General features: G+C 60.1%; 61 protein-coding genes (2 of these 61 only partly in view). 58 read left to right on the forward strand and 3 right to left on the reverse strand.

All coding sequences use genetic code 11. The annotated features are described in order from the left end of the window. The 32 genes from pseF to flhB form a co-directional block, all read left to right on the forward strand. Nucleotides 1-105: the 3' end of a pseudaminic acid cytidylyltransferase gene (pseF, locus tag GVL50_RS09510; RefSeq protein ID WP_159812622.1), read on the forward strand. Its footprint begins 591 nt before the window's first position; only the last 105 of its 696 coding nucleotides appear in the window; its start codon lies off the left edge, out of view; its stop codon occupies nt 103-105. Next, nucleotides 102-1,607: a UDP-2,4-diacetamido-2,4,6-trideoxy-beta-L-altropyranose hydrolase gene (pseG, locus tag GVL50_RS09515; protein ID WP_159812624.1), complete on the forward strand. Its 1,506-nt coding sequence runs from the start codon at nt 102-104 to the stop codon at nt 1,605-1,607. The genes pseF and pseG overlap by 4 nt, the downstream gene beginning before the upstream one ends. Beyond that, nucleotides 1,600-2,652: a pseudaminic acid synthase gene (gene pseI, locus GVL50_RS09520; protein ID WP_159812626.1), complete on the forward strand. Its 1,053-nt coding sequence runs from the start codon at nt 1,600-1,602 to the stop codon at nt 2,650-2,652. Before pseG ends, pseI begins: the two co-directional genes overlap by 8 nt. A 226-nt stretch (nt 2,653-2,878) precedes the next feature. Then, complete coding sequence (locus tag GVL50_RS09525) at nt 2,879-3,805, forward strand: ketoacyl-ACP synthase III (protein ID WP_053118335.1); 927 nt, start codon at nt 2,879-2,881, stop codon at nt 3,803-3,805. Between the two features lie 84 nt (nt 3,806-3,889). Continuing rightward, a complete protein-coding gene (locus tag GVL50_RS09530) occupies nt 3,890-5,179 on the forward strand; it encodes a motility associated factor glycosyltransferase family protein (RefSeq protein ID WP_159812628.1) in 1,290 nt (429 codons plus the stop codon). Further along, on the forward strand, nt 5,176-5,442 hold the full coding sequence (locus GVL50_RS09535) for a hypothetical protein (protein ID WP_159812630.1): 267 nt from the start codon (nt 5,176-5,178) through the stop codon (nt 5,440-5,442). Before GVL50_RS09530 ends, GVL50_RS09535 begins: the two co-directional genes overlap by 4 nt. Nucleotides 5,443-5,685: 243 nt before the next feature. Then, the gene (locus GVL50_RS09540; protein ID WP_159812632.1) at nt 5,686-6,546 is read left to right on the forward strand and encodes a flagellin domain-containing protein; all 861 of its coding nucleotides are present in this window, start codon (nt 5,686-5,688) and stop codon (nt 6,544-6,546) included. A 73-nt stretch (nt 6,547-6,619) separates the two neighbouring features. Next, complete coding sequence (locus GVL50_RS09545) at nt 6,620-6,976, forward strand: flagellar protein FlaG (RefSeq protein ID WP_159812634.1); 357 nt, start codon at nt 6,620-6,622, stop codon at nt 6,974-6,976. 82 nt (nt 6,977-7,058) lie between these two features. After that, on the forward strand, nt 7,059-8,489 hold the full coding sequence (gene fliD / locus GVL50_RS09550) for a flagellar filament capping protein FliD (protein ID WP_159812636.1): 1,431 nt from the start codon (nt 7,059-7,061) through the stop codon (nt 8,487-8,489). Nucleotides 8,490-8,618: 129 nt separating this feature from the next. Then, nucleotides 8,619-9,017, forward strand: coding sequence for a flagellar export chaperone FliS (gene fliS / locus GVL50_RS09555; RefSeq protein ID WP_159812638.1), 399 nt, complete (start codon nt 8,619-8,621; stop codon nt 9,015-9,017). 11 nt (nt 9,018-9,028) lie between these two features. Beyond that, complete coding sequence (locus GVL50_RS09560) at nt 9,029-9,325, forward strand: flagellar protein FliT (protein ID WP_159812640.1); 297 nt, start codon at nt 9,029-9,031, stop codon at nt 9,323-9,325. Between the two features lie 172 nt (nt 9,326-9,497). After that, entirely contained in the window at nt 9,498-10,973 is a 1,476-nt protein-coding gene (locus GVL50_RS09565) for a sigma-54 dependent transcriptional regulator (protein WP_053118349.1), read from the forward strand. Nucleotides 10,974-11,083: 110 nt separating this feature from the next. Continuing rightward, nucleotides 11,084-12,295, forward strand: a complete 1,212-nt coding sequence (locus GVL50_RS09570) for a PAS domain-containing sensor histidine kinase (RefSeq protein WP_159812642.1) — start codon at nt 11,084-11,086, stop codon at nt 12,293-12,295. A gap of 5 nt (nt 12,296-12,300) precedes the next feature. Next, entirely contained in the window at nt 12,301-13,692 is a 1,392-nt protein-coding gene (locus GVL50_RS09575) for a sigma-54 dependent transcriptional regulator (protein WP_159812685.1), read from the forward strand. Between the two features lie 126 nt (nt 13,693-13,818). Beyond that, nucleotides 13,819-14,148 (forward strand): flagellar hook-basal body complex protein FliE, encoded by a 330-nt coding sequence (fliE, locus tag GVL50_RS09580; RefSeq protein ID WP_053118352.1) that lies wholly within the window; start codon nt 13,819-13,821, stop codon nt 14,146-14,148. 15 nt (nt 14,149-14,163) lie between these two features. Beyond that, nucleotides 14,164-15,948: a flagellar basal-body MS-ring/collar protein FliF gene (fliF, locus tag GVL50_RS09585; RefSeq protein WP_053118354.1), complete on the forward strand. Its 1,785-nt coding sequence runs from the start codon at nt 14,164-14,166 to the stop codon at nt 15,946-15,948. After that, complete coding sequence (gene fliG / locus GVL50_RS09590) at nt 15,941-16,960, forward strand: flagellar motor switch protein FliG (protein ID WP_053118356.1); 1,020 nt, start codon at nt 15,941-15,943, stop codon at nt 16,958-16,960. Before fliF ends, fliG begins: the two co-directional genes overlap by 8 nt. Before the next feature lie 4 nt (nt 16,961-16,964). Then, a complete protein-coding gene (fliH, locus tag GVL50_RS09595; RefSeq protein ID WP_159812644.1) occupies nt 16,965-17,771 on the forward strand; it encodes a flagellar assembly protein FliH in 807 nt (268 codons plus the stop codon). Beyond that, entirely contained in the window at nt 17,761-19,119 is a 1,359-nt protein-coding gene (fliI, locus tag GVL50_RS09600; RefSeq protein WP_053118360.1) for a flagellar protein export ATPase FliI, read from the forward strand. The genes fliH and fliI overlap by 11 nt, the downstream gene beginning before the upstream one ends. 6 nt (nt 19,120-19,125) lie before the next feature. Continuing rightward, nucleotides 19,126-19,578 (forward strand): flagellar export protein FliJ, encoded by a 453-nt coding sequence (fliJ, locus tag GVL50_RS09605; protein ID WP_053118362.1) that lies wholly within the window; start codon nt 19,126-19,128, stop codon nt 19,576-19,578. 154 nt (nt 19,579-19,732) lie between these two features. After that, on the forward strand, nt 19,733-20,038 hold the full coding sequence (locus GVL50_RS09610) for an STAS domain-containing protein (RefSeq protein ID WP_159812646.1): 306 nt from the start codon (nt 19,733-19,735) through the stop codon (nt 20,036-20,038). 5 nt (nt 20,039-20,043) lie between these two features. Continuing rightward, complete coding sequence (locus tag GVL50_RS09615; protein ID WP_159812648.1) at nt 20,044-21,747, forward strand: fused response regulator/phosphatase; 1,704 nt, start codon at nt 20,044-20,046, stop codon at nt 21,745-21,747. Nucleotides 21,748-21,778: 31 nt separating this feature from the next. Then, nucleotides 21,779-22,126 carry an Hpt domain-containing protein gene (locus tag GVL50_RS09620; RefSeq protein ID WP_159812650.1) on the forward strand — a complete coding sequence of 116 codons (348 nt, stop codon included), beginning with the start codon at nt 21,779-21,781 and terminating at the stop codon, nt 22,124-22,126. A 105-nt stretch (nt 22,127-22,231) separates the two neighbouring features. After that, on the forward strand, nt 22,232-23,593 hold the full coding sequence (locus GVL50_RS09625; RefSeq protein ID WP_159812652.1) for a flagellar hook-length control protein FliK: 1,362 nt from the start codon (nt 22,232-22,234) through the stop codon (nt 23,591-23,593). A gap of 308 nt (nt 23,594-23,901) precedes the next feature. Further along, nucleotides 23,902-24,405, forward strand: a complete 504-nt coding sequence (fliL, locus tag GVL50_RS09630) for a flagellar basal body-associated protein FliL (RefSeq protein ID WP_053118371.1) — start codon at nt 23,902-23,904, stop codon at nt 24,403-24,405. 9 nt (nt 24,406-24,414) lie between these two features. Beyond that, nucleotides 24,415-25,383 carry a flagellar motor switch protein FliM gene (fliM, locus tag GVL50_RS09635; protein ID WP_053118375.1) on the forward strand — a complete coding sequence of 323 codons (969 nt, stop codon included), beginning with the start codon at nt 24,415-24,417 and terminating at the stop codon, nt 25,381-25,383. Nucleotides 25,384-25,440: 57 nt separating this feature from the next. Then, complete coding sequence (fliN, locus tag GVL50_RS09640) at nt 25,441-25,899, forward strand: flagellar motor switch protein FliN (RefSeq protein WP_053118377.1); 459 nt, start codon at nt 25,441-25,443, stop codon at nt 25,897-25,899. After that, nucleotides 25,900-26,346 carry a flagellar biosynthetic protein FliO gene (gene fliO, locus GVL50_RS09645; RefSeq protein WP_053118379.1) on the forward strand — a complete coding sequence of 149 codons (447 nt, stop codon included), beginning with the start codon at nt 25,900-25,902 and terminating at the stop codon, nt 26,344-26,346. Continuing rightward, nucleotides 26,346-27,104: a flagellar type III secretion system pore protein FliP gene (gene fliP / locus GVL50_RS09650; RefSeq protein WP_053118381.1), complete on the forward strand. Its 759-nt coding sequence runs from the start codon at nt 26,346-26,348 to the stop codon at nt 27,102-27,104. Before fliO ends, fliP begins: the two co-directional genes overlap by 1 nt. Next, the gene (gene fliQ / locus GVL50_RS09655) at nt 27,101-27,370 is read left to right on the forward strand and encodes a flagellar biosynthesis protein FliQ (protein ID WP_053118383.1); all 270 of its coding nucleotides are present in this window, start codon (nt 27,101-27,103) and stop codon (nt 27,368-27,370) included. Before fliP ends, fliQ begins: the two co-directional genes overlap by 4 nt. 3 nt (nt 27,371-27,373) lie before the next feature. Next, nucleotides 27,374-28,159: a flagellar biosynthetic protein FliR gene (fliR, locus tag GVL50_RS09660; RefSeq protein WP_053118386.1), complete on the forward strand. Its 786-nt coding sequence runs from the start codon at nt 27,374-27,376 to the stop codon at nt 28,157-28,159. Between the two features lie 3 nt (nt 28,160-28,162). Continuing rightward, nucleotides 28,163-29,302 carry a flagellar biosynthesis protein FlhB gene (gene flhB, locus GVL50_RS09665; protein WP_159812654.1) on the forward strand — a complete coding sequence of 380 codons (1,140 nt, stop codon included), beginning with the start codon at nt 28,163-28,165 and terminating at the stop codon, nt 29,300-29,302. Nucleotides 29,303-29,630: 328 nt separating this feature from the next. On the opposite strand, the gene GVL50_RS09670 is transcribed toward flhB, so the two are convergent. After that, entirely contained in the window at nt 29,631-29,987 is a 357-nt protein-coding gene (locus GVL50_RS09670; protein ID WP_159812655.1) for a DUF6124 family protein, read from the reverse strand. 748 nt (nt 29,988-30,735) lie between these two features. On the opposite strand from GVL50_RS09670, the gene GVL50_RS09675 reads away from it, so the two are divergent. From GVL50_RS09675 to GVL50_RS09745, 15 genes are all read left to right on the forward strand, one after another. Further along, a complete protein-coding gene (locus GVL50_RS09675) occupies nt 30,736-31,401 on the forward strand; it encodes a hypothetical protein (RefSeq protein WP_256671843.1) in 666 nt (221 codons plus the stop codon). 237 nt (nt 31,402-31,638) lie between these two features. Then, entirely contained in the window at nt 31,639-33,768 is a 2,130-nt protein-coding gene (gene flhA, locus GVL50_RS09680) for a flagellar biosynthesis protein FlhA (RefSeq protein WP_053118395.1), read from the forward strand. A gap of 11 nt (nt 33,769-33,779) precedes the next feature. Further along, nucleotides 33,780-35,120: a flagellar biosynthesis protein FlhF gene (gene flhF / locus GVL50_RS09685; protein ID WP_053118396.1), complete on the forward strand. Its 1,341-nt coding sequence runs from the start codon at nt 33,780-33,782 to the stop codon at nt 35,118-35,120. A 116-nt stretch (nt 35,121-35,236) separates the two neighbouring features. Continuing rightward, nucleotides 35,237-36,067 (forward strand): flagellar synthesis regulator FleN, encoded by an 831-nt coding sequence (fleN, locus tag GVL50_RS09690; RefSeq protein WP_003222917.1) that lies wholly within the window; start codon nt 35,237-35,239, stop codon nt 36,065-36,067. After that, nucleotides 36,064-36,804, forward strand: a complete 741-nt coding sequence (gene fliA / locus GVL50_RS09695; RefSeq protein ID WP_007920004.1) for an RNA polymerase sigma factor FliA — start codon at nt 36,064-36,066, stop codon at nt 36,802-36,804. Before fleN ends, fliA begins: the two co-directional genes overlap by 4 nt. Before the next feature lie 166 nt (nt 36,805-36,970). Beyond that, nucleotides 36,971-37,342 carry a chemotaxis response regulator CheY gene (locus tag GVL50_RS09700; RefSeq protein ID WP_024012118.1) on the forward strand — a complete coding sequence of 124 codons (372 nt, stop codon included), beginning with the start codon at nt 36,971-36,973 and terminating at the stop codon, nt 37,340-37,342. An 18-nt stretch (nt 37,343-37,360) separates the two neighbouring features. Beyond that, a complete protein-coding gene (locus GVL50_RS09705; protein WP_053118398.1) occupies nt 37,361-38,149 on the forward strand; it encodes a protein phosphatase CheZ in 789 nt (262 codons plus the stop codon). Nucleotides 38,150-38,185: 36 nt separating this feature from the next. Then, entirely contained in the window at nt 38,186-40,420 is a 2,235-nt protein-coding gene (locus GVL50_RS09710) for a chemotaxis protein CheA (protein WP_159812656.1), read from the forward strand. Between the two features lie 49 nt (nt 40,421-40,469). Next, entirely contained in the window at nt 40,470-41,630 is a 1,161-nt protein-coding gene (locus GVL50_RS09715; protein ID WP_159812658.1) for a chemotaxis response regulator protein-glutamate methylesterase, read from the forward strand. Next, nucleotides 41,630-42,370 carry a flagellar motor protein gene (locus GVL50_RS09720; protein WP_159812660.1) on the forward strand — a complete coding sequence of 247 codons (741 nt, stop codon included), beginning with the start codon at nt 41,630-41,632 and terminating at the stop codon, nt 42,368-42,370. The genes GVL50_RS09715 and GVL50_RS09720 overlap by 1 nt, the downstream gene beginning before the upstream one ends. Before the next feature lie 12 nt (nt 42,371-42,382). Continuing rightward, on the forward strand, nt 42,383-43,273 hold the full coding sequence (gene motD, locus GVL50_RS09725; RefSeq protein ID WP_053118407.1) for a flagellar motor protein MotD: 891 nt from the start codon (nt 42,383-42,385) through the stop codon (nt 43,271-43,273). Between the two features lie 43 nt (nt 43,274-43,316). Continuing rightward, nucleotides 43,317-44,105, forward strand: a complete 789-nt coding sequence (locus tag GVL50_RS09730; RefSeq protein WP_053118409.1) for a ParA family protein — start codon at nt 43,317-43,319, stop codon at nt 44,103-44,105. Between the two features lie 29 nt (nt 44,106-44,134). Further along, nucleotides 44,135-45,049 (forward strand): CheW domain-containing protein, encoded by a 915-nt coding sequence (locus GVL50_RS09735; protein ID WP_159812662.1) that lies wholly within the window; start codon nt 44,135-44,137, stop codon nt 45,047-45,049. A gap of 73 nt (nt 45,050-45,122) precedes the next feature. Then, nucleotides 45,123-45,608, forward strand: coding sequence for a chemotaxis protein CheW (locus tag GVL50_RS09740; protein WP_053118413.1), 486 nt, complete (start codon nt 45,123-45,125; stop codon nt 45,606-45,608). Beyond that, complete coding sequence (locus GVL50_RS09745; RefSeq protein ID WP_159812664.1) at nt 45,609-46,001, forward strand: DUF2802 domain-containing protein; 393 nt, start codon at nt 45,609-45,611, stop codon at nt 45,999-46,001. A gap of 123 nt (nt 46,002-46,124) precedes the next feature. On the opposite strand, the gene GVL50_RS09750 is transcribed toward GVL50_RS09745, so the two are convergent. Continuing rightward, on the reverse strand, nt 46,125-46,454 hold the full coding sequence (locus GVL50_RS09750) for an EscU/YscU/HrcU family type III secretion system export apparatus switch protein (protein ID WP_159812666.1): 330 nt from the start codon (nt 46,452-46,454) through the stop codon (nt 46,125-46,127). Further along, nucleotides 46,451-48,025, reverse strand: coding sequence for a flagellar hook-length control protein FliK (locus GVL50_RS09755; protein WP_159812667.1), 1,575 nt, complete (start codon nt 48,023-48,025; stop codon nt 46,451-46,453). The genes GVL50_RS09750 and GVL50_RS09755 overlap by 4 nt, the downstream gene beginning before the upstream one ends. Nucleotides 48,026-48,222: 197 nt before the next feature. Here GVL50_RS09755 and ccmA point away from each other — a divergent pair, with 197 nt between their 5' ends. The 11 genes from ccmA to GVL50_RS09810 form a co-directional block, all read left to right on the forward strand. After that, a complete protein-coding gene (gene ccmA / locus GVL50_RS09760) occupies nt 48,223-48,858 on the forward strand; it encodes a cytochrome c biogenesis heme-transporting ATPase CcmA (RefSeq protein ID WP_159812668.1) in 636 nt (211 codons plus the stop codon). Then, nucleotides 48,855-49,523, forward strand: a complete 669-nt coding sequence (gene ccmB, locus GVL50_RS09765; RefSeq protein WP_007919970.1) for a heme exporter protein CcmB — start codon at nt 48,855-48,857, stop codon at nt 49,521-49,523. The genes ccmA and ccmB overlap by 4 nt, the downstream gene beginning before the upstream one ends. A gap of 79 nt (nt 49,524-49,602) precedes the next feature. Further along, the gene (locus tag GVL50_RS09770; protein WP_053118423.1) at nt 49,603-50,358 is read left to right on the forward strand and encodes a heme ABC transporter permease; all 756 of its coding nucleotides are present in this window, start codon (nt 49,603-49,605) and stop codon (nt 50,356-50,358) included. Continuing rightward, nucleotides 50,355-50,531, forward strand: a complete 177-nt coding sequence (gene ccmD / locus GVL50_RS09775) for a heme exporter protein CcmD (RefSeq protein ID WP_008055370.1) — start codon at nt 50,355-50,357, stop codon at nt 50,529-50,531. Before GVL50_RS09770 ends, ccmD begins: the two co-directional genes overlap by 4 nt. Further along, nucleotides 50,528-50,983: a cytochrome c maturation protein CcmE gene (gene ccmE, locus GVL50_RS09780; protein ID WP_053118425.1), complete on the forward strand. Its 456-nt coding sequence runs from the start codon at nt 50,528-50,530 to the stop codon at nt 50,981-50,983. Before ccmD ends, ccmE begins: the two co-directional genes overlap by 4 nt. A 3-nt stretch (nt 50,984-50,986) precedes the next feature. Further along, complete coding sequence (locus GVL50_RS09785) at nt 50,987-52,975, forward strand: heme lyase CcmF/NrfE family subunit (RefSeq protein ID WP_159812670.1); 1,989 nt, start codon at nt 50,987-50,989, stop codon at nt 52,973-52,975. After that, nucleotides 52,972-53,508, forward strand: a complete 537-nt coding sequence (locus GVL50_RS09790; protein WP_053118429.1) for a DsbE family thiol:disulfide interchange protein — start codon at nt 52,972-52,974, stop codon at nt 53,506-53,508. The genes GVL50_RS09785 and GVL50_RS09790 overlap by 4 nt, the downstream gene beginning before the upstream one ends. Continuing rightward, complete coding sequence (locus GVL50_RS09795; protein ID WP_159812672.1) at nt 53,505-53,975, forward strand: cytochrome c-type biogenesis protein; 471 nt, start codon at nt 53,505-53,507, stop codon at nt 53,973-53,975. Before GVL50_RS09790 ends, GVL50_RS09795 begins: the two co-directional genes overlap by 4 nt. Continuing rightward, complete coding sequence (gene ccmI, locus GVL50_RS09800) at nt 53,972-55,174, forward strand: c-type cytochrome biogenesis protein CcmI (protein ID WP_053118433.1); 1,203 nt, start codon at nt 53,972-53,974, stop codon at nt 55,172-55,174. The genes GVL50_RS09795 and ccmI overlap by 4 nt, the downstream gene beginning before the upstream one ends. 25 nt (nt 55,175-55,199) lie before the next feature. Beyond that, a complete protein-coding gene (locus GVL50_RS09805) occupies nt 55,200-55,604 on the forward strand; it encodes a hypothetical protein (protein ID WP_053118435.1) in 405 nt (134 codons plus the stop codon). 318 nt (nt 55,605-55,922) lie between these two features. Beyond that, nucleotides 55,923-56,134, forward strand: partial view of a type II toxin-antitoxin system HicB family antitoxin gene (locus GVL50_RS09810; protein WP_053118443.1) — the 5' portion only. It continues 193 nt past the right edge of the window; 212 of the gene's 405 nt are visible here — the first part of the coding sequence; it begins with the start codon at nt 55,923-55,925; its stop codon lies off the right edge, out of view.

Raw genomic sequence — 56,134 nt, forward strand, 5'->3', positions numbered from 1 at the left:
GTGATTTTGCCCCGACATCTGGTGCAGGACATCGACACGCTGGACGACTGGAAACGCGCCGAATACCTGTATGCCGCGCTGAAGGCTGGCGGAGAATTATCGTGAGAGTGCTGATCCGTGCCGACGCCTCGCCGACCATCGGCAGCGGCCACATCGCCCGTTGCCTGACGCTGGCGCGGGTGCTGCGCGGGCAAGGCAGCCACGTCGCGTTTGCCTGTCGGCGCTTGCCGGGGCATCGGCTCGATGCGCTGAGCGCCGAGGGTTTCGAGACCTTCGCGCTGCCTGAACGCTATCCCGATGAAGACCCGCAGCAAGCCATCGAAGCGATGTTGCCGTGGCAGGCGGACATCGACGCGCTGGCGCAGCTGCTGGTTGGCCACGCCGCGTTCGACTGGATCATCGCCGACCATTACGGTCTTGATCATCACTGGCAAACCGCTGCCCGGCGCTGGGCGCCACGCATTGCCGCGGTCGATGATCTGGCCACGCGGCGCTACAGCGTCGACCTGTTGCTCAATCAGAATTTGTCCGGCCTCAGCGAAAATTATCAGCCGCTGCTGCCTGCCAATTGCCGCACGTTGCTCGGCCCGCGCTATGCGATGTTGCGCGAGGAATTCAATGCCCCGGCCATCGAGATCAAGCCGCAGGCGCAGCGACTGCTGGTGAATTTTGGCGGTTTCGATGCCGCTCGCCAGACTCATCACGCGATGTTGGCGCTGGCCGATTTTGCCGAGCTTGAAGTGGATTTTGTCGCCGGCGCCGACAACCCGGCGTGGGCGCAAATGCAGGCGCTGGCCGAGACGCGGCCGCACTGGCGCCTGCACAGTTTTGTCAGCGATTTTCATCAGCGCATGCTTGCAGCCGATTTGTTTATTGGCGCTGGTGGCGGCACCAGTTGGGAGCGCGCGGCGCTCGGCTTGCCGACGATTTGCATTGCGGTGTCGAACAATCAGCAGGTCAACGGCGAAGTCATGGCGGCGGCGGGTGCGCATGTGTTCATGGGCGCCCGTGAGCAGGTCAGTGTCGAGCAGTTGCGCGACGCGATCGGTTTTGTCGTCGGCAACCACTATTTGCGGCAAAGTCTGGCCGAGCGCTCGCGGCAACTGGTCGACGGTCGTGGTGCGTTGCGCGTAGCGGCAGCGTTGGCTGGCGCGGTGCTGAAACTGCGCCCGGCGACGCTGGACGATGCGCAGTTGTTGTTCGACGGGCGCAATGCCGAGGCGGTGCGACGCTGGTCGCAGAAAACCGATGTGATCGACCGCGAGCAGCATCAACACTGGTTGAGCGCGAGCCTGCGCAATCCGCAGCGACTGCTGTTGATTGCCGAAGGCGATGACGGCCCGGTCGGCGTGTTGCGTTATGACTTGCGTGGTTTTGACGCCGAAGTTTCGCTGTATCTGTTTGAACAGCGTCTGGGCCTCGGTTGGGGCAGGGCGCTGCTCGCTCGCGGTGAGGCATTCGTCACGGCGCACTGGCCGCAACTGACTGCCATCACCGCGCAGGTTTCGCCTGCCAATCGCCCGTCATTGAATGTCTTTCGTGACGCCGGGTATCTGCAAAGTGCCTGTGCGTTCACCCGTGTCTTGAAGGAACACCCGCATGCCTGATTTCAAGATTGGCGATCGCCTGATCGGTGCCGACGCGCCGCCGTTCATCATCGCCGAGATGAGCGGCAACCATAACCAGTCGCTGGACGTGGCCCTGCAAATCGTCGAAGCGGCGGCGAAGGCTGGCGCGCATGCCTTGAAGCTGCAAACCTACACCGCCGAAACCATGACGCTGGATATCGCCGAGGGTGAGTTTTTCATCAAGGATCCGGGCAGCCTCTGGGCCGGCACGTCTTTGTATGACCTGTATGAGAAGGCGCATACGCCATGGGAATGGCACGCGCCGATTTTCGCTCGGGCGAAAGAGCTGGGCATGCTCGCGTTCTCGACACCGTTCGACGACAGCGCTGTGGATTTTCTCGAAAGCCTCGACGTACCGGCCTACAAGATCGCCAGTTTCGAGAACACCGATTTGCCGCTGATCCGTCGCGTCGCGGCCACCGGCAAACCGCTGATCATCTCCACCGGCATGGCGAGCATCGCCGAACTCGACGAAACCGTGCGCGCCGCCCGTGAGGCGGGGTGCAAGGATCTGGTGCTGCTCAAATGCACCAGCACCTATCCGGCGACACCGGCAAACAGCCACGTGCGCACGATTCCACATCTGCGGGAATTGTTCGGCTGCGAAGTGGGGCTGTCTGATCATTCGATGGGCGTTGGCGTATCGGTGGCGGCGGTGGCGCTGGGCGCGACGGTGGTGGAAAAACATTTCACCCTCGACCGCGCGGCCGGTGGCGTCGACGCCAGTTTCTCGCTGGAACCGGCGGAGATGGCCAGTCTGGTGGTGGAAACCGAACGCGCCTGGCAGGCGCTCGGTCAGGTGCATTACGGCGTGACCGAGGCCGAGCGCAAGTCGGTGGTCTATCGCCGTTCGCTGTACGTCACCGCTGATATGGCCGCTGGTGAGCCTTTCACCACCGCCAATCTGCGCGCCATTCGTCCGGGTCTCGGTCTGCCGCCCAAGCACACCGACGCCGTTCTCGGCCGCTGCGCGCGCACGCCGATCAAGCGCGGTACGCCGCTGGACTGGTCGCTGATCGAATAGACCGATCTGCAATCGATTCGGCATTTATCGTGACTTGCGAGTCATAACGCGCATCTTCACTGTATTGTATTAATCGGTGAGATGGCGCCTGGCCCGTTATCGGTGGCAGTGATAGCCCTTTGCGCTCCCCGTGGCTGCCCGTTGTGGCGGCCGTTTTCTGTTTGTCAGCGCCCCTCGAAATCCTTGCGAGCGGTGGTCTTGGGCTGTTTTTTATTGGGAAGCCGTAATGATTGGCATAAAAAGCATTGCGAGCTACGTTCCTGTAGCCGGCGTGGACAATTACGCACAAGGTGCAAAATTCGAAAAGGATGAAGAATTCATCCTTGGCAAAATCGGTTCGGCGTTTCTGCCGCGCAAAGACGCTGATCAAGAAACCTCGGATCTGTGTGTGGAAGCAGCCAATGCGCTGTTTGCCAGCAACCCTGAACTGAAGCGTGAATCGATCGACGCGCTGATTGTCGTCACCCAGAACGGTGACGAAGAAGGCCTGCCGCACACTGCCGCGATCGTCCAGGACAAACTCGGCCTGCCGACCAATGTCGCTGCGTTCGATATTTCCCTGGGTTGCTCCGGTTACGTCTACGGCATCTACGCGATCAAGGGCTTTATGGAAGCCGCCGGCCTGAAGAACGGTCTGCTGATCACCGCTGATCCGTACTCGAAAATCGTCGACCCGGAAGACCGCAACACCACCATGCTGTTTGGCGATGCCGCCACCGCCACGTGGATGGGCGAAGATCCGACCTGGGCGCTGGGCAAGGCCAAGTTCGGCACCGACGGTTCCGGCGCGCCGCACCTGAAAGTCACCGATGGCGTGTTCTTCATGAACGGTCGTCAGGTATTCAACTTTGCGTTGCTGAAAGTCCCGGCGCACTTGCACGAGCTGCTCGACGATTCTGGCCTCAAGGCTGATGACATCGACGCGTTCTGCATTCACCAGGGCAGTGCGGCGATCGTTGATGCCGTGGCGCGACGCTTCGAAGGCGAGCCGGAGAAGTTCATCAAGGACATGGTCGAGACCGGCAACACCGTGTCGTCGAGCATTCCGCTGCTGCTGGAAAAACACGTGATCGATTCCGACTGGCAGCGCATCGCGCTCAGCGGTTTCGGTGTGGGTCTGTCGTGGGGCTCGGCGATTATTTATCGTCCTTGAGCCACACAACGGCCGATACAAAAATAGCGCTCAAGGGTTAACCTTGAGCGCTATTTTTTTGCCTGAAACGGAGTGCGAGGCGTCATGAGCGAGTTTTTCCAGGCCAATGCCGAAGTCCTGCAACGACGCTGGCCGGCGCTGTGCGAGCGCTTGATGGCTGAGGACAGTTCGGCCATTGAGGCTGAGCTGACGCAAGGGCTGGGTTCGACACTGAGCGTCAACGGCATCCAGCTCACCAGTCGTCATGACCGCACGCATGAGGCGCGGATTCAGGCCGCCAGTCTTCCGGACAAAGCCCAACTGCACGTCTACGGCACCGGCCTCGGCGATCTGCCGGGCGTGTTACTGGAGCGCAAAAACCTTGATCGCTTGTACGTGCACATCCTTAATGGCGCGTTGTTTGCGCTGGTGCTGCAACTGCTTGATCAACGCCAGTGGCTGGAAGATCCGCGCGTGGAGCTGTTTTATGCAGGCGATCTTTCCGATATCTGCACGCCGTTTTTTGCCTTGCCAGCCGAGATGCTGCTGGCCGATGACTTCAACGCGAAGATCCGTGATCGGCTGGTCAGCGAGGTGCACCTGAGCTTTAACAATCGCGAATTCGATCCTCAGTCGCCTGTCATTCAGCAGCGCTTGCAAGATTGCTTGCCGGTGCTGCTCGGCGATGATGATGTGGCGCAATTGTTCAATACCTGCGCCGGTCGAGAGGTGTTCGTGATCGGCACCGGGCCGACGCTGGAGAGCCATTTCGAACGGTTGGCGGTGATCCGTCAGCAGGCCGTTCGTCCGCTGTTCATTGCCGTCGACACTGCCTATCGACCTCTGCGTGAACACGGAATCGCCCCGGACATGGTGGTGAGCATCGATCAGCGCATTGGCTTTCGACATTTGCCGTTTGAAGAGTCCGACGGCATTCCCCTTGTTTATCTACCAATGAGCGATCCCGAGTTGCTGAAGGCCTGGAAGGGCAAGCGCTATGGTGGTTATTCCGCCAGTCCGGTGTATGCCGGTCTGCGTGAAAAACATCCAAGGGCGCTGCTGCACGTTGGCGGCAGTGTGATCCATCCGGCGGTGGATCTGGCGGTGAAGATGGGCGCGCAGCGCATCACGCTGTTCGGTGCCGATTTCGCCTTCCCGATGAACAAAACCCATGCGGGCTGGAACGACGGCGATCTCGGTCCGGGCGTGAGTCAGGCACGACACTGGGTGCTGGACGGGAATGGCCAGCGCGTCGCCACGCAGCTCAACTTTCGCGGTTATCTGTGTGTGCTGGAACGCTACATCGCCGCGCATCCGCACGTGCAGTTCTATAACAGCAGCCGCGCGGGCGCCTTGATTGCCGGCACGCAGTTCGATCCGGAGTTCGTGCAATGACAGCGATCGAGAAATGCATGGACGAATGCCGCCAGTGCGCCGGACTGTTTCGTCTGGGCCGTGATGTCGAGGCCGCGCTGGTCATGGTTGACGTGTTCGGAGGCGCGCAGCAGGCGCTCATGTCGGCATCGACCGATGTCCAGCAAGCCTGGGCGACCTTGCTGACGCAAATCCTCGAATGCCAGGAGCGTCAGGACTGGTTGGGCCTCGCTGATTTCATGGAGTATGAACTGATCGAACTGCTACAAAGCACGCAGCGCTGAAGGCGACCAACGGCACTGGCCCGCTGCTTTGCGCGGCAGTCGATTTTATGACGTCATTTTTTCGTGGGCGGGGCGCGGCTAAGCCCTTGTTTTCTCGGGGGTGGCAGGGTGATGGCAAATTTTTTTCAAAAAGCCCTCAAGCAACCTGCAAACCCGACGATAACTATTACGAAGGTTCTCTAGGCCATACCCGGCGGTTGCCAGGGCCGGAAGCCGCAGTACCCAACCAACGAGGAATTCGTCATGGCTTTAACAGTAAACACCAACACCACATCGTTGAACGTTCAGAAAAACCTGAACCGCGCTTCCGACGCTCTGTCGACTTCGATGCAACGTCTGTCTTCCGGCCTGAAAATCAACAGCGCTAAAGATGACGCCGCTGGCCTGCAGATCTCCAACCGTATGTCCTCGCAGATCCGTGGTAACACTCAGGCGATCCAGAACGCCAACGACGGTATCTCCGTAGCTCAGACCGCTGAAGGCGCTCTGCAAGCAACTACCGACATCCTGCAGCGTATGCGTGAACTGGCTGTTAAAGCACGTAACGGTACCAACGGCACTGCTGACCAGACCGCTACCAACTCCGAATTCGCTCAGATGTCCGACGAGATCACCCGTATCTCGGCTTCGACCAACCTGAACGGCAAAAACCTGCTGGACGGTACGGCTGGTACTGTGACCCTGCAAGTGGGCGCGAACACCGGTTCGGCTAACCACATCGACCTGGTACTGACTGGCAAGTTCGACGCAACCAGCCTGTCCGTAAACAGCGGTGCTCTGGCTCTGACCGGTACTTCGGGTACTGCCGCTGGTTCCGCTTCGGTGAACATCGACAACGCGATCACCGCAATCGACGCTGCTATCGCTTCGATCGGTGCAACCCGTGCAAACCTGGGTGCTTCGCAAAACCGTCTGACCAGCACCATCTCCAACCTGCAGAACATCACTGAAAACACCACCGCTGCTCAGGGTCGTGTACAGGACACCGACTTCGCCGCAGAAACTGCTAACCTGACCAAGCAGCAAACTCTGCAGCAAGCTTCGACTTCCGTACTGGCTCAAGCCAACCAACTGCCTTCCGCTGTACTGAAGCTGCTTCAGTAATTCCGGATCGAGTTTAAGCGGGGGAGTGCGCTTGTCGTGCTCTCTCGCTTTTTTACGTTAAGAGGTGATGGGCATGGACATGAGCGTAAAGCTTAGCGTGTCTTATCCGGCTCCGAAGCCCGTGGCCCCGGTGCCTGACAAGCCGTCAGAGACGCCAAAGGTTGCCAAGGCTGACGCTCCGGTCGCTGACAAAAGCCAGGATACGGACGATGCCAAGTTGAAGCTGGCGGTGCAGGAGATCGAAAAGTTCGTCCAGTCGATCAAGCGCAATCTGGAGTTCTCGATCGATGAGCATTCTGGAAAGGTTATCGTCAAAGTGATCGCAAGCGAGACGGGTGAAGTCGTTCGACAGATTCCCTCCGCCGAAGCTCTAAAGCTCGCAGACAGCCTGGCCAACGCCAGTCACGTGTTGTTCGACGCCAAGGTCTGATAGCTGGCATGAATCGTGTTTGTTCGTTCTCAAGATGCCGGTAGCGGTCAAAAGAATGGCAACAATCTGAAGGGAGATGCACATGGCAAGTCCAATTTTACCGGGTTCCGGACTGGGTTCCGGCCTGGACATCGGCGCGATCGTTACCGCGCTGGTTAACGCCGACAAGTCTGCCAAGCAGACGCAGATCGACACTCAGACGAAAACCAACTCGCTGAAGATTTCCGGTGTCGGTTCGCTGAAAAGCGCGCTGGCGGCGTTTCAGAAATCGATGACCGACCTCAACAAAGCGTCGAGCCCTGCGTTTGCCGGTTTTACTGCGACCTCCGGTACCCCGACCGTTTTAGGCGTTACGTCCGACAGCACCGCTGTGCCGGGAACCTACAACGTTGTCGTGAAGAGTCTGGCCACCGGTTCGAAAGTAGCCAGTGCCTCTTTCGCTGGCGGTACGACCAGTGCCATTCCGAGTGGTACTCTGAAAATCAGTCAGAATGGCACTGATTATCCTGTGACGATTCCGGCCAATGCCACGCTGCAAAGCACTCGCGACGCGATCAACACCGCGCAGGCGAGCAACGGTATTTCTGCCAACATCGTGACCGACAGCTCCGGCGCTTCGCGTCTGGTGATCAGCTCCAACAAGACCGGCGCAGGTTCCGACCTCAGCGTCAGCGGTATCGCCGGCCTTGAGATTGACGGCACTAAAGTCATGGGTGGAACACCGGCGGCGGGCGATGCCGGATCCGTCAACGGTGTCGCCAAAGACGCCGCCATCACCATCGATGGATTGGCCGTGACCAGCAAAAGCAACACGGTGACGGGTGCAATCAGTGGTCTGACGCTGAACCTTGCGTCCATGAGCACTGGTGACACACCGACCGTTGTGACGGTTGCCACCAACACCACCGGAATCCAGACTTCGCTTCAGACGTTCGTCGATTCCTACAACACCTTGAAAAAGGCCATCGACACGCTGTCCAAGGCAACACCGGATGCGGACGGTAATCTGACCGTTTCCGCAGCGTTCACCGGTGACTCGCTGCCGCGCTCGCTGATGGCTGACATTCGTGAGCAGTTGACCGAATCTGGCCCGAGTGCGCAACTGACGGTGTTGTCGCAGTTGGGCGTAATGACCGACAGCAAAACCGGTCTGCTGGCACTCGACACCGCTGTGTTCAACAAACGAATGGACACACCGGGCATGGCTGGTCAGGTTCAGCAGATGTTCTCCGGCACCAATGCCACTAACGGTCTGTTGGCGCGCATGAGCAGTGCGGTCGACCCGTACGTCAAGACCGGCGGCCTGCTCGATCAGCGCAGCTCCAACCTGACCAACCTCTCGTCTAGCCTGCAAAAGCAGCAGACGGCGCTGGATTTGCATGTCACCAGCCTGACGGCAACGCTGACCGCAAAATACAACGCGATGGATCTGTTGGTCGGGCAGATGAAAGCAACGGCGAGCAACATCACGTCGTTCTTCAGCTCGCTCAATGCTCAGCAATCCGCGAAGTAACAGGTAAGAACGACAAAAACCCGGCTACGCTTTATCGGCGTGCGCCGGGTTTTTGTCTTTTCATCTAAAGTTTTCAGACTCGTTGGCGATACATTGGTTATACGAGTCATTGTGGCAATGAGGTAGAACATGAATCCGATGTTAGCCCTTCGGCAGTACCAAAAAGTCGGCGCGCACGCCCAAACGTCTGAAGCGAGCCCGCACCGTCTGGTGCAAATGTTGATGGAAGGCGGACTGGCCCGTATCGCGCAGGCGAAAGGTGCCATCGAACGCAAGGACATTCCGGGCAAATGCACTTCGATCGGCAAAGCCATCGGCATCGTCAGTGGCTTGCGCGAAGGTCTGGATCTGGAAAACAGCGCTGATACGCTGGCGGATCTGGACGGCCTGTATATCTACATGATGAAGCGCCTCGCCGAGGCGAACATCAGCAGTGATCCGCGCATTCTCGATGAGGTTGCAGGCCTGCTGAGCACGGTAAAAGAAGGCTGGGATGCCATCGCACCTACGCCTGCTCCGCAGTTCTGAAGGAGATCGTCATGAGTCTTGTATTGCAGCGAATCGCCGACACTCGTCAAGCACTGGTCAGTGCGCTGGCTGATCGTAACTGGGAAGCCATTGGCGAGCTGGATCTGGCATGTCGCGCCTGCATGGAAGACGTCATGGCGGAAGCTTCGCTGGACGAAGATGCATTGCGCGATAATCTGGAAGAGTTGCTGCACGTTTACCGGCAGCTGCTTGAAGTGGCCATGGGCGAACGCCAGGCGATAGTCGATGAGATGTCGCAGATCACCCAAGCGCGGAACGCGGCAAAGGTTTACCATCTGTTTGGTTAATTAACCTTCAGTTAATCCAGAGATGTGCGCCATAAATTTGACTGTGCACGGTTTTTTGACTTAACTAGTGGCTGTTTTCAGATTTCGGGCGTCTACAGGCACAGAGTGTCCTGCAAGCGTCTCGCTTGCCCCCATTTTCGGGCATTGAGTTGACCAGGGAAGTTGCTATTGCATGTGGCGTGAAACCAAAATTCTGCTGATCGATGACGATAGCGTCCGCCGCCGCGACCTGGCGGTGATTTTAAATTTTCTCGGCGAAGAAAATTTACCCTGCGGCAGCCATGACTGGCAGCAGGCAGTCGGCTCTTTGTCGTCTAGTCGTGAAGTCATTTGCGTACTGATCGGGACGGTTAATGCTCCTGGCGCGCTTTTGGGCTTGTTAAAGACACTCTCAAGCTGGGATGAGTTCCTTCCCGTCTTGCTGATGGGCGATAATTCTTCCGTCGACTTGCCCGAAGACCAGCGCCGCCGGGTGTTGTCGACCCTGGAAATGCCGCCGAGCTACAGCAAATTGCTCGACTCCCTGCACCGTGCCCAGGTCTATCGCGAGATGTACGACCAGGCCCGTGAGCGCGGTCGCCATCGCGAACCCAACCTGTTCCGCAGCCTCGTCGGCACCAGCCGTGCGATTCAGCACGTGCGCCAGATGATGCAGCAAGTCGCCGATACCGACGCCAGCGTGCTGATCCTTGGCGAGTCCGGCACTGGCAAGGAAGTGGTCGCGCGTAACCTGCATTACCATTCCAAGCGTCGCGACGCACCGTTTGTGCCGGTCAACTGCGGGGCGATCCCGGCAGAGCTGCTCGAAAGCGAATTGTTCGGCCACGAGAAGGGCGCCTTCACCGGCGCGATCACCAGCCGTGCCGGCCGTTTCGAACTGGCCAACGGCGGTACGCTGTTCCTCGACGAAATCGGCGACATGCCGCTGCCGATGCAGGTCAAACTGCTGCGCGTCCTGCAGGAACGCACCTTCGAACGCGTGGGCAGCAACAAGACCCAGAGCGTCGACGTGCGCATCATCGCCGCGACCCACAAGAATCTCGAAAGCATGATCGAGATCGGCACCTTCCGCGAAGATCTCTACTATCGCCTCAACGTGTTCCCGATCGAGATGGCGCCGCTGCGTGAGCGCGTTGAAGACATCCCGCTGCTGATGAACGAACTGATCTCGCGCATGGAACACGAAAAGCGCGGCTCGATCCGTTTCAACTCGGCGGCGATCATGTCGCTGTGCCGTCACGGCTGGCCGGGCAACGTCCGCGAGTTGGCTAACCTGGTTGAGCGCATGGCGATCATGCACCCGTACGGGGTGATCGGCGTGGTCGAGTTGCCGAAGAAATTCCGCTACGTCGACGACGAAGACGAGCAACTGGTCGACAGCCTGCGCAGTGATCTCGAAGAGCGCGTGGCCATCAACGGTCATACCCCGGACTTCACCGCCAACGCCTTGCTGCCGCCGGAAGGCCTGGATCTGAAGGACTACCTCGGTGGTCTCGAACAAGGCCTTATTCAGCAAGCGCTGGACGACGCCAATGGCATCGTGGCGCGTGCGGCCGAGCGTCTGCGTATTCGCCGCACCACGCTGGTGGAGAAGATGCGCAAGTACGGCATGAGCCGCCGCGACGGAGACGAACAGGCGGAGGATTGACGCCTGTTTTTCAACTGCTTCATTTATAAGCAGTTTTTTTTAGGCACGGGTATTGCTACATCCCTCGCAACGTTCCGTTTAACTGACGGTCAGCCACGCGAGAGACCACAATGCCCCACGCCGCCCCGATCTCTTCTGCCTCCCGATCCGAGGCATCATCCTCGTCCGTAGAGCAGGCCAGCCGGCAGGGTCTTGAGCAGTCGTTCGCGCTGTTCAATCAGATGTCGAGCCAACTGACCGACTCTTACAGCATGCTTGAAGCGCGGGTCACCGAGCTCAAGGGTGAACTGGCCGTGGTCAGCGCCCAGCGCATGCAGGAACTGGCGGAAAAAGAACGCCTGGCCAACCGTCTGCAAAACCTCCTCGATCTGTTGCCCGGTGGCGTCATCGTCATTGATGGTCATGGCATTGTCGTCGAAGCCAATCCGGCCGCGATCGAGTTGCTCGGCCTGCCGCTGGAAGGCGAATTGTGGCGCCACGTCATCGCCCGCTGCTTCGCGCCGCGTGAAGACGATGGCCATGAAATCTCTCTGAAAAACGGTCGACGCTTGTCGATTGCCACCCGCTCGCTGGATGCCGAGCCGGGGCAATTGGTGCTGCTCAACGATTTGACGGAAACCCGTCATCTGCAAGATCAACTGGCGCGCCACGAGCGTCTGTCCTCGTTGGGACGCATGGTCGCTTCGCTGGCCCATCAGATCCGTACGCCGTTGTCTGCGGCTTTGCTGTACGCCAGTCATTTGACTGAGCAGGAATTGCCGGTCGCCACTCAACAACGTTTCGCCGGGCGCCTGAAAGAACGCCTGCACGAGCTGGAGCACCAAGTGCGCGACATGCTGGTGTTCGCCCGTGGCGAGCTGCCGCTGACCGATCGCCTGACGCCGAATGCCCTGATGCAAGCGCTGCAAGCCGCCGCGCTGACCCATGTGCAGGATCTGCCGATCCGCTGGCAGTGCGACAGTCATGCCGGCGAGTTGCTGTGCAACCGCGACACGCTGGTCGGCGCGCTGCTGAATTTGATCGAAAACGCCATTCAGGCCAGTCCCGGTGACGTGCGCCTGAAAGTGCATTGCTACGCCCGCGACAACACGTTGCGCATCAGCGTCAGTGACAGCGGCAGCGGCATCGAACCCGCTGTTCTGGCGCGTCTCGGCGAACCTTTTTTCACCACTAAAGTGACCGGCACTGGCCTCGGCCTGACCGTGGTCAAAGCGGTCGCCCGTGCGCATCAGGGAGAATTGCTGCTGCGTTCGCGAGTCGGGCGCGGCACGTGCGCGCAGGTGATCCTGCCGCTGTTTTCCGCTGTACAAGGAGCTGAGTGATCGCCATGGGCATCAAGGTTTTGCTGGTCGAGGACGACCGCTCGTTGCGCGAGGCGCTGGCCGACACGCTGTTGCTGGCCGGGCATGATTTTCATGCGGTTGGCAGCGCGGAAGAAGCGTTGACGGCGGTGGCGCGTGAAGCGTTCAATCTGGTGGTCAGCGACGTCAATATGCCCGGCATGGATGGTCATCAGTTGCTCGCGCTGCTGCGCTCGCGCCAGCCGCAATTGCCGGTGTTGCTGATGACTGCGCACGGCGCAGTTGAGCGCGCAGTCGATGCGATGCGTCAGGGCGCGGCGGATTATCTGGTCAAACCGTTTGAACCCAAGGCCTTGCTCGATCTGGTGGCGCGGCATGCGCTGGGCAACCTCGGCGCGTGCGAAAGCGAAGGGCCGATTGCGGTCGAGCCGGCCAGCGCCCAGCTTCTTGAATTGGCGGCACGCGTCGCCCGCAGCGATTCCACGGTGCTGATCTCCGGCGAGTCCGGCACCGGCAAGGAAGTGCTGGCGCGCTACATTCACCAGCAATCCCATCGCGCCAATCAACCGTTTATTGCGATCAACTGCGCGGCGATTCCGGACAACATGCTCGAAGCGACATTATTCGGGCACGAGAAAGGCTCGTTCACCGGCGCCATTGCTGCTCAGGCCGGCAAGTTTGAACAGGCGGACGGCGGCACCATTCTGCTCGACGAAATTTCCGAAATGCCGCTGGGCCTGCAAGCCAAACTGCTGCGCGTCCTGCAAGAGCGCGAAGTCGAGCGGGTTGGCGCGCGCAAGCCGATCACTCTGGATATTCGTGTGGTCGCGACCACTAACCGTGATCTGGCCGGTGAAGTGGCGGCGGGGCGTTTCCGTGAAGACTTGTTCTATCGGCTGTCGGTTTTTCCGTTGGCCTGGCGGCCGTTGCGCGAGCGCACCGCCGACATCCTGCCGCTGGCCGAGCGTCTGCTGGCCAAACACGTCAATAAAATGAAGCACGCGGCGGCAAAACTCTCGCCCGAGGCACAGGCGTGCCTGACCGGGTACCCGTGGCCGGGCAATGTCCGTGAGCTGGATAACGCCATTCAGCGCGCCTTGATTCTGCAGCAGGGCGGTTTGATTCAGCCGCAGGATTTCTGCCTGTCCGGGCCGGTGATGTTTGCCACATTGCCGACGCCAGCGCCCGCTGCGCCGGTGATTCGTGAAGTCGAGATCGAGGCGGATTCCGCCGGTGCCTTGGGCGATGACCTGCGCCGCCGGGAGTTTCAGATGATCATCGACACCCTGCGCAGCGAGCGTGGCCGGCGCAAAGAGGCGGCGGAAAAGCTCGGCATCAGCCCACGCACCCTGCGCTACAAACTGGCGCAAATGCGTGATGCCGGGATGGATGTCGAAGGTTATCTGTTCGCCACTTGATCCCGCGCAATGCTGTGAAATAGCTTTTCTGAAAAGGGTGTCCATGAGCTGGCACCCTTGTTGCTAATACCTGTGTACCCGCCGAGTGAGTGTCAAAAAATTGCGGGCCGCCCAAGAGAGTAGACCATGAGCCAAGGTATTGAATTTAATCGGTTGATGATGGACATGAAGGCCATGAAAATGGACGCCATGTCTTCGCCGAAGACCACTTCCGCCGTGCCGGAAATGGCGGGCAGCAGCTTTTCCGACATGCTCGGTCAGGCCATCAACAAAGTCAGCGATACCCAGCAGGCGTCCACTCAGTTGGCCAATGCTTTCGAAGTCGGCAAGACCGGCGTCGACCTGACTGACGTGATGATCGCTTCGCAAAAAGCCAGCGTGTCGTTCCAGGCTCTGACCCAGGTGCGCAACAAACTGGTTCAGGCGTATCAAGACATCATGCAGATGCCGGTTTAAGGACGAGATTGAGTCATGGCAGAAGCAGTCGCCGATAACGTTCCGGCCAAGGCCACCCCGATAGACGGCAAACCGCCGTTGTTCGGCTTGTCCTTCCTGGAAAACCTCTCCGAGATGACCATGCTGCGTCAGGTGGGCCTGTTGGTCGGCCTGGCAGCGAGCGTGGCGATTGGCTTTGCCGTGGTGCTGTGGTCGCAGCAGCCGGATTATCGTCCGTTGTACGGCAGCCTTGCCGGCATGGACGCCAAGCAGGTCATGGACACCCTGGCCGCCGCTGACATTCCTTACAACGTCGAACCGAACTCCGGCGCCTTGCTGGTCAAAGCCGAAGACTTGTCCCGTGCGCGGATGAAACTCGCTGCCGCTGGTGTCACTCCCAGCGACGGCAATATCGGTTTCGAAATCCTCGACAAGGAACAGGGTCTGGGCACCAGCCAGTTCATGGAAGCGACCCGTTATCGTCGCGGCCTCGAAGGCGAACTGGCACGCACCATTTCCAGCCTGAACAACGTCAAGGGTGCCCGCGTGCACCTGGCGATTCCGAAAAGCTCGGTGTTCGTCCGTGATGAACGCAAGCCAAGCGCTTCGGTTCTGGTTGAGCTGTACTCCGGTCGTTCGCTGGAGCCGGGTCAGGTGATTGCGATCATCAACCTGGTCGCGACTTCCGTTCCCGAGTTGAGCAAATCGCAGATCACCGTCGTCGACCAGAAGGGCACCTTGCTCTCGGATCAGGCGGAAAACTCCGAAATGACCATGGCCGGCAAGCAGTTCGATTACAGCCGCCGCATGGAAAGCATGCTCACCCAGCGCGTACACAACATTCTGCAACCGGTGTTGGGCAACGATCGCTACAAGGCTGAAGTCTCGGCCGATATCGATTTCAATGCCGTCGAATCCACCGCCGAGCAGTTCAACCCGGATCAACCGGCGTTGCGCAGCGAGCAGTCGGTCAACGAACAACGCACCGCCAGCAATGGCCCGCAAGGTGTGCCGGGTGCCTTGAGCAACCAGCCGCCGTCGCCAGCCTCGGCACCGCAGACCACCGCCAATGCCGCCGCGCCGGCTGCCATGGTGCAACCGGGTCAGCCACTGGTGGATGCCAACGGTCAGCAGATCATGGATCCGGCCACCGGCCAGCCAATGCTCGCGCCGTACCCGGCAGACAAGCGTCAACAATCCACCAAGAACTTCGAGCTCGACCGTTCGATCAGCCACACCAAACAGCAGCAGGGTCGCCTGAATCGTCTGTCGGTGTCGGTGGTGGTCGACGATCAGGTCAAGGTCAACGCGGCCAACGGTGAAACCACCCGCGCGCCGTGGACCGCCGACGAATTGGCGCGCTTCACCCGTCTGGTGCAGGACGCCGTCGGTTTCGACGCCAGCCGTGGCGACAGCGTCAGCGTGATCAACATGCCGTTCTCCGCTGAACGCGGTGAAGTGATTGCCGACATTCCGTTCTACTCTCAGCCGTGGTTCTGGGACATCGTCAAACAAGTGCTGGGTGTGTTGTTCATCCTCGTGCTGGTGTTCGGCGTGCTGCGTCCGGTGCTCAACAACATCACCAACGGCGGCCGCAGCAAAGAGCTGGCGCTGGGCAGTGATGTCGAGCTCGGTGGCATGGGCGGTCTGGATGGCGAACTGGCCAACGATCGCGTCAGCCTCGGTGGTCCGCAATCCATTCTGCTGCCTAGCCCGAGCGAGGGTTATGACGCGCAGTTGAATGCAATCAAGAGTCTGGTGGCAGAAGACCCGGGTCGCGTGGCCCAGGTCGTGAAAGAGTGGATTAACGCAGATGAGTGATAACCGAGCCGCCAGCGTCAAACTGAACAAGGTCGACAAAGCCGCGATTCTGCTGCTGTCCCTGGGTTCGACCGATGCCGCACAAGTGTTGCGCCACATGGGCCCGAAAGAGGTTCAGCGGGTCGGCGTGGCCATGGCGCAGATGGGCAACGTCCATCGCGAGCAGGTCGAACAAGTGATGAGCGAGTTCGTCGACATCGTCGGCGACCAGACCAGCCTCGGCGTCGGCTCCGACGACTACGTGCGCAAAATGCTCACCCAGGCATTGGGCGAAGACAAGGCCAACGGCCTGATCGACCGCATCCTGCTCGGTGGCAACACCAGCGGCCTCGACAGCCTGAAGTGGATGGAACCGCGCGCCGTTGCTGACGTGATCCGCTACGAACACCCGCAGATTCAAGCGATCGTGGTCGCCTACCTCGACCCCGATCAGGCCGGTGAAGTGCTTGGCAACTTCGACCACAAAGTGCGTCTGGACATCATCCTGCGCGTGTCGTCGTTGAACACCGTGCAGCCAGCGGCATTGAAAGAGCTGAACCAGATTCTCGAGAAGCAGTTCTCCGGCAACTCGAATGCCTCGCGCACCACCCTGGGTGGCATCAAGCGTGCGGCGGACATCATGAACTTCCTCGACAGCTCGATCGAAGGCCAGCTCATGGACTCGATCCGCGAAGTCGACGAAGACCTGTCCGGTCAGATCGAAGACCTCATGTTCGTGTTCAACAACCTCGCCGATGTCGACGACCGTGGCATTCAGGCGTTGCTGCGCGAAGTGTCTTCCGACGTGCTGGTGCTGGCCCTCAAGGGTTCGGACGAAGGCGTCAAAGAAAAAATCTTCAAGAACATGTCCAAGCGTGCCGCCGAATTGCTGCGCGACGACCTCGAAGCGAAGGGCCCGGTGCGCGTCAGCGACGTCGAAACCGCACAGAAAGAAATCCTCACCATCGCCCGCCGTATGGCCGAAGCCGGAGAAATCGTCCTCGGTGGCAAGGGCGGCGAGGAAATGATCTAAGCCCATGGACAAGCATGACGAGTCTGTGACGGATCTGATCCGCGCCCGCGATGTTCGTGGTTTCGAATCCTGGGCGCTGCCGAGCTTCGACCCGCCAAAACCGGAACCCGAGCCAGAGCCCGAGCCTGAACCGCCGGAAATGGAAGAAGTGCCGCTGGAAGAAGTCCAGCCACTGACCCTGGAAGAACTCGAAAGCATCCGTCAGGAGGCTTACAACGAGGGCTTCGCCATTGGCGAAAAGGAAGGTTTCCACAGCGCCACTCTCAAAGTGCGTCAGGAAGCCGAAGTCGCATTGGCCACCAAACTCGCCAGCCTTGAGCAGTTGATGGCCAACCTGTTTGAGCCTATTGCCGAGCAGGATACGCAGATCGAAAAGTCGCTGGTCGACCTTGTGCAACACATCACCAAACAGGTGATCCAGCGCGAACTGGCCATCGATTCGACTCAGATCGAACACGTCATGCGCGACGCCCTCAAGCTGTTGCCGCTGGGCGTCGACAATGTGCGTCTGTACGTCAATCCGCAGGACTTCGAGCAGGCCAAAGCCCTGCGCGAACGTCATGAAGAAACCTGGCGCATCGTTGAAGACGAAGCGCTGCTGCCGGGCGGTTGCCGGGTCGAAACCGCGCACAGCCGCATCGACGCGAGCATCGAAACCCGCGTCGGTCAGGTCATGGCCAAGCTGTTCGATCAGTTGCACGAACAGGCGTTGCACCCGGCAGACGCGGATCTGAGCCTGGATATTCCCGAAGACGTAAAACCGGCGGCCACTGCTGAAGAGCCGCTTGCGGACGCCCCCGATGCGCCTTGAACGCACCAGTTTCGCCAAGCGCCTGGGCAGCTATGCCGAGGCCGTCGAAATTGCCGGGGCGCCGATTCTCGAAGGTCGCCTGCTGCGCATGGTTGGCCTCACCCTCGAAGCCGAAGGCCTGCGTGCCGCCATGGGCACGCGCTGCCTGGTGATCAACGACGACAGCTATCACCCCTCGCAGGTGGAAGCGGAAGTCATGGGTTTCTCCGGTAGCAAAGTCTTTCTGATGCCGGTCGGCAGTGTCGCCGGCATCGCCCCGGGCGCCCGCGTGGTGCCGCTCGCCGACACCGGTCGGTTGCCGATGGGCATGAGCATGCTCGGTCGCGTGCTGGATGGCGCCGGTCGTGCGCTGGACGGCAAGGGCGGCATGAAAGCCGAAGACTGGGTGCCGATGGACGGCCCGACGATCAACCCGCTCAACCGTGACCCGATCAGCGAGCCGCTGGACGTCGGCATTCGTTGCATCAACGGTTTGCTGACGGTGGGGCGTGGTCAGCGTCTCGGTCTGTTCGCCGGTACTGGCGTTGGTAAATCCGTGCTGCTGGGTATGATGACGCGCTTTACCGAGGCCGACATTATCGTCGTCGGGCTGATCGGTGAGCGCGGTCGAGAAGTTAAGGAATTCATCGAGCACAGCCTCGGTGAAGAAGGTCTCAAGCGCTCGGTGGTCGTCGCCTCTCCGGCGGACGATGCGCCGCTGATGCGTCTGCGCGCGGCGATGTACTGCACGCGCATCGCCGAGTATTTCCGCGACAAGGGCAAGAACGTCCTGCTGCTAATGGATTCGCTGACGCGTTTCGCTCAGGCCCAGCGGGAAATCGCTCTGGCCATCGGCGAGCCGCCAGCGACCAAGGGTTATCCGCCATCGGTGTTCGCCAAGTTGCCGAAACTGGTGGAGCGCGCCGGTAATGCGGAGAAGGGCGGTGGCTCGATTACCGCGTTCTACACCGTGTTGTCCGAAGGCGATGACCAGCAGGATCCGATTGCCGACTCGGCGCGAGGCGTGCTCGACGGCCACATCGTGTTGTCGCGGCGTCTGGCCGAGGAAGGTCATTACCCGGCCATCGATATCGAAGCGTCGATCAGCCGGGTGATGCCGGCCGTGGTCTCGGTTGAGCACATGCAGCGTGCGCAGTATTTCAAGCAGTTGTGGTCGCGCTATCAGCAGAGCCGCGACTTGATCAGCGTCGGCGCTTACGTGGCCGGTGGCGATCGCGAAACCGATCTGGCGATCTCGCTGCACCCGCAGTTGGTGCGCTACCAGCGTCAGGGGCTCAACGACAAAATCAACATGGGCGAAAGCCAGGCCTACCTGGAAACCCTGTTCGCCCCAGCGGCGGGCGGGTAACCGGTCATGGCTGCCGTCAGTCGAGCCGCGCGTCTGGCGCCGGTGGTGGACATGGCTGAAAAAGCCGAGAAAACCGCCGTGCAGCGCCTCGGTTACTTTCAGGGCCAAGTGAAGGTGGCCGAAAGCAAACTCGCCGACCTTAATGCCTTTCGTCTGGATTATTCCGAGCAGTGGATCGTGCGCGGCAGCACCGGCGTGACCGGGCAGTGGCTGCTGGGTTTTCAGGGGTTTCTGGCGCAACTCGATACGGCTGTTGATCAGCAGCGGCAGAGTCTGAACTGGCACCAGAACAATCTCGATAAGGCGCGCGAGGCCTGGCAACAGGCGTTTGCCAAGGTCGAAGGCTTGCGCAAACTGGTGCAGCGCTACCGCGAAGAAGCCCAGCGGCTTGAAGACAAACGCGAGCAGAAATTGCTCGACGAATTGTCGCAGCGCCTGCCACGGCATGAACCCTTTTAGAAGATCAAAAGATCGCAGCCTTCGGCAGCTCCTACACGCGATCCCTGTAGGAGCTGCCGAAGGCTGCGATCTTTTGACGTTGCTAGTTTCTTGCCCCGAGGTCAGTCAGATGCTAAACCTTGTACACGTTCGTCAATGACAAGGAAGCCAGTCAATGTCAGTCGTTGCAGAAGTCTCACCGGATGGGAAAAAGCTCAGAATCTCGGTCAAAGGCCGATTCGATTTCGGCAAACATCAGGAATTTCGCAATTCCTATGAACGGGTCGACCCCGAGCCAAACTCCTACGAGCTGGATCTGAAAGAGACCACTTATCTGGACAGTTCCGCGCTCGGGATGCTGCTGCTCCTGCGTGATCACGCGGGCGGTGATGATTCGGACATCCGGGTGGTTAACCCCAACTCCGACGTGCGCAAAATCCTCGCCATCTCCAATTTCGACAAACTCTTCGACATCACGTGACGGCCATGCAGGCGCAAGAGCCGCTGACCATTCTGATCGCCGAAGACAGCGCCGCTGATCGCCTGTTGTTGTCGACCATCGTCCGCCGTCAGGGCCACGAAGTGCTGGCGGCCGCCAACGGTGCCGAAGCGGTCGAACTGTTCCGTCAGCAGCAGCCACAACTGGTGCTGATGGACGCGATGATGCCGGTGATGGACGGCTTCGAAGCGGCGCGGCAGATCAAACTGCTGGCCGGCGAAACGCTGGTGCCGATCATCTTCCTGACCTCGCTCAGCGAAAGTGAAGCGCTGGTGCGTTGCCTGGAGGCCGGCGGCGACGACTTTCTGGCGAAGCCCTACAACCAGATCATCCTCGCCGCCAAAATCAAGGCGATGGATCGCTTGCGCCGCCTGCAAGACACCGTGTTGCAGCAACGCGACCTGATCGCCAAACACCACGATTACCTGCTCAACGAGCAGCGCGTGGCCAAAGCGGTGTTCGACAAGGTCGCGCACTCCGGTTGTCTCAGCGCGCCGAACATTCGCTACCTGCAATCGCCTTACGCGCTGTTCAACGGCGACCTGCTGTTGGCGGCGTACACCCCGGCGGGTGATATGCATGTGCTGCTCGGCGATTTCACCGGCCATGGGTTGCCGGCAGCGGTGGGCGCCATGCCGCTTGCCGAAGTGTTTTACGGGATGACCGCCAAGGGTTACGGCCTGGCGGAAACCCTGCGCGAGATGAACGCGAAGCTCAAACGCATCCTGCCGGTCGACATGTTCTGCTGCGCCACGTTGCTGTGCCTGAGTTCGCTGCGGCGCTCGGTGGAAGTGTGGAACGGCGGCATGCCCGACGGTTATCTGCACCGGCTCGCGACGGGTGAGCGGGTACCGTTGAAGGCGCGGCATTTACCGCTCGGCGTGTTGAGCGCGCAGGCCTTTGATGACAGCACCGAAGTGCATGCGATGGCCGTCGATGATCGGGTGTTTCTACTGTCCGACGGCGTCATCGATACCAGCGATGCCAATGATCAGCTGTTCGGTGTCGAGCGCTTGCAGCAAGTGTTTGCCGCCAATCGTGAGCCTGATCGGTTGTTCGAGGACATCGAGCAGGCGCTGCGGGATTTTCGTGGCGAGGCGCGCGACGATGTCAGCATGGTTGAAGTCAGCCTGCTTGCGCCGGCGCAGCTCAAGCCGACGGCGCCGGTGTATTCCGACAGCGGCCAGTCATGCCCGCTCGATTGGTCAGTGAGTTTCGAGTTTCGCGGTGCCACGCTCAAGCGCTTCAACCCTTTGCCGTACCTGTTGCAGTTGCTCCTGGAAGTGCATGGCCTGCGCGGGCAGAGCGGCGCGTTGTACAGCGTGCTCGCCGAGTTGTATTCCAATGCGCTGGAACACGGCGTGCTCGGTCTCGATTCCAGTCTCAAGCGCGATGCGGCGGGGTTCGCGCGTTATTACGAACAACGCAACACGCGGCTGGAAGCATTGCAGGACGGCTACGTGCGCGTGCATTTGCAGGTCACGCCGCAAGAGCAGGGCGGTTGTCTGGTGATTCGCGTTGAAGACAGCGGCAAGGGTTTTGACGTGGAGCGGGTGATGGAGCGGCCGCTGGAAAATGTCCGTTTGTCGGGACGTGGGGTCAGCCTGGTGCGGCAACTGGGGCGTAACGCCAGTTGGTCGGACGAAGGTCGTAGTGCCCGCGTGGAGTTTTTCTGGGAGGTTCAGGCATAATCCGCGCAATTCTTGATCAAGGAGTGAACAAGTGACTGACCCACATGTGGATCGCGACGTACTCGATACTTTGCGTGACGTCATGGAGGAAAACTATCCGGATTTGCTGGATACCTTCCTGACGGATTCCGAAAGTCGCTTGCAGGAGCTGCAAGGGACCGCCGATGCCGAAAAGCTGTCGGAGGTCGCTCACAGCTTGAAGGGCAGCGCGAGCAACATGGGCGCTGTTCGCCTGGCCGAGTTGTGCCAGGCACTGGAGTCGGACGCCAGACACAAAAGCCCCGCAGAAATCGTCAAACTGGTCGCTGAAATCAGCCTCGAATTTGATGGCGTTCGCCCGGTTTACGAAAGCGAACGGCAGCACACGCATACTCATTGAACCGGCCGCCGGACGCTTTTATCAAGCGTTCGGCGAAACTGGCCCGGCACTTGCAATCAATTTTCTCAACTGTACTTACGAGCCCCGTGCAGCGGAGACCGTTTCATGCCTGCGACCCCCAATATCCTTCTTCAGAATGCCGCTCAGGCCAAGGCGCAAGCTGCTTCGGCCAAGTCGTCGGCGATGGCCGCAGAGCCTGTAGATAAAGCCTCCAGCTTCGCCAAAGTGTTCGCCGATCAGGGTGCGAACAAGCCTGTTGTCAGCACCGATAACCCGGCGAAAACCGCGCGCGACAAAGCCGCTGACAGCGCTGGCAAGAAAGACCTCGCCAAGGATCAATCTGCCGCCCCGGCTCCGGCGGTTGCCGATAGCGGCAATGCCTTGCCTGCTGACAAATCCGCTGCGACCGATGACACCGCTGCCAGCGATGACACTACCGATCCTGCGCAAACGCCGGTTGCCGACGCCAGCGTGACTGATCCTGCGCTTGATCCGGCCTTGGCTGTTGCCGTGCAACCGGTGGCTGCGCCTGTGGTGCCAGCCCCGGTTGCCGCTGCACCGGCGCAACCTGAAGCCGAAACACCAGCGGTCGCCGTGTTGCCAGCAGTCAAAGACCCGGCGGCCTCGACCGATAGCGATTTCGACCCGGCAGCCGATCCGCTCGATTCGATGCCGGCGGTGCGTTTGGCGATGGAGCAGGGCGGGCATATTTCCGCTGCCAGCCAGGCGCAACCGAAAACCACCTCGGCACAGACTCAGGCTGACGGCGAATTGACCTCGGCGCAGAACTTCGCCGCTGGCATGGCCAGCATGCTCGACGTGCAAGCCGACAAGGACAGCACCAGTCAGGGCGGCGACAAAGCGTTCAGCGGCCTGATCGATGACGGCCTCAAAGACCTCAAGACTGCGACCAGCGATACCCGCGTTGATGATTTCGCCAACCGTCTCGCTGCGTTGACGCAGGCTGCCACACCAAAAACCGCGAACGCCGTGCCGGTGAATCAACCGATCGCCATGCATCAGAACGGCTGGACGGAAGAAGTGGTCAACCGCGTCATGTACCTGTCCAGCGCCAATCTGAAGGCGGCGGACATTCAGCTGCAACCGGCCGAGCTGGGACGCCTGGATATCCGCGTGAATCTGGTGCCGGATCAGCAGACGCAAGTGACATTCATGAGTGCGCATCCGAGCGTGCGAGAAGCGCTCGACAGCCAGATGCATCGCCTGCGCGAGATGTTCACGCAGCAGGGCATGGGCCAGGTTGACGTAAATGTCTCCGACCAGAGCCGTGGTTGGCAGGGCCAGCAAGGTCAGGAACAGGCGCAGCAGGGGCAGAGCGGGCGCACCAGCGCGGCCGGTGGTCGTCTGGATTCTGCAGATGAAGAAATTGCCCCGGTCAGCGCGGCCGAAATTGCTGCCAATACCACCAGCGTGATCGGCAGCAGCGCGGTCGACTATTACGCCTGATTGATCGCTGAACCAATCAAAAGCCCCTCACCCTAGCCCTCTCCCGGAGGGAGAGGGGACTGATTGGGGGATGCTGGCGAAGTACGCCGACCTGATGTTTTTGCTGTGAATCCATAATCGACTCGGTCTTTCAGGTCGATGTTTGACGCCCGACACCTCGGTCGGCCCCCTCTCCCTCCGGGAGAGGGCTGGGGTGAGGGTGCTTTTGACTTTATCGTTCTCTCCGCAACCACCGACACTTCTGGCATAACACTTGCTCTTGCCTTGCCGTGCGACTGTGAAAACCTGATTAGTGACGGATTATTGGCATGGCGAAGAGCGAAGCTGCAGCAGTAAAAGACCCCGCAACCAAAGGCAAACTCAAGCTGATCATCATGATCGTGCTCGCGTTGCTGTTGGCCATTGGTGCATCCGTGGGGGCGACCTGGTTCTTCATGCACAGTGCCCAGAGCAAACCAGAGGCTGCGGCTGAAACCGCCCCGACCGGCAAACAACCGGCGATTTTCGAACCGATGGCGCCGGCCTTCGTTGCCAACTACAACCAGAACGGCCGTCAGCGCTACATGCAGGTGAGCATCACCATGCTCGGGCGCAATCAGGCCGATCTGGAAGCGCTGAAAGTGCACATGCCGGTCATCCGCAACAACCTGGTGATGCTCTTCTCCGGTCAGGATTTCGCCACACTGGCGACGCCGGTCGGCCAAGAGATGTTGCGCCAGAAGGCCACCGCCAGCGTCCAGGAAGTGGCGCAGAAAGAACTCGGCAAAGTGGTCATCGAACAGTTGCTTTTCACTAATTTCGTACTGCAGTAGGAACACGACATGGCCGTGCAGGATCTGCTGTCCCAGGATGAAATCGACGCGCTGTTGCACGGCGTCGACGATGGTCTGGTACAGACCGATGACGCTGCCGTACCCGGCAGTGTCAAAAGCTACGACCTGACCAGCCAGGATCGCATCGTCCGTGGACGCATGCCGACTCTGGAAATGATCAACGAGCGTTTCGCCCGCTACACCCGCATCAGTATGTTCAACATGCTGCGCCGCTCGGCGGACGTTGCCGTCGGTGGCGTGCAGGTGATGAAGTTCGGTGAATACGTGCACTCGCTGTACGTACCGACCAGCCTCAACCTGGTCAAGATCAAACCGTTGCGCGGCACCGCGCTGTTCATCCTTGACGCCAAACTGGTGTTCAAATTGGTGGACAACTTCTTCGGTGGCGACGGCCGTCACGCCAAGATCGAAGGGCGTGAATTCACCCCGACCGAACTGCGCGTGGTGCGCATGGTGCTGGAGCAGGCCTTCGTCGACTTGAAGGAAGCCTGGCAGGCGATCATGGAAGTCAATTTCGAGTACATCAACTCGGAAGTGAATCCGGCCATGGCCAACATCGTCGGTCCGAGCGAAGCGATCGTGGTCTCCACGTTCCACATCGAACTGGACGGCGGTGGCGGCGATCTGCACGTGACCATGCCGTACTCGATGATCGAGCCGGTGCGCGAAATGCTCGACGCCGGTTTCCAGTCGGATCTCGACGATCAGGACGAGCGCTGGGTCAACGCCCTGCGTCAGGACGTGCTCGATGTCGATGTGCCAATCGGTGCCACCGTCGCTCGCCGTCAGTTGAAACTGCGCGACATCCTGCACATGCAGCCAGGCGATGTGATCCCGGTCGAGATGCCGGACGAAATGATCATGCGCGCCAATGGCGTGCCGGCCTTCAAGGTCAAGATGGGCTCGCACAAAGGCAACCTCGCGTTGCAGGTTATCGAGCCGATCGAGCGCCGCTGAAACGGCGCCACACCCCTTTTTTGCACTAACTGAATTGTTGCCCGCCGAGGACACATGATGAACGACGATATGAACGCCCAGGACGATCAGGCACTGGCTGATGAATGGGCCGCCGCCCTCGAAGAAACCGGTGATGCCGGCCAGGCTGACATCGACGCCCTGCTGGCCGCCGACGCTGGCGCCGCGAGCTCCAACCGTCTGCCGATGGAAGAGTTTGGCAGCGTGCCGAAGAACAACGATCCGGTGACGCTGGACGGTCCGAACCTGGACGTGATCCTCGATATTCCGGTGTCGATTTCGATGGAAGTCGGCAGTACCGACATCAACATCCGCAACCTGCTGCAACTCAACCAGGGTTCGGTGATCGAGCTCGATCGTCTGGCCGGTGAGCCACTCGACGTGCTGGTCAACGGCACGCTGATTGCGCACGGTGAAGTGGTGGTGGTCAACGAGAAGTTCGGCATCCGCCTGACCGACGTGATCAGCCCAAGCGAACGCATCAAGAAGCTGCGCTGAGTGAAAAGGTTTCTCTGGGCGCTGCTGGCGCTGCCAATCAGCGTAATGGCCGCCGAACCGGTGGCGACCACGGCCGCTGTCGCCGCGCCGGTGGTCAACAGCGGCATTGCCGGACAATTGACGCAACTGGTATTCGGTTTGCTGCTGGTGCTGGGGATTATCTTTTTCCTCGCCTGGCTGCTGCGCCGGGTGCAGCAGGCGGGGCCAGCGGGCAAGGGTCAGGTGATCGAGTTGATCGGTTCGCGCGCCCTCGGCCCACGTGACCGTTTGATGCTGGTGCAGGTCGGCAACGAGCAGATTCTGCTCGGTTTGAGCCCCGGCACCATCACCGCGCTGCACGTGCTCAAAGAGCCGGTGCCGGTGCCGAGCACCAGTGAAAAAGCCACTCCGGATTTTGCCCAGCAGTTGCTGAAGATACTCGGCAAGGATCAGAAGGATACGAAGTAATGGGTGCGCTACGCATCGTCTTGACGCTGGCCCTGATGCTGGCGGCGCCGCTGGCGTTCGCCGCCGATCCGTTGTCGATCCCGGCGATCACGCTGGGCACCAACGCCGATGGCGCGCAGGAATATTCGGTCAGCCTGCAGATTCTGCTGATCATGACCGCGCTGAGCTTTATTCCGGCGGCGGTCATTCTGATGACCAGTTTCACCCGGATCATCATCGTCTTCTCGATCCTGCGTCAGGCCCTCGGTCTGCAACAGACGCCGTCGAACCAGATCCTCACCGGCATGGCGCTGTTCCTGACCATGTTCATCATGGCGCCGGTGTTCGATCGCGTGAACAAAGATGCCTTGCAGCCGTATCTGGCGGAGACACTCACCGCGCAGCAAGCGGTGGAAAAAGCTCAGGTGCCGATCAAGGACTTCATGCTCGCGCAAACCCGCAGCAGCGATCTTGAGCTGTTCATGCGCCTGTCCAAGCGCACCGATATCCCGACGCCAGACGCAGCGCCGCTGACCATTCTGGTGCCGGCGTTCGTCACCTCGGAGCTGAAGACCGCGTTCCAGATCGGCTTCATGATCTTCATTCCGTTCCTGATCATCGACCTCGTCGTCGCCAGTGTGCTGATGGCGATGGGTATGATGATGCTGTCGCCGCTGATCATTTCGTTGCCGTTCAAGATCATGCTGTTTGTGCTGGTGGATGGCTGGGCGCTGATCATCGGCACCCTGGCCAGCAGTTTTGGAGGTGTCTCGCCATGACGCCGGAAGTCGCGGTCGATATCTTTCGTGAAGCGCTGTGGCTGACCACGCTGATGGTCGCGATTCTGGTGATCCCGAGCCTGTTGGTCGGTTTGCTGGTGGCGATGTTCCAGGCCGCGACGCAGATCAACGAACAGACCCTGAGCTTCCTGCCGCGTCTGCTGGTGATGCTGGTGACGTTGATCGTCGCCGGCCCATGGATCGTGCAGACGTTCATGGAATACATCATCCAGTTGTACAAAAACATCCCGATGGTCATCGGCTAAGCCATGCAATCGCTGCTTCAGCTGACCGACACCCAGATCAGTTCCTGGGTGGCATCGTTCATGTTGCCGCTGTTTCGCGTCGCCTCGATGTTGATGGTCATGCCGGTGTTCGGCACCACGCTGATACCGCGCCGTGTGCGCCTGTATTTTGCCGTGGCGATCACCGTGGTGATCACGCCGGGGCTGCCGCCGATGCCGGCAGTGAGTCCGCTGGATCTGAGTGGGCTGATGCTGATCGCCGAGCAGATTCTGGTGGGCGCCGTGCTCGGGTTTTCCTTGCAGTTGTTCTTCCAGGCGTTTGCGGTGGCCGGGCAGATCGTCGCGATCCAGATGGGCATGGGCTTCGCCTCGATGATCGACCCGGCCAACGGCGTCTCGGTGGCGGTGATCGGGCAGTTCTTCACCATGCTGGTGACCTTGCTGTTCCTGTCGATGAACGGCCATTTGGTGGTGTTTGAAGTCCTGACTGAAAGCTTCACCACACTGCCGGTCGGCAGTGGTTTGATGACCGCGCATTACTGGGAACTGGCCGGCAAACTCGGCTGGGTACTGGGCGCTGCATTGCTGCTGGTGTTGCCGGCGGTGACCGCGTTGCTGGTGGTCAACATCGCATTCGGCGTGATGACCCGCGCCGCGCCGCAACTGAACATTTTCTCCATCGGTTTCCCGCTGACCCTCGTACTCGGTCTGTTTATTGTCTGGGTCGGGTTGGCGGATATTCTCAATCAGTATCAGCCGCTGGCCACCGAGGCCTTGCAGTTGCTACGCGAACTGGCACGGGCGCGCTGAGTCATGGCTGAGAGCGAAAGCGGTCAGGACAAAACAGAAGACCCCACGGAGAAACGGAAAAAGGACTCCCGTGAGAAGGGTGAGATTGCCCGTTCCAAAGAGCTCAACACCCTCGCCGTGATGATGGCCGGCGCCGGCGCGTTGCTGGTGTTTGGCGGCATGTTGGCCGAAGACCTGATGGAACTGATGCGCCTGAACTTCACGCTGACGCGCGAGGTGATCATGGATCAGGGCTCCATGGGCGCCTTTATGATGCAGTCCGGCAAAATGGCGCTGGTGGCGATTCAGCCGATCATGATCACCCTGTTGATTGCTGCGCTGGTCGGGCCGATCTCCCTTGGCGGCTGGCTGTTCGCGGCCAGCTCCATGGCGCCGAAGTTCAGCCGAATGAACCCGGGCGCCGGCCTCAAGCGCATGTTTTCCTTCAAGGCAGTGGTCGAGCTGCTCAAGGCGCTGGCCAAGTTTGTGATCACCCTGTTCGTGGCGCTGATGGTGTTGATGTCCGACGTCGACGACCTGCTGCGCATCGCTCACGAACCGCTTGAGTCGGCGATTATTCACAGTGTGACGCTGGTCGGCTGGAGCACGTTGTGGCTGGCCTGCGGCTTGATCATCATCGCCGCCGTCGACGTGCCGGTGCAGCTCTGGGAAGCGCACAAAAAACTGTTGATGACCAAGCAGGAAGTGCGCGACGAGCACAAGGATCAGGAAGGTCGGCCGGAGGTCAAACAGCGCATCCGCCAGACCCAGCGCGAAATGTCCCAGCGACGGATGATGGCGGCGATTCCCGACGCCGACGTGGTCATCACCAACCCGACGCACTACGCCGTCGCGCTCAAATACGACTCGGAAAAGGGTGGCGCGCCGTTGCTGCTGGCCAAGGGTAGCGACTTCCTTGCATTGAAGATTCGTGAGATTGCAGTGGCGAATAACGTGATGCTGCTGGAATCGCCGGGGTTGGCGCGGTCGATTTACTACTCGACTGAGCTCGACGAGGAAATCCCTGGCGGGTTGTATCTGGCGGTGGCGCAGGTGTTGGCGTACGTCTACCAGATCCGTCAGTACCGCGCGGGCAAAGGCAAACGGCCGGATCCGCTCAAGGATGATTTGCCGATTCCGCCGGATCTGCGCCGCGATTCTTGACCTTACTGCGATGAAACTCCAGGCCTTACAGAGATCATTGTGGCGAGGGGATTTATCCCCGATGGGCTGCGCAGCAGCCCCAAAACCTGTGACTTCAATCTTTCAGGAATACCGCGTGCTCAGGATTTACGACTGCTGCGCAGCCGAGCGGGGCGGTGCGACGTTTCGCTGAATCCCCTCGCCACAGGTTCTTGCCTGACTTCTTGATCGTTCCCACGCTCCGCGTGGGAATGCAGCCCGGGACGCTCCGCGTCCCTTCCAGAACCGAACGCGGAGCGTCCGTTGAGGCGTTCCCGCGCAGAGCGTGGGAACGATCATCGGGGTGCTGTTACTGCGGCAACTCCAGATTATCCAGCGCCCGATTCACCGCCAGTTCGCCGAGCATGATCAGTTGCGCAATACCCTGCAGCGTTCTGCGTTGTGATGCGGGTATGAGGTTGGCGAAGTCATTGGCAATGGTTCTTGCCGAGGCGAGGGTTTCGCAGGCGTTGGCCAATAATTCTTCGTTTTTGAAGTCGGCGGTGACGGCGTACATCGTGCGGTTTCGGCGTGGCGGTGGCGTGGCGCCCGGGAAGAGGTAGTGATCGAGGGCGCGGTCGGCGGCTTCGTGGAGCTTTGTTGAATCGAGGGATTCGTAGGGGGAGGTGGGATCGGTTTCGGGTGGGTTTGGTGTTGGTTTGATCATTGGTGAAGCTCCTACATGTGAGGCCACCAGGACATGTCGCTAAACAGGAATAGGTGGCAGCTGGTCGCGGGTTAGCGAACCGGGTGTAGGCGCCCGGCAGACCCGAAGGTCTCCCACGCACAGCCGCCATAACGTCAATCGCAGATAGGTATCCACAGTCGAGTTTGGTGCGCTGGTGCGCCTACAAAGGTTCGGGTCGCTAAACCCGATCACTGAACAATCAGCGACCGACCCACGATAGAACCCGTCCCCAAGGCGCACAAGCCGGCCGATTCTGGCTTAGCTGTAGGCAAAGGCGCAAGGATGTGTAGCCTTTGAGGCGTGTCTTGAAGTGTCTTTTAAACAGCGGTGTTTAAAAGGCTGCATTTGCGTCGCGATTGTTGACGTTTGCGTTGGCTGGGCGGGCCTCTTCGCGAGCAAGCCCGCTCCCACAGTGGTTTTGTGGTGAGCATCAAATTTTGTGGTGTACGCAAAACCTGTGGGAGCGGGCTTGCTCGCGAAGGCGTCGGCACCGTCAACATTTTTGTCGCCTGACACACTGCCATCGCGAGCAAGCTCGCTCCTACATTAAAACCAGGTAACCGTCTGTCTGAATCCCCGCGATACCTGACAGTTCTGACAGTAGACGGCTTTCCATTTCAGGCGCACTCATAACGCCGGGAATGTTCCCGTTGGAGGTCTCGCCGTGGATGCGCTTGGGCAAGGGCCTGACAGCGTTCGAGATGCTCGGATCTGTTCAGGGAGAGTCATGATGGTAGAGCGCGTATACAAACATCTTCCGGGGATGAAGCTGGAGTTCGTCTCCGCTCGGCTGGAGGAAAACGTCAGCGAAAGAGCGATTGGCTACTCGGCCAAATTCAAACTGAGTCTTGATTTTCTTAACTTCAAAGTTGCCGCCAATCAGCACATTCCCAACTTTCTGAATAACCCGCTCAATGCGATCCGGCCCGAGCTGGACGGCTTGGCCTATCACTACGCGTACAACTATTTATTGGGTGCGGCGGGCAAGATCTCCACGAATGAGGCGCTGTTCGAGGTTTTCACTCGCACGGAGTACTACATGTCAGAGTGGTCGACGGGAGGCCTGGAGATTCGTTACGGCGTGCCGGTTTTCGATGTGGTTGACGGGCAGTTGCACGTCACTGCACGGGTAGACTATCGATTGGACGGTGGTCGACAGATTCAGATCCGCGATCTGCCGATCATCCCTTTTCAGTGGCAACTGAATTTGCTGTTAGGTGAGCCGATTTTTTCAGGGCTCAAGTCACCCGAGACCAAAGTCGTGCTGATGTATGGCAAGGAGCCGTTGGTGTCGGTGGAGGGGAAACCGATGTATACCGGCACACAGTATGTGATTGGGCGCGAGTTAGCGTTTGGTGATATTGGCGCGGAGCTGATTCACGAGGCTGGTTGAATCCGGCATTTCCTTTGCCTGCGCCACCGCTTTCACGAGCAAGCCCGCTCCCACTCTTGAAATGCATTCCCCCTGTGGGAGCGGGCTTGCTCGCGAAGGGGGCCTCCACTCAGCGAAAATCCCCCCGTCAAACCCCTCTGTTTCAATCCCCGGCAAAAGTTGGAAGGCTTCTTGCAATAGCCGCCGTGCGCCTGCTCTGGGCGTCAAAAGTTTGCTTTAAAGGAACGGGGAAAACCGGTGGATCGCTCTCAGTTACTCAACAGTGCCCGCACAAACCTGAATGACCTCTCGCGAGGCAATCTGGGCGTGCCGTTGTTGCTGCTGGTCATGTTGGCAATGATGATGTTGCCGATCCCGCCGTTCCTGCTCGACGTGTTTTTCACGTTCAACATTGCGTTGTCGATTGTCGTGCTGCTGGTCTGCGTGTACGCGCTGCGGCCGCTGGATTTCGCGGTGTTCCCGACGATTCTGCTGGTCGCGACATTGATGCGGCTGGCGTTGAACGTCGCCTCGACGCGGGTGGTGATGCTCCACGGTCAGGACGGCCACGCCGCCGCCGGTAAAGTGATTCAGGCCTTCGGTGAGGTGGTGATCGGCGGTAACTATGTGGTCGGTATCGTGGTGTTTGCGATCCTGATGATCATCAACTTCGTCGTGGTGACCAAGGGTGCCGGGCGGATCTCCGAGGTGAGCGCGCGCTTCACCCTCGACGCGATGCCCGGCAAACAAATGGCGATCGACGCCGACCTCAACGCCGGTCTGATCGACCAGAACCAGGCGAAGATGCGCCGTCAGGAAGTCGCCCAAGAGGCTGAGTTCTACGGTTCGATGGACGGTGCCAGCAAATTCGTCCGTGGTGACGCCATCGCCGGCCTGCTGATTCTGTTCATCAACCTCATCGGCGGCATGGCCGTCGGTATCTTCCAGCACAACATGAGCTTCGGCGATGCCGGCCGGGTTTACGCCTTGCTGACCATCGGTGACGGTTTAGTGGCGCAATTGCCATCACTGTTGTTATCTACAGCTGCGGCGATCATGGTGACCCGTGCTTCCGGTTCGGAAGACATGGGCAAACAGATCAATCGCCAGATGTTCGCCTCGCCAAAAGCGCTGGCGGTGGCGGCCGGTTTGATGGCGGTGATGGGCCTGGTGCCGGGCATGCCGCACTTCTCGTTCCTCAGCATGGCGGCACTGGCTGCTGGCGGCGCGTACCTGTTCTGGAAGAAGCAGAACGTCGCCAAGGTTGAAGCGCTGCAAGAGGTCAAACGCCAGCAGGAGCTGCTGCCGTCGCCGGCCCGCGCCATGGAAACCAAAGAGCTGGGCTGGGATGACGTGACGCCAATCGACATGATTGGTCTGGAAGTCGGCTACCGCTTGATCCCGCTGGTGGATCGCAATCAGGGCGGGCAATTGCTCGCGCGGATCAAGGGCGTGCGCAAGAAGCTCTCGCAGGATCTGGGCTTCCTGATGCCGACCGTGCATATCCGCGACAACCTCGACCTGGCGCCAAGCGCCTACCGTTTGACCCTGATGGGCGTGATTCTCGCCGAAGCCGAGATTTACCCGGATCGCGAATTGGCGATCAACCCGGGGCAGGTATACGGCACGCTTAACGGCATAAACGCCAAAGATCCGGCTTTTGGGCTGGAAGCGGTGTGGATCGAAATCAGCCAGCGTGCGCAGGCGCAGTCCCTCGGATACACCGTGGTCGACGCCAGCACCGTGGTTGCGACGCACTTGAACCAGATTCTGTACAAACACTCCAGTGAGCTGATCGGCCACGAGGAAGTGCAGCAACTCATGCAATTGCTGGCCAAAAGCTCGCCGAAACTGGCTGAAGAGCTGGTGCCGGGCGTGGTCTCGTTGTCGCAACTGCTTAAAGTATTGCAGGCGCTGTTGGCCGAACACGTGCCGGTGCGTGACATCCGCAGTATTGCCGAAGCCATCGCCAACAACGCTGCCAAGAGTCAAGATACCGCCGCGCTGGTGGCTGCGGTGCGGGTTGGCGTATCGCGCGCCATCGTCCAAAGCATTGTAGGCACTGAGTCCGAGCTGCCTGTGATCACCCTGGAACCAAGGTTGGAACAGATATTGCTCAATAGTCTGCAGAAGGCAGGACAAGGCTCGGAAGAGGGCGTTCTGCTGGAGCCAAGCATGGCCGAGAAGCTGCAACGTTCGCTCATCGAAGCGGCGCAGCGTCAGGAGATGCAAGGTCAGCCGGTGATCCTGTTGGTAGCAGGCCCGGTGCGCGCGATGCTCTCGCGCTTTGGCCGCCTCGCAGTCCCTGGATTGCACGTGCTGGCCTACCAGGAAATACCGGACAACAAGCAAGTGACAATTGTTGCGACAGTAGGGCCCAACGGCTGAGGTAGTGGTTCATGCAAGTTAAGCGTTTTTTCGCCGCCGATATGCGTCAGGCCATGAAGCTGGTTCGTGATGAGCTGGGCGCTGATGCCGCCATCATTGGCAACCGCCGAATTGCCGGCGGTGTCGAGCTGACGGCTGCGCTCGATTACAAATTGTCGGCGCTGGCGCCACGGGTTCCGAACATGGAACTCGAAGACGAGCTGCGCAAGACCCAGTCGCGCATCGTCACTGCCCAGGCCGAGCTGAGCCTGCGTGGCGAAGCCGATGGCAATAGCAATCGCCAGATCTTTGCCGGCCTGCCACTCACCGCTGGCCTGCCGTTGACCGCCGCTGAACCGCTGACCGAGCCGACCTACGCCGCGCCAGCGCGTCCAGCCCCGGCACCGGCGCAGTCCTCCGGCGGCGTCGATCCACGCGCACTGGATTCGATGCGTTTTGAATTGAACAGCCTGCGCGAGCTGATGGAAGTGCAGCTCGGCACACTGGCCTGGAATCAACTGCAGGGCAGCCGTCCGGCGCAAGCCAATCTGTATCGCCGTCTGCAACGCATCGGTCTGTCTGGCCCGCTGTCGCGTGATCTGCTGTCGATGATCAGCGATATCGAAGAGCCGCGTCAGGCCTGGCGCATGCTGCTTGCGCATCTGGCGCGAATGATTGCCGTGCCGGAAGTCGAGCCGCTGGAAGAGGGCGGTGTGATCGCCATGGTCGGCCCTGCCGGCATGGGCAAAACCACCACGCTGGCGAAACTGGCCGCACGTTATGTGCTGAAATACGGCGCGCAGAATGTCGCGCTGGTGAGCATGGACAGCTTCCGCATCGGCGCGCAGGAACAACTGAAGACCCTGGGCCGCATTCTCAATGTGCCGGTGACCCACGTCGATCCTGGCCAATCGCTGGTGCAGGCGCTGGATCCATTGCTGCGCAAACGCGTGGTGCTGATCGATACCGCGGGCCTGCAAGCCAGCGATCCAGCCCTGCGCATGCAGCTCGAAAGCCTCGCCGGGCGTGGCATCCGTTCAAAAAATTATCTGGTCTTGGCAACCACCAGCCAGAAACAGGTTCTAACCGCCGCTTATCACAGTTACAAGCGTTGCGGGCTCGCCGGGTGCATCCTGACTAAACTGGATGAAACGGCCAGCCTTGGCGAAGTGTTAAGCCTGGCGATCAGTCATGAATTGCCGGTCGCGTACCTGACCGATGGCCCACGGATTCCGGATGATTTGCATCTGCCGCGCCGTCATCAACTGGTCAGCCGCGCCGTCAGCGTGCAAATGCAGGAAGAACCCAGCGAAGAAGCCATGGCTGACATGTTCGCTGATATCTACCACAGCCCCACCAAGCAGGTAGGCTGAGGTATTCATGAACAGTTTTTGTACCTACATCGATGGTCTGCCATGCATTGTTCCGTTTGTGAACGCGCAGCCAGTAATGTGGCCTCCGTCTATGCAAGACAAGGTAAAGAAATAACATGGGCAGCATGCATCCCGTACAGGTGATCGCGGTGACCGGCGGCAAAGGTGGCGTCGGCAAAACTAACGTGTCAGTGAACTTGTCTCTGGCGCTGGCAGAGCTTGGCCGTCGGGTCATGCTGCTGGACGCCGATCTGGGACTGGCGAACGTCGACGTTCTGCTGGGCCTGACACCCAAACGCACTCTGGCCGATGTCATCGAAGGCCGCTGTGAGCTGCGCGACGTGCTGTTGCAGGGTCCCGGCGGGATCCGCATCGTACCGGCCGCGTCCGGCACGCAGAGCATGGTTCATCTGAGCCCGGCGCAACACGCCGGCCTGATTCAGGCCTTCAGTGACATCGGCGACAATCTCGACGTTCTGGTGATCGACACCGCTGCAGGTATTGGTGACTCGGTAGTCAGTTTCGTTCGCGCAGCGCAGGAAGTGTTGCTGGTGGTCTGCGATGAGCCAACCTCGATCACTGACGCTTACGCACTGATCAAACTGCTCAACCGCGATTACGGCATGAACCGCTTCCGCGTCCTCGCCAACATGGCGCAGAGCCCGCAAGAAGGTCGCAACCTGTTCGCCAAGTTGACCAAGGTCACGGATCGCTTCCTCGACGTCGCCTTACAATACGTCGGCGCCGTGCCTTACGACGAAAGCGTGCGCAAAGCGGTGCAGAAGCAACGCGCTGTCTATGAAGCCTTCCCGCGTTCCAAGTGCGCGCTGGCGTTCAAGGCCATCGCGCAAAAGGTCGACACCTGGCCGCTGCCCGCCAACCCGCGCGGCCACCTTGAGTTTTTTGTCGAGCGCCTCGTGCAGCAAACGGCAGGGCCCGTGCTATGACCGCTAGCGGTATGAATTACTACAAGAAGTCGGCACGCGACGCTCAGTACGAGCTGATCGAGCGTTACGCGCCACTGGTCAAACGCATTGCCTATCACTTGCTGGCGCGGTTGCCGGCGAGTGTGCAGGTTGAAGACCTGATCCAGGCCGGGATGATCGGCCTGCTTGAAGTCTCGACCAAATACGACGCCAGCAAAGGCGCCAGTTTCGAAACCTACGCGGGCATTCGAATCCGCGGCGCGATGCTCGACGAAGTGCGCAAAGGGGATTGGGCACCACGCTCGGTTCACCGCAATACCCGGATGGTCAGCGACGCAATTCGCTCAATTGAAGCTAAAACCGGCCGTGATGCTAAAGATCACGAAGTTGCGGCCGAACTCCAATTGAGTCTCGACGATTACTACGGGATTTTGAATGACACCTTGGGCAGTCGCCTGTTCAGTTTCGACGATCTGTTGCAGGACGGCGAACACGAAGGGCTGCACGAGGATGGCGCGAGTGCTCATCTTGAGCCGTCACGCGATCTGGAAGATGAACGCTTCCAGGCGGCGCTGGCGGACGCGATTGCCAATTTGCCGGAGCGTGAGCGACTGGTGTTGGCGCTGTACTACGACGAAGAGCTGAACCTCAAGGAAATCGGTGAAGTCCTTGGCGTCAGTGAATCGCGGGTCAGCCAGTTACACAGCCAGTGCGCGGCCCGTTTGCGGGGGCGTTTGGGGGAGTGGCGAGCGCGCTGAAGGCAGTGTGGGGACACTGCGAACGAGGCTGGTGCGGTGATGAACGGCACCGGTCTTGCTCTGTTGTGCTCCAGACAGTCTTCGAGTGCTGCGCCGATTGATTGAAGTGGCGCGTCCAGGTGCTGGGCGCGTTTAAGACTGCTTGGAGGTCGAATTGAACAAAGACATGAAAATCCTCATCGTTGATGACTTCTCAACGATGCGGCGGATCATCAAGAACCTGCTGCGTGATCTTGGGTTCACCAACACCGTCGAGGCTGACGATGGCACCACTGCCATTCCAGTGCTCAACAGCGGAAGCATCGACTTTCTGGTAACGGACTGGAACATGCCGGGCATGACCGGTATCGACCTGCTGCGTCACGTGCGTGCCGACGAAAAACTCAAGCACCTGCCGGTATTGATGGTGACTGCTGAAGCCAAGCGCGAGCAGATCATCGAAGCCGCTCAGGCCGGTGTGAACGGCTACGTCGTCAAACCTTTCACGGCTCAGGCGCTGAAAGACAAAATCGAGAAGATTTTCGAACGCATCGGCTGATGAACGCGCGGGGGAGCTATGGAGCATAAAGAATTTTCACAGGGCGATTTCGAGTCGACCCTGAAAAAACACGCGGTCGAACTGGTCGAGAGCCTTGAAAAAGGCAAGTTCGGCGACGCTGTGCAACTGATCCATGAGCTCAATCAGACCCGTGACCGCGGCCTGTATCAGGAAGTGGGCAAGCTCACACGCGAACTGCACAGTGCGATCGTCAATTTCCAGATCGATCCGCATATGCCGCAGGCCGAGGAAGTGTCGCAAATCACCGACGCCACCGAACGTCTGGGCTATGTGGTCAAGCTGACGGAAGCTGCGGCCAACCGCACCATGGATCTGGTGGAAAGCGCCACGCCGGTGGTCAATGGTCTGGCTGAAGAAGCCCAGGCTCTGAGCACGGATTGGGGCCGTTTCATGCGCCGCGAAGTCGGGGCTGAAGAGTTCCGCGAACTGGCGCGCCGGGTCGACGGTTTTCTGTCGCGCAGCCACACGGGCAACCGTGCGGTGTCGAGCAATCTCAACGACATTCTGCTGGCCCAGGATTACCAGGACCTCACCGGTCAGGTGATCAAACGCGTGACCCAACTGGTCACCGAAGTCGAAAGCAATTTGCTCAAACTCGTACTCATGGCCAGTCAGGTGGACCGCTTTGCGGGCATCGAACATGACCGCGCCGCGATGCTTGCAGAAAAAGATCCACAAAAACATCTCTCGCAGGGTGAAGGTCCGCAGATTCATGCCGATAAACGAGAAGACGTTGTGTCCGGTCAGGACGATGTGGACGATTTGTTATCCAGCCTTGGATTTTGAGTTTAGGTTTTTAGACCTGTTAGGAGCACCCCATTAATGAGCTTCGGCGCCGATGAAGAGATCCTTCAGGATTTCCTGGTTGAGGCCGGCGAGATTCTTGAGCAACTGTCCGAGCAACTGGTCGAGCTGGAAAGCCGACCGGATGACGCGGATCTGCTCAATGCAATTTTTCGCGGTTTCCACACTGTAAAAGGGGGCGCCGGCTTCCTTCAGCTCAATGAGCTGGTGGAGTGCTGTCACATCGCCGAAAACGTGTTCGACATCCTGCGCAAGGGTGAGCGTCGCGTTGATGCAGAACTGATGGACGTGGTGCTGGAAGCACTGGACGCGGTGAACAGCATGTTCACCGAGGTGCGTGAACGCGCACCGATCACCGCTGCAACGCCTGAGCTGCTGGCAGCGCTGGCACGTCTGGCCGAGCCGCAATCGGCGGATGCCGTCGCGGTCGAAGAAGTCGTTGAAGCGCCGGTCGCGGAAAGCGATTCGGGCGACATCACCGACAACGAATTTGAACAACTGCTGGACTCGCTGAATGCCGTCAAGGCACAAGCCGAAGCCCCGCCAGCGCCGGTGGCCGATAGCGCCGCCAGCGATGAAATCACCGACGCCGAATTCGAGTCGTTGCTGGATCAACTGCACGGCAAAGGCCAGTTCGCGCCGGACGCTGTAGCGGCGACGCCAGCGGCTCCCATTGCTCCGGCAGCGGGCGACAGCTCGGACATCACCGACGACGAATTTGAAGCGTTGCTCGATCAGTTGCACGGTAAAGGCAACTTCGCCGTCGAAGCGCTGGAGTCGGCGATTGCCTCGGCACCTGCGCCTGCTGCTCCAGCGGCCGCGGCTGCCGGCAGCGATTTGATCAGCGATCATGAATTCGAATCGCTGCTCGACGAATTGCACGGCAAAGGCAAGTTCACCGACGTCGGCGCCGCCTCTGCGGGCAGCGCTTCGACGGTGGCCACGCCAGTCGCCAAGGCTCCAGCCGCAGCGGCGCCGAAACCTGTCGCCAAGCCTGAGCCAAAAGCCGAAGCACCCAAAGCGGCTGCACCGGCTCCGGCCCGTGCACCGACAACACCGCCACCGGAAAAACCGGCGAGTGAAGCCGAGACCACCGTGCGCGTCGATACCGCACGTCTCGACGAAATCATGAACATGGTCGGCGAACTGGTACTGGTGCGTAACCGCTTGGTGCGCCTGGGCTTGAACAGCGGCGACGAAGCCATGCAAAAGGCTGTGTCGAACCTCGACGTGGTCACCGCTGACCTGCAAACCGCAGTGATGAAAACGCGGATGCAGCCGATCAAGAAAGTCTTCGGGCGCTTCCCGCGTCTGGTTCGCGACTTGGCCCGTCAGCTGAAAAAAGAGATCAACCTGGAGCTGGTCGGCGAAGAAACCGACCTCGACAAAAACCTCGTCGAGGCCCTGGCCGATCCGCTGGTCCACTTGGTGCGCAACGCGGTCGACCACGGCATCGAGTCGCCGGAAGAACGCGAAGCATCGGGCAAGGCCCGTGGCGGTCGTGTGGTGCTGGCCGCCGAGCAAGAGGGCGATCACATCCTGCTGTCGATTTCCGATGACGGCAAAGGCATGGATCCGAACGTGCTGCGCGCCATCGCGGTAAAACGCGGGGTGATGGACAAGGACGCGGCCGATCGCCTCAGCGATACCGAGTGCTACAACCTGATCTTCGCTCCGGGTTTCTCGACCAAGACCGAGATCTCCGACGTCTCCGGCCGCGGTGTCGGCATGGACGTGGTGAAGACCAAGATTTCCCAGCTCAACGGTTCGATCAACATCTACTCGACCAAGGGCCAGGGCTCGAAGATTGTCATCAAGGTGCCGCTGACGCTGGCGATCATGCCGACGTTGATGGTCATGCTCGGCAATCAGGCGTTCGCGTTCCCGCTGGTCAACGTCAACGAAATTTTCCACCTCGACCTGTCGACCACCAACGTCGTCGACGGCCAGGAAGTGGTGATCGTGCGGGACAAGGCGCTGCCACTGTTCTACCTCAAGCGCTGGCTGGTCAGCTCCGCCGCTCACGAAGAGCAGCGCGAAGGCCATGTGGTGATCCTTTCGGTGGGCACTCAGCGGATCGGCTTCGTCGTCGATCAACTGGTCGGCCAGGAAGAAGTGGTCATCAAGCCATTGGGCAAAATGCTGCAGGGCACTCCGGGCATGTCCGGCGCCACCATCACCGGTGACGGCCGCATCGCGCTGATTCTCGATGTTCCAAGCATGCTCAAGCGTTACGCCGCACGGCGTATTTGAATCCGGGGCGGCGGGGCGATCACGCTCCGCTGCACCTAATGGAGTGTTTATGGCAGTCAAAGTCCTGGTGGTGGACGATTCGGGTTTTTTCCGCCGCCGCGTCTCGGAAATTCTTTCAGCGGATCCGAGCATCCAGGTGGTCGGCACCGCCACCAACGGTAAAGAGGCCATCGATCAGGCACTGGCGCTCAAGCCGGACGTGATCACCATGGACTACGAGATGCCCATGATGGACGGCATCACGGCGGTGCGGCACATCATGCAGCGCTGCCCGACCCCGGTGTTGATGTTCTCCTCGCTGACCCACGAAGGCGCTCGGGTCACCCTCGATGCGCTGGACGCCGGCGCGGTGGATTTCCTGCCGAAGAATTTCGAAGACATCTCGCGCAATCCCGAGAAGGTCAAACAACTGCTGTGCGAAAAGGTGCACAGCATCTCGCGCAGTAATCGTCGTTTCAGTGCTTACAGTGCGCCGGCTCCAGTGGCTGCACCTGCGCCGACGCCTGCTCCGACTGCATCAAGCTTCAGTAGCCACAGCAGCAGCCACAGCACCAGCGCTGCGGTGCGTCCAGCGCCAGCGCCTGTGCATGCTCCGGTTGCAACCCGTGCACCGGCCGCCAGCGCTTCGTCGCCGGCACCGAAACGCAAGGCTTACAAACTGGTTGCCATCGGCACCTCGACGGGCGGTCCGGTTGCGCTACAACGGGTGTTGACTCAGTTGCCAGCGAACTTCCCGGCACCGATCGTGTTGATCCAGCACATGCCGGCGGCGTTCACCAAAGCGTTTGCCGAGCGTCTCGACAAACTCTGCCGCATCACCGTCAAGGAAGCCGAGGATGGCGACATCCTGCGTCCGGGGCTGGCGTTGCTGGCGCCGGGTGGCAAGCAAATGATGATCGACGGCCGTGGCGCGGTGAAGATTCTGCCGGGCGACGAGCGTCTGAATTACAAGCCGTGCGTGGACATCACGTTCGGCTCTGCGGCCAAGTCCTACGGTGACAAAGTTCTGGCGGTGGTGCTCACCGGCATGGGCGCTGACGGCCGTGAAGGCGCGCGTTTGCTCAAGCAGGGCGGCAGCTCGATCTGGGCGCAGGACGAAGCCAGTTGCGTGATCTACGGCATGCCGATGGCCATCGTCAAAGCTGACCTCGCCGACGCGGTGTACAGCCTGGACGAGATCGGCAAGCACATCGTCGAGGCGTGTATCTGATGGATGTTCTAAGCCTTATCGGGATCATCATGGCGTTCGTCGCCATCATCGGCGGCAACTACCTTGAAGGCGGCCACATCGGTGCGCTGGCCAACGGTCCTGCCGCGTTGATCGTCCTCGGCGGCACCGTCGGCGCGGCGCTGCTGCAATCGCCGATGAGCGCGTTCAAACGCGCCATGCAGATTCTGGCGTGGATTCTGTTTCCGCCCCGGGTTGATCTGGCCGGCGGCATCGACCGTGTCGTCAACTGGAGCCTCACCGCGCGCAAGGAAGGCCTGCTGGGTCTGGAAGGCGTGGCCGATGCTGAACCGGATAATTACTCGCGCAAAGGCCTGCAACTGCTGGTCGATGGCGCCGAGCCGGAAGCGATTCGCAGCATCCTCGAAGTGGATTTCTACACCCAGGAAGCGCGCGATATCGAAGCCGCGAAAGTCTTCGAAAGCATGGGCGGTTACGCGCCCACCATCGGCATCATCGGTGCGGTGATGGGCCTGATCCATGTCATGGGCAATCTGGCCGATCCGACGCAACTGGGCAGCGGTATCGCCGTGGCATTCGTCGCCACCATTTACGGTGTCGCCAGTGCCAACCTGGTGTTGTTGCCGGTGGCGGCCAAGCTGAAGGCAATCGCGTTGCGGCAGTCGCGTTATCGCGAAATGTTGTTGGAAGGGATCCTGTCGATCGCCGAAGGTGAAAACCCTCGCTCCATTGAGTTGAAGCTGCAAGGCTTCATGGATTAAGGGAATAACCTCATGGCTCGTCGTCGCCACCAGGAAGAACACGTCAACCACGAGCGCTGGCTGGTGTCCTACGCGGATTTCATCACCTTACTGTTCGCGTTCTTCGTGGTGATGTACTCGATTTCGTCGATCAACGAAGGCAAGTACAAAGAAATTTCCGAGGCGCTGGTCGGTGTTTTCAAAGACTCCGACCGCGCGCTCAAACCGATTCCGATCGGTGATGAGCGACCGAAAACCACCACTCCGGCCAAGCCGCTGGTCAAGGATGCCGAGCAGATTGATGCCGGTATCGCCGGGGCCAGCGATCCGCTGAAAAGCATCTCCGATGACATCAGCGCCGCGTTCGGCGACTTGATCGCGTCCAACCAGATGACCGTGCGCGGCAACGAGTTGTGGGTCGAGATCGAACTCAACTCCAGCCTGTTGTTCGGCAGCGGCGACGCCATGCCGAGTGACATCGCGTTCAACATCATCGACAAGGTTGCAGCGATTCTGAAACCGTTCGATAACCCGATTCACGTCGAAGGCTTCACCGATGATCAGCCGATCCGCACCGCGCAGTACCCGACCAACTGGGAACTGTCCTCGGCGCGTTCGGCGAGCATCGTGCGCATGCTGGCGATGCAGGGTGTGAACCCTGGCCGGTTGGCGTCGGTGGGTTACGGCGAATTTCAACCGGTGGCGAACAACGCCACCGTTGAGGGCCGCGCGAAGAATCGTCGGGTGGTGTTGGTGGTGTCGCGCAATCTCGATGTCCGCCGCAGCCTGACGGGCACCGGGACGGCCAATGCGCAACCGGACGCCGCGTTGAAGCGCGCTGGCACACAAACTGCACCGACCCCGGTCAAGACGCCGGGACGCGAGAGTGCCGTCAATTCTCCGTCACCCGCATTAACACGCTGAGCTATGTCTCGGTCGAGCATATCGGCCGGGAGGAACGAACCGAATGAGAGTCTGGGCAGTCGCCAATCAAAAGGGTGGTGTCGGTAAAACCACATCTTCCATCGCTTTAGCCGGGTTGCTGGCCGAGGCGGGCAAGCGCGTGGTTGTGGTCGATCTCGACCCGCACGGCTCGATGACCAGCTATTTCGGCTACGACCCCGACAGCCTGGAACACAGCAACTACGACCTGTTTCTGCACAAGGGCAGCGTGCCGCAAGGCCTGCCGGGGCAGTTGCTGTTGTCGACCAGTGACGAACGTATTTCGCTGTTGCCGTCGAGCACCGCACTGGCGACTCTTGAGCGGCAGTCGCCGGGGCAGAGTGGTCTCGGTCTGGTGATCGCCAAGAGTCTGGCGCAGCTGTGGCAGGACTTCGATTACGCGATCATCGACAGCCCGCCGTTGCTCGGTGTGCTGATGGTCAACGCGCTGGCCGCGAGTCAGCAACTGGTGATCCCGGTGCAGACCGAGCATCTGGCCGTCAAAGGCCTGGAGCGCATGGTCAACACGCTGGCGATGATCAACCGTTCACGCAAACAGGCGCTGCCGTTCAGTATTGTGCCGACGCTGTTTGATCGCCGTACGCAGGCGTCGCTGGGTACTTTGCGCGTGCTGCGCGATAAATTTCCGGAAGAGATCTGGCAAGGTTACATCCCGGTCGATACGCGTCTTCGTGACGCCAGCCGTGCCGGTGTCACGCCTTCGCAATTCGACGGCAAGAGCCGTGGCGTTCTCGCTTACCGCGCGCTGCTCAAGCATCTGCTGGCGCAGCAACTCGTCGCGCAGGTGGCCTGAATGACTTTGACTTGTGTAGGGGGCTGCGCATGAATCGGCCGGTGAAGCTGACTTCGCGTCCGCAGTTGGCGTTGCAGTCTTATCTGGAGGATTTACTCAATGATCTTCCCGAAGAACTGCCGGCGGTAGTCGAAGCGCAGCCTGAGGCGCTGGATGAGTTTCAGGCAGCCGTGCTGGAAGAGCAGGCGCGTGATGCGCAAAAGGCTGCCGCACCGGTTGCCGCACCTGCCGCAGCGCCTGTTGCCAAGGCCCCTGTGGCGTTGATTGAAGAAACGCGCGCGTCGGTTTCTACGTTGGCGTCGTTGCTGCAAACACAACTGCTCACAGTGCCGGAACCCACGGCGCCTGAGCCTGAGCCTGAAATTGAAGCGCCGGCGCCACAGACACTGATTCCGCCCGTGGTGGAAGTGCATCTACCGCCAAGCAACACGCCGCCACCGGTCGAGACCGATGGCCGCCCGGCGTGGGCCGCGGATGCGTTCGAATGCCTGCTGTTCGACGTTGCCGGGCTGACGCTGGCGGTGCCGCTGGTGTGCCTCGGTTCGATCTATTCGCTGGCCGGGCAAGAGCTGACGCCGCTGTTCGGTCAGCCGGAGTGGTTCCTCGGGATTCTGCCGAGCCAGGCCGGCAATTTGAAAGTCCTGGACACCGCGCGCTGGGTCATGCCGGATCGCTATCGCGATGACTTCCGTCAGGGCTTGCAGTACCTGATTTCGGTACAAGGTTACGAGTGGGGGCTGGCGGTGCACCAGGTCAGCCGCTCGTTGCGTCTGGATCCGAATGAAATCAAATGGAGAAGTCACCGGGGTCAGCGGCCATGGCTCGCCGGCACCGTGATTGAACACATGTGCGCCTTGCTCGATGTCGCTGCACTGGCCGAGTTGATCGCCAGCGGCGGGGCGAAGCACATGTCCGGCAGTAAGCCGAACCACAAACCGACATAACAGACAGTACCGGCGTACAAATGCCGGCGACGAAACATAAACCGCCACACGCGGTACTTCGAGGGGCTAGGGTATGAACGACAAGGCGACGGCGGCAAAGGGTTCTGAAGATCCGATCCTGCAATGGGTAACCTTCAAGCTGGACAACGAAACCTACGGCATCAACGTGATGCGCGTTCAGGAAGTGCTGCGCTACACCGAGATCGCTCCGGTGCCGGGCGCGCCGAGCTACGTGCTGGGCATCATCAACCTGCGCGGTAACGTCGTCACCGTGATCGACACCCGCCAGCGCTTCGGCCTGATGAATGCCGAGATCAGCGACAACACCCGCATCGTCATCATCGAAGCCGACAAGCAAGTCGTCGGGATCATGGTCGACAGCGTGGCCGAAGTGGTTTACCTGCGTCAGTCGGAAATCGAGACCGCGCCGAACGTCGGCAACGAAGAATCGGCCAAGTTTATCCAGGGCGTGTGCAACAAGAACGGCGAGCTGCTGATTCTGGTCGAACTGGACAAGATGATGAGCGAAGAAGAATGGTCGGATCTGGAGAACATCTGATTGATTCTTGAAGTCGCGGTCATTGTCCTGTTCCTCTTCTGGGCAGGCACGCTGGCAATGTTTCTGGCGTACATCAAGGCGCAGAAGCTAATCGCTGCGCAACAGGCCCAGGGCGATGCGCTGCGTGATCAGCGCATCAAAGACCTGGCCAAACGCGTCGACGACTACCAGAACGGCAACGTGCGCATGGGCGAAGCCCTGCACGAGCTGCGCTCGGTCGTCGCGCCGTTGCCGGACAAGCTTGTCGCACTGGAACAACGCGACCCGTCGAGCCTGTCATTCGCCCAAGCGGCGAAGCTGGTGGGGATGGGCGCGAGCGTTGATGAACTGACTCAGTCGTGCGGGTTGACCCAGGCTGAGGCGGAGTTGATGCGCAAACTGCACAAGAACTGATTGTCGTACCGGGATCGTTCCCACGCTCTGCGTGGGAATGCATCTTGGGACGCTCCGCGTTCCGCCTGTGAAATGTGACGCAGAGCGTCACGGGCGGCATTCCCACGCAGAGCGTGGGAACGATCAGTAATCATCCCCGCGATCGGTGATGTCCTTCTCCACCATCGGCGCCTCCGGATCTTGTCCTTCGGGGAATTTCCCCTTCAGATTCCACGCAAACGCGATGATCTCGGCGATCGTGCGGTACAGCTCCTCGGGGATGCTGTCACCCAATTCCATCCGCGCCAACAAGCGCACCAGCTCGGCGTTCTCGTAGATCGGCACTTCGCAGTCGCGGGCGATGCGCAGGATTTCTTCGGCCAGTTCGTCGTCACCTTTGGCGGTGAGCGTAGGGGCGTGGTTGCCGTCGTATTTGAGGGCGATGACCTGGCGTGGGGTGGTGGAATCGTTCATGCGGTTTCGTCGACCCAGCGGTGTTCGAGGCGGGTTTGGTTGCCTTGCGGCGGCGTGCCTTGGTGGCAGTCGATATCGCCGACGTTGAGTCCTCGATCGAGCAGGCGCTGGCGCAGGGCGAACAGGTTATTTTCGATCAGGTCGGCGGTGTAGGCCCGTTCGGCCCACAGTTGGCCGGACAGGCTGCCGGCGACCAGTTGCGCCTGAATCTGCATTGGCCCGAGCGGTTCCATGTCGAACGCCAGATCGACGCGCCACAGTTGCTGCTTGGGCTCGCGTTCGTCACGGCGTTCGTTCGGTTGCGGCTGCCGTTCCGGTGCCTCTTCACGCTGGAATTTGACCTGCAACGGCACGATGTCTTGCATATTTCGCATGGGGATTTCCAACTGCCAGGTGCTCAGCAGACGGCCGTCATCGGTGACACCGGTCTGTTCAAGACTCGACAGTTGATGGCTTTGCAGGCGCGACACAGCAGCGGCGGCGAGGCGCAGCAGATGCTCCAGATCGCCTTCGCCATCCAGGCTTTGCAGCAGGCGGTCGGGCAGGGGGAAGCTGCTCGGCACCGGTTTCGCGCTGACCTGGCCGAGGGTGCCGAGGGCGTTGCGGACGAAACTCGGCAGTGCTTGCGCCAAAGTGTTGGCCGCGATGATTGCGTTGAAACTGGCGTTGCCCGGCGCTCCCGGCGACAGTTGCGCGATCAGTTTGAGCAGATCGGCTTTGATGTCCGGGGTCAGGGTTGGGTTCTGCCCGGTGAGCAATTTGGCTTCGAGGAAGGCGCCGCTGTTGGCCAAGGCCAGCGCCACGCCTTTGGAGGTGGTCATTTGCTGCAGATCGGGGAGGCTGGCGAGCAGTTTATCGACCGCCGCGCGCAAGTCCGCTGAAGTCTGATCGTTATCCGCCGGCAGATTTTGCAGTGCATTCAGCAGACCGCTCAGAGACGCTTGGCGACTTTGCTGGCCGACCAGTTGCTGACTGACGGCCAGTTGTTCCTGCCGGCTGCTCAGGGGCAGGAATTTCAGGGTTTGCGCATCTTCCACCAACGCCGAGAGCAAGGTGCCGATGCGCAGCGGTTGCGGGCTGTCGATGGTCAGCGTGCTGCCGCTCTGCGCGGTGTTGAGCAAACTGACCAGCGAACGGAACACCGTCGCTTGCCCCGGTGTTTGCGGCAGTACCTGCGAAGTCAGGACTTTGCCTTGCAGCAACGTGCCCACGGGCAATTGCGACGTATCAATGCGGGTGAGGGCGGCGACGCTGCTGGCGATGGCCTGTTGCACGGTGATCGCCAGGTTGCCGGCCGAGGGTTGGGTGATCGCAATGCTGGTGCCTTGCAGCAATGGCAGATTGCTGGTCGTTTGCACGGTGGTCTGGCGGCCGCTGTCCAGCGTCACTTTGAGCAACAATTGAAAGGTCTGATCCGCCTGCTTCAGCGACAACACCTCGGCCTTGGCACTCTGGCCGGCGCCGATCAAGCCTTCGACCGGTGTCAGCAGCTTGAGCAGCTCACCGACCTGCGGGCGAGCAGTCGCCGGTGTGGCCTGCGGGAGCGGGAGGATGTTCATTTCGCCTGTCATACAGTGAAACAACCTTTAGAAAATGCACTCTGGGGAGTCGGGCACGCCATGTATAATGCCGCCCGTCTTGCGATTCGTTCAAAAAACATAGCAATTGTTTGACGCAGCTCTCTAGATCGAGCCGTCATTGCATTTATGCTGCATCTCTTTAACGGCCGCGCCAGAGCCGACTTGAACCGTATAAGGCCCGTGATCCCTTGACCAGTCCTGTCCTGCAAACTGTTGCCCTCGCGTGTGAACGTGACCTGCGGCTGCTCTTCGAGAATCTCGAATTGAGACTGGCCAGTGGCGATATGGTGCAAATCAGCGGTCCCAACGGCAGCGGTAAAACCAGTTTATTACGCCTGTTGGCCGGATTGATGCAGCCGACCGACGGTCAAGTCCTGCTCAACGGTTTGCCGCTGACTGAGCAACGCAGCGAACTGGCGCGCAACCTGTTGTGGATCGGCCATGCTGCCGGGATCAAGGATTTGCTGACCCCGGAAGAGAATCTCTCGTGGCTCTGCGCCCTGCATCATCCCGCCGAACGCGAGGCGATCTGGCAAGCGCTGGCAGCGGTAGGATTGCGCGGTTTCGAAGATGTTCCCTGCCACAGCTTGTCCGCCGGCCAGCAACGCCGCGTGGCGCTGGCGCGGTTGTATCTGGACAGTCCGCCGCTGTGGATTCTCGACGAGCCGTTCACCGCCCTCGATAAACAAGGCGTGGCGCAACTTGAAGAACATCTGGCCAACCATTGTGAACGTGGCGGTCTGGTGGTGTTGACCACGCACCACACGTTGAGCCGGATGCCGACCGGTTATCGCGATATCGATTTGGGGAACTGGGCAGTATGAGTGTCTTCGGCCTGCTGGTTGCCCGTGAATCGCGACTGCTGTTTCGCCGCCCGGCGGAGCTGGCCAATCCGCTGATTTTCTTCGCCATCGTCATCGCTTTGTTCCCGCTGGCCGTCGGCCCGGAAACTCAAGTGTTGCAAAACCTGTCCCCGGGGTTAGTCTGGGTGGCGGCGCTTTTGTCGGTCCTGCTCTCGCTGGACGGGCTTTTCCGCAGTGATTTCGAAGACGGATCCCTGGAACAGTGGGTCCTTTCGTCGCACCCCCTGCCACTACTGGTATTGGCCAAGGTGCTGGCACACTGGCTCTTCTCCGGTCTGGCACTGGTTTTGCTCTCACCCTTGCTGGCGTTGATGCTCGGTTTGCCTGCCGCGTGTCTGCCGGTTTTGTTGCTGTCGTTGTTGCTGGGTACACCGGTGCTGAGCTTGCTCGGCGCGGTGGGCGCGGCACTGACGGTCGGTTTGAAACGCGGCGGCCTGTTGTTGGCGCTGCTGATTCTGCCGTTGTACATCCCGGTATTGATCCTTGGCAGTGGCGCCTTGCAGGCCGCCCTCCAAGGCATGCCGGCGACCGGGTATCTGCTTTGGCTTGGTAGCCTGACCGCCCTGGCGATCACCCTGACACCTTTTGCAATAGCTGCTGGCCTGAAGATCAGCGTCGGCGAATAATGAGGTCTGATCAAAATTTGATCAGCAAAGACCCAAATGCCAGCTCACATCGATGAGCGGCACCCGTGATGGAAACAGTATGAACTGGACCTGGTTTCACAAGCTCGGCTCACCGAAGTGGTTCTACGGCATCAGCAGCAAGTTCTTGCCGTGGCTGAGCATCGCAGCGTTGCTGTTGATTGGCGTCGGCGTCGTTTGGGGCCTGGCCTTCGCGCCGCCGGACTACCAGCAAGGCAACAGCTTTCGCATCATCTATATCCACGTGCCTGCCGCGATGCTCGCGCAGTCGATCTACGTGATGCTGGCGGTGTGCGGCATTGTCGGTCTGGTGTGGAAGATGAAACTGGCTGACGTCGCGCTGCAATGCGCGGCGCCGATCGGTGCGTGGATGACCGCCGTGGCGCTGGTCACCGGGGCGATCTGGGGCAAACCGACCTGGGGTTCGTGGTGGGTCTGGGATGCGCGGCTGACCTCGATGCTGATTCTGCTGTTCCTGTATTTCGGCGTGATTGCGCTGGGCAATGCCATCAGCAATCGCGACAGCGCCGCCAAGGCCTGCGCGGTGCTGGCCATCGTCGGGGTGATCAACATCCCGATCATCAAATACTCGGTGGAGTGGTGGAACACCCTGCACCAGGGCGCGACCTTTACCCTCACCGAAAAACCGGCGATGCCGGCGGAGATGTGGCTGCCGCTGTTGCTGACGGTACTGGGTTTCTACTGTTTCTTCGGCGCCGTGCTGTTGCTGCGCATGCGCCTTGAAGTGCTCAAGCGCGAAGCCCGCGCCAGTTGGGTAAAAGAAGAAGTACAGAACAGTCTGGAGGCCGCTCGATGAGTTTTGCTTCATTCGGCGATTTTCTCGCCATGGGCCATCATGGCCTTTATGTCTGGTCGGCCTACGGCATCTGTCTGGCGGTACTGGCGCTTAACGTGGCGGCACCGATCCTGGCCCGCAAGCGGTATCTGCAACAAGAGGCGCGTCGTCTGCGCCGGGAGAACGGCAAGTGAATCCGCTGCGCAAGAAACGTCTGATCATCATTCTGGCCATTCTGGTCGGGGTCGGCGCTGCCGTCGGCCTGGCCCTTAGCGCCCTGCAGCAGAACATCAACTTGTTCTACACGCCGACGCAGATCGCCAACGGCGAAGCACCGCAAGACACACGCATCCGTGCCGGTGGCATGGTCGAGAAGGGCTCGCTGCAACGTTCGCCGGACTCGCTGGACGTCAAATTTGTTGTCACCGATTTCAACAAATCCGTGACCATCACCTATCGCGGCATCCTCCCGGATCTGTTCCGCGAAGGGCAGGGCATCGTGGCGCTGGGCAAGATCAACGCTGATGGCGTGGTCGTCGCCGATGAAGTGCTGGCCAAGCACGACGAGAAGTACATGCCGCCGGAAGTGACCAAAGCCTTGAAAGACAGCGGTCAATCCGCCCCAACACCTGCGAAGGAGGGTTGATCCATGACGTCGGCGATTTTTATTCCTGAGTTGGGCCATCTGGCGATGATTCTGGCGCTGTGTTTTGCGCTGGTGGAGGCCGTGGTGCCATTGATTGGCGCCTGGCGCGGTGACCGTTTCTGGATGAGTCTGGCCCAGCCGGCCGCGTGGGGGCAGTTTGCGTTTTTGCTGTTCGCCTTCGGCGCCTTGACCTACGCGTTCATGGTCGACGACTTCTCCGTCGCCTACGTGGCGAACAACTCGAATACCGCGTTGCCGTGGTATTACAAATTCAGCGCCGTGTGGGGTGCCCACGAAGGTTCGTTGCTGCTGTGGGCACTGATTCTTGGCGGCTGGACGTTCGCGGTGTCGGTGTTCTCCCGCCAGTTGCCGCAAGTCATGCTCGCCCGCGTGCTGGCGGTGATGGGCATGATCAGCACCGGTTTCCTGTTGTTCCTGATCCTCACGTCCAACCCGTTCAAACGCATCCTGCCGCAAATGCCGAGCAACGGCGCTGACCTCAACCCATTGCTGCAAGACATCGGCCTGATCGTTCACCCGCCGATGCTGTACATGGGTTATGTCGGTTTTTCGGTGGCCTTCGCTTTCGCCATCGCCGCGCTGATGGGCGGTCGACTGGATGCGGCGTGGGCGCGCTGGTCGCGTCCGTGGACGATCGTCGCCTGGGCCTTCCTCGGCATCGGCATCACCCTCGGTTCGTGGTGGGCGTATTACGAACTCGGCTGGGGCGGCTGGTGGTTCTGGGATCCGGTGGAAAACGCTTCCTTCATGCCTTGGCTGGTCGGCACCGCGCTGATCCACTCGCTGGCGGTCACGGAAAAACGTGGCGTGTTCAAGAGCTGGACGGTGTTGCTGGCGATTGCTGCGTTCTCGCTGAGCCTGCTCGGCACCTTCCTCGTGCGTTCCGGCGTGTTGACCTCGGTACACGCGTTCGCCTCCGATCCTGAACGCGGCGTGTTTATTCTGATCTTCCTGCTGTTTGTGGTCGGTGGATCGTTGACGCTGTTCGCCCTGCGCGCGCCAGTGGTCAAGAGCCAGGTTGGCTTCAACCTGTGGTCGCGGGAAACCCTGCTGCTGGGCAACAACCTGGTGCTGGTCGTGGCCGCGTCGATGATCCTGCTTGGCACCCTCTATCCGCTGATTCTCGATGCGATCAGCGGCGCCAAGCTGTCGGTCGGCCCGCCGTACTTCAACGCGCTGTTCATTCCTTTGATGGCGCTGTTGATGGTGGTGATGGCAATCGGCATGGTCGTGCGCTGGAAAGACACCCCGGTGAAATGGCTGGTGAACATGCTGACCCCGGTGTTGCTGGGTAGCGTGGTGCTGGCCGTGGTTGCCGGTATCGCTTACGGCGATTTCAACTGGGCGGTGATCGCGACCTTCCTGCTCGCCGCGTGGGTATTGCTCGCCGGTGTGCGCGACATTTTCGACAAGACTCGCCACAAAGGCCTGATCAAAGGCTTGCCGACCCTGACCCGCAGCTATTGGGGCATGCAGATCGCTCACCTCGGCATCGCGGTTTGCGCGTTGGGCGTGGTGTTGTCGAGTCAGAACAGTGCCGAGCGTGACCTGCGTCTGGCGCCGGGCGAGTCGATGGATCTGGCCGGTTATCACTTCGTCTTCGAAGGCGCCAAGCACTTCGAAGGGCCGAACTTCACGTCTGACAAAGGCACCATCCGCGTCATTCGCAATGGCAAGGAAATCAGCGTGCTGCACCCGGAAAAACGTCTGTACACCGTGCAGAACTCGGTGATGACCGAAGCCGGGATCGACGCCGGTTTCACTCGCGACCTTTACGTTGCCCTCGGCGAGCCGCTGGACAACGGTGCGTGGGCGGTTCGCGTACACGTCAAACCGTTCGTGCGCTGGATCTGGTTCGGCGGCTTGCTCACCGGTTTCGGTGGGTTGCTGGCGGCGCTCGATCGACGTTATCGGGTCAAGGTGAAATCCAAGGTGCGTGAAGCACTGGGCATGACGGGAGCGGCTGCATGAGACGTTGGTTGATGCTGGTGCCATTGGCGATTTTTCTGCTGGTGGCGGTGTTTCTGTATCGCGGTCTGTACCTTGATCCGTCGGAGCTGCCGTCGGCGATGATCAACAAGCCATTCCCGGAGTTTTCCCTGCCGAGCGTGCAGGGCGACAAGACCCTGACCAAGGCTGACATTCTTGGCAAACCGGCGCTGGTCAATGTGTGGGGCACCTGGTGCATTTCCTGCCGGGTCGAGCATCCGGTGCTGAACAAACTCGCCGAGCGTGGCGTGGTGATCTATGGGATTAACTACAAAGACACCAACGCCGATGCCTTGAAATGGTTGAGCGAATTTCACAATCCATACGCGCTGGATATCCGTGACGACGAAGGTTCGCTAGGTCTGAATCTCGGTGTGTACGGCGCGCCGGAAACCTTCTTCATCGACGCCAAGGGCATCATCCGCGACAAATACGTTGGCGTGATCGACGAGCAAGTCTGGCGCGAAAAACTCGCGGCCAAATATCAGGCGCTGGTCGATGAGGCCAAGCCATGAAGCGTTTTCTAGCTGCCGTGATATTGGGTTTGAGTCTGGTGGGCGTGGCCCACGCCGCGATCGACACCTACGAGTTTGCCAAAGAAGGCGATCGCGAGCGTTTCCGCGAACTGACCAAGGAACTGCGCTGCCCCAAGTGCCAGAACCAGGACATCGCTGACTCCAACGCACCGATTGCCGCTGACCTGCGCAAAGAGATTTTCCGCATGCTCGGCGAGGGCAAGGACAACCAGCAGATCATCGACTTCATGGTCGATCGCTACGGTGATTTCGTCCGCTACAAACCGGCACTCAACGCCAAGACCGCGCTGCTGTGGTTCGGCCCGGCCGGTTTGCTGCTCGGTGGTTTCGTGGTGATCGCGGTGATCGTCCGCCGTCGTCGCGGTCAACGCGCCGACACCCCGCAATCGCTGTCCACCGAAGAGCGTCAGCGCCTCGACCAACTGTTGGATAAAAACCAAGAATGATTGATTTCTGGCTTGCCGCAGGGCTGTTGCTTCTGGTCGCCCTGAGTTTCCTGCTGATCCCGGTTCTGCGTGAACGTCGCGCCCAGCGTGAAGAGGATCGTACTGCCCTGAACGTCGCGTTGTACGAGGAGCGAGTTGCCGAGTTGCAATCGCAACAGGCCGAAGGCGTGCTCGACGCGGCGCAAATGGACAGCGGTCGCGCGGAAGCAGCGCGTGAGTTGCTGGCCGATACCGAAGGGGTTGCGGCGCCACGGGTTTCCCGATTGGGCAAACCGTTGCCGCTGCTGGCCGCCGTGCTGGTTCCGGTGCTGGGGCTGGGCTTGTACATGCATTTCGGTGCCGTGGAAAAAGTCGAACTGACCCGCGAATTCGCCGAAGCACCGAAGTCGATGGAAGAGATGACCCAGCGTCTGGAGCGTGCTGTTGCCGCGCAACCGGATTCTGCTGAGGGCGTGTACTTCCTCGGCCGTACCTACATGGCTCAGGATCGTCCGGCGGACGCAGCGAAGATGTTCGAGCGCGCCGCCAATCTTGCCGGTCGGCAGCCGGAACTGCTCGGCCAGTGGGCGCAGGCGCAGTATTTTGCCGATGGCAAAAAGTGGTCGGACAAAATTCAGGCACTGACTGACGAAGCGTTGAAGGCTGATCCGAAAGAAGTCACCAGCCTCGGTCTGCTCGGCATCGCCGCGTTCGAAGGCGAGCGCTTTCAGCAAGCCATCGATTACTGGAACCGTCTGCTCGCGCAATTGCCGCCGGACGACAATTCCCGTGCCGCGCTGGAAGGCGGAATCAAGCGCGCTGCCGAACGTCTGGAAGCCAGCGGCGGCAAGGTCGCTGCGGCGCCCGCGCCGGCGAAAGCTGCGCTGTTGAAAGTCAGCGTTGATCTGGCCAGCGAGCTCAAAGGCAAAGTGCAACCGGGCGATAGCGTGTTCATCTTCGCCCGCGCCACCTCCGGCCCACCGGCACCGTTGGCCGCCAAGCGCCTGACCGTGGCGGATCTGCCGGTGACCGTCGAACTGGGCGATGCCGACGCAATGATGCCGCAGTTGAAACTGTCGAACTTCCCTGAAGTCCAACTGGTTGCGCGCGTGTCCCGTGCCGGCCAACCGACTGCCGGGGAATGGGTCGGTCGCAGCGGTCCTCTGGCCAGCAGCACCACCGCGCTACAAACACTGACCATCGACAGCCCGGACAAATAATCGGGCAAACAAGGAAAGCACCGCCATGCACACCATCGCCCGAATCACAGTCCTCACACTGGCCCTGGGCTTGAGTGCATGTGCGGTGCAACGCCCGGAACCGACGACCAACCTGCCGCCGATCCCGCCGTCGCAACCAAGCCCGACCCCATCGACCTCGCCAACGCCGGGCAAAAGCATCCCGGCGAAACCGGCAAAACCCGTCCCGCGCACCTCAGCCAGCTTCGCCCCACCGCCGGGCGGCAACAGCCACTGGGATCAGAAACTCGGCGTCTACGTCCTCGACGACCAGACCAACACCTTCTACCGCCAGCGCACCTACTACCGCTGGAACAACGGCTGGAGCCGCTCGATCAGCCCCAACGGCCCGTGGGAAGACACCAACATCCACGGCGTGCCACCGGGACTGGGCAAGCAGTTCGGGGAGTAAATGAAAACGGCGATCTTCGGATCGCCGTTTTTTTGTCTGCGTCATGCGCAAATCTTGAAGCGGCTCGAGAAACCCTGTGGGAGCGGGCTTGCTCGCGAAAGTGGCGTGTCAGGTTAGTAAAGGTCGACTGACACGACGCCTTCGCGAGCAAGCCCGCTCCCACAGGGGAGTTCTGATCGGAGATGCTTTTAATGCGATCAATCACATGTTGTAAAACAACCGGGCGTCGCTCTTATCGTTTATGTGTTTAAGTAAAAATAACTCTAGGGTTATTTATAAAAGGCCGGGGCAAGTTGGCAAAAGCAAAGGAGATCCGTAATGCAATACCCAATCTGCATCGAATGGGGCGACGAGAACACTGCCATCGGTATTCAGATCCCCGATATTCCTGGCGCCGTGACGGCCGGGGATAGCTTTGAAGATGCCTACAATGCGGCCGTTGAAATAGCGCACATCATGCTGCAGGAGATTGCAGCAGATGGCGACGCTATTCCCATGCCGACCTCTGCCTCGGCGCACCGTAATAACCC

The organism is Pseudomonas sp. 18058, assembly GCF_902706155.1.
Taxonomy (GTDB): domain Bacteria; phylum Pseudomonadota; class Gammaproteobacteria; order Pseudomonadales; family Pseudomonadaceae; genus Aquipseudomonas; species Aquipseudomonas rustica.

Bases quoted from the DNA above. Each gene is read 5' to 3' on its own strand.
- pseI (WP_159812626.1), top strand. From the start codon at position 1,600: ATGCCTGATTTCAAGATTGGCGATCGCCTGATCGGTGCCGACGCGCCG.
- GVL50_RS09525 (WP_053118335.1), top strand. From the start codon at position 2,879: ATGATTGGCATAAAAAGCATTGCGAGCTACGTTCCTGTAGCCGGCGTG.
- GVL50_RS09530 (WP_159812628.1), top strand. From the start codon at position 3,890: ATGAGCGAGTTTTTCCAGGCCAATGCCGAAGTCCTGCAACGACGCTGG.
- GVL50_RS09535 (WP_159812630.1), top strand. From the start codon at position 5,176: ATGACAGCGATCGAGAAATGCATGGACGAATGCCGCCAGTGCGCCGGA.
- GVL50_RS09540 (WP_159812632.1), top strand. From the start codon at position 5,686: ATGGCTTTAACAGTAAACACCAACACCACATCGTTGAACGTTCAGAAA.
- GVL50_RS09545 (WP_159812634.1), top strand. From the start codon at position 6,620: ATGGACATGAGCGTAAAGCTTAGCGTGTCTTATCCGGCTCCGAAGCCC.
- fliD (WP_159812636.1), top strand. From the start codon at position 7,059: ATGGCAAGTCCAATTTTACCGGGTTCCGGACTGGGTTCCGGCCTGGAC.
- fliS (WP_159812638.1), top strand. From the start codon at position 8,619: ATGAATCCGATGTTAGCCCTTCGGCAGTACCAAAAAGTCGGCGCGCAC.
- GVL50_RS09560 (WP_159812640.1), top strand. From the start codon at position 9,029: ATGAGTCTTGTATTGCAGCGAATCGCCGACACTCGTCAAGCACTGGTC.
- GVL50_RS09565 (WP_053118349.1), top strand. From the start codon at position 9,498: ATGTGGCGTGAAACCAAAATTCTGCTGATCGATGACGATAGCGTCCGC.
- GVL50_RS09570 (WP_159812642.1), top strand. From the start codon at position 11,084: ATGCCCCACGCCGCCCCGATCTCTTCTGCCTCCCGATCCGAGGCATCA.
- GVL50_RS09575 (WP_159812685.1), top strand. From the start codon at position 12,301: ATGGGCATCAAGGTTTTGCTGGTCGAGGACGACCGCTCGTTGCGCGAG.
- fliE (WP_053118352.1), top strand. From the start codon at position 13,819: ATGAGCCAAGGTATTGAATTTAATCGGTTGATGATGGACATGAAGGCC.
- fliF (WP_053118354.1), top strand. From the start codon at position 14,164: ATGGCAGAAGCAGTCGCCGATAACGTTCCGGCCAAGGCCACCCCGATA.
- fliG (WP_053118356.1), top strand. From the start codon at position 15,941: ATGAGTGATAACCGAGCCGCCAGCGTCAAACTGAACAAGGTCGACAAA.
- fliH (WP_159812644.1), top strand. From the start codon at position 16,965: ATGGACAAGCATGACGAGTCTGTGACGGATCTGATCCGCGCCCGCGAT.
- fliI (WP_053118360.1), top strand. From the start codon at position 17,761: ATGCGCCTTGAACGCACCAGTTTCGCCAAGCGCCTGGGCAGCTATGCC.
- fliJ (WP_053118362.1), top strand. From the start codon at position 19,126: ATGGCTGCCGTCAGTCGAGCCGCGCGTCTGGCGCCGGTGGTGGACATG.
- GVL50_RS09610 (WP_159812646.1), top strand. From the start codon at position 19,733: ATGTCAGTCGTTGCAGAAGTCTCACCGGATGGGAAAAAGCTCAGAATC.
- GVL50_RS09615 (WP_159812648.1), top strand. From the start codon at position 20,044: ATGCAGGCGCAAGAGCCGCTGACCATTCTGATCGCCGAAGACAGCGCC.
- GVL50_RS09625 (WP_159812652.1), top strand. From the start codon at position 22,232: ATGCCTGCGACCCCCAATATCCTTCTTCAGAATGCCGCTCAGGCCAAG.
- fliL (WP_053118371.1), top strand. From the start codon at position 23,902: ATGGCGAAGAGCGAAGCTGCAGCAGTAAAAGACCCCGCAACCAAAGGC.
- fliM (WP_053118375.1), top strand. From the start codon at position 24,415: ATGGCCGTGCAGGATCTGCTGTCCCAGGATGAAATCGACGCGCTGTTG.
- fliN (WP_053118377.1), top strand. From the start codon at position 25,441: ATGAACGACGATATGAACGCCCAGGACGATCAGGCACTGGCTGATGAA.
- fliP (WP_053118381.1), top strand. From the start codon at position 26,346: ATGGGTGCGCTACGCATCGTCTTGACGCTGGCCCTGATGCTGGCGGCG.
- fliQ (WP_053118383.1), top strand. From the start codon at position 27,101: ATGACGCCGGAAGTCGCGGTCGATATCTTTCGTGAAGCGCTGTGGCTG.
- fliR (WP_053118386.1), top strand. From the start codon at position 27,374: ATGCAATCGCTGCTTCAGCTGACCGACACCCAGATCAGTTCCTGGGTG.
- flhB (WP_159812654.1), top strand. From the start codon at position 28,163: ATGGCTGAGAGCGAAAGCGGTCAGGACAAAACAGAAGACCCCACGGAG.
- GVL50_RS09670 (WP_159812655.1), bottom strand. From the start codon at position 29,987: ATGATCAAACCAACACCAAACCCACCCGAAACCGATCCCACCTCCCCC.
- GVL50_RS09675 (WP_256671843.1), top strand. From the start codon at position 30,736: ATGATGGTAGAGCGCGTATACAAACATCTTCCGGGGATGAAGCTGGAG.
- flhF (WP_053118396.1), top strand. From the start codon at position 33,780: ATGCAAGTTAAGCGTTTTTTCGCCGCCGATATGCGTCAGGCCATGAAG.
- fleN (WP_003222917.1), top strand. From the start codon at position 35,237: ATGGGCAGCATGCATCCCGTACAGGTGATCGCGGTGACCGGCGGCAAA.
- fliA (WP_007920004.1), top strand. From the start codon at position 36,064: ATGACCGCTAGCGGTATGAATTACTACAAGAAGTCGGCACGCGACGCT.
- GVL50_RS09700 (WP_024012118.1), top strand. From the start codon at position 36,971: ATGAAAATCCTCATCGTTGATGACTTCTCAACGATGCGGCGGATCATC.
- GVL50_RS09705 (WP_053118398.1), top strand. From the start codon at position 37,361: ATGGAGCATAAAGAATTTTCACAGGGCGATTTCGAGTCGACCCTGAAA.
- GVL50_RS09710 (WP_159812656.1), top strand. From the start codon at position 38,186: ATGAGCTTCGGCGCCGATGAAGAGATCCTTCAGGATTTCCTGGTTGAG.
- GVL50_RS09715 (WP_159812658.1), top strand. From the start codon at position 40,470: ATGGCAGTCAAAGTCCTGGTGGTGGACGATTCGGGTTTTTTCCGCCGC.
- GVL50_RS09720 (WP_159812660.1), top strand. From the start codon at position 41,630: ATGGATGTTCTAAGCCTTATCGGGATCATCATGGCGTTCGTCGCCATC.
- motD (WP_053118407.1), top strand. From the start codon at position 42,383: ATGGCTCGTCGTCGCCACCAGGAAGAACACGTCAACCACGAGCGCTGG.
- GVL50_RS09730 (WP_053118409.1), top strand. From the start codon at position 43,317: ATGAGAGTCTGGGCAGTCGCCAATCAAAAGGGTGGTGTCGGTAAAACC.
- GVL50_RS09735 (WP_159812662.1), top strand. From the start codon at position 44,135: ATGAATCGGCCGGTGAAGCTGACTTCGCGTCCGCAGTTGGCGTTGCAG.
- GVL50_RS09740 (WP_053118413.1), top strand. From the start codon at position 45,123: ATGAACGACAAGGCGACGGCGGCAAAGGGTTCTGAAGATCCGATCCTG.
- GVL50_RS09750 (WP_159812666.1), bottom strand. From the start codon at position 46,454: ATGAACGATTCCACCACCCCACGCCAGGTCATCGCCCTCAAATACGAC.
- GVL50_RS09755 (WP_159812667.1), bottom strand. From the start codon at position 48,025: ATGACAGGCGAAATGAACATCCTCCCGCTCCCGCAGGCCACACCGGCG.
- ccmB (WP_007919970.1), top strand. From the start codon at position 48,855: ATGAGTGTCTTCGGCCTGCTGGTTGCCCGTGAATCGCGACTGCTGTTT.
- GVL50_RS09770 (WP_053118423.1), top strand. From the start codon at position 49,603: ATGAACTGGACCTGGTTTCACAAGCTCGGCTCACCGAAGTGGTTCTAC.
- ccmD (WP_008055370.1), top strand. From the start codon at position 50,355: ATGAGTTTTGCTTCATTCGGCGATTTTCTCGCCATGGGCCATCATGGC.
- GVL50_RS09785 (WP_159812670.1), top strand. From the start codon at position 50,987: ATGACGTCGGCGATTTTTATTCCTGAGTTGGGCCATCTGGCGATGATT.
- GVL50_RS09790 (WP_053118429.1), top strand. From the start codon at position 52,972: ATGAGACGTTGGTTGATGCTGGTGCCATTGGCGATTTTTCTGCTGGTG.
- GVL50_RS09795 (WP_159812672.1), top strand. From the start codon at position 53,505: ATGAAGCGTTTTCTAGCTGCCGTGATATTGGGTTTGAGTCTGGTGGGC.
- ccmI (WP_053118433.1), top strand. From the start codon at position 53,972: ATGATTGATTTCTGGCTTGCCGCAGGGCTGTTGCTTCTGGTCGCCCTG.
- GVL50_RS09805 (WP_053118435.1), top strand. From the start codon at position 55,200: ATGCACACCATCGCCCGAATCACAGTCCTCACACTGGCCCTGGGCTTG.